The sequence below is a fragment of the Pseudohongiella sp. O18 genome, assembly GCF_021729085.1.
Classification (GTDB): domain Bacteria; phylum Pseudomonadota; class Gammaproteobacteria; order Pseudomonadales; family Pseudohongiellaceae; genus Pseudohongiella.
Genome location: NZ_JAJSAR010000002.1, coordinates 1 through 57,671, shown reverse-complemented (window position 1 = coordinate 57,671; position 57,671 = coordinate 1). Strand labels below are relative to the sequence as shown.

43 protein-coding genes, 1 tRNA gene and 1 pseudogene (1 of these 45 running past the window's edge) are annotated in these 57,671 nt (G+C 54.1%); 30 read left to right on the top strand and 15 right to left on the bottom strand.

What is annotated here, in order from left to right:
* The 7 genes and pseudogenes from LVD14_RS07565 to LVD14_RS07535 form a co-directional block, all read left to right on the top strand.
* Positions 1–690: the 3' portion of a MauE/DoxX family redox-associated membrane protein gene (locus tag LVD14_RS07565; RefSeq protein WP_237133484.1), read on the top strand. Its footprint begins 63 nt before the window's first position; the window shows 690 of its 753 coding nt (coding positions 64–753); its start codon lies off the left edge, out of view; the stop codon is at positions 688–690.
* Between the two features lie 371 nt (positions 691–1,061).
* Positions 1,062–1,172 (top strand): annotated as a pseudogene (locus tag LVD14_RS15550) (MerR family transcriptional regulator); the annotation flags it as partial.
* Positions 1,173–1,409: a hypothetical protein gene (locus LVD14_RS07555; protein WP_317622701.1), complete on the top strand. Its 237-nt coding sequence runs from the start codon at positions 1,173–1,175 to the stop codon at positions 1,407–1,409.
* A 56-nt stretch (positions 1,410–1,465) separates the two neighbouring features.
* Positions 1,466–1,750: a DUF2933 domain-containing protein gene (locus LVD14_RS07550; protein ID WP_237133483.1), complete on the top strand. Its 285-nt coding sequence runs from the start codon at positions 1,466–1,468 to the stop codon at positions 1,748–1,750.
* A 73-nt stretch (positions 1,751–1,823) separates the two neighbouring features.
* Entirely contained in the window at positions 1,824–2,741 is a 918-nt protein-coding gene (locus tag LVD14_RS07545; RefSeq protein ID WP_237133482.1) for a DMT family transporter, read from the top strand.
* A gap of 115 nt (positions 2,742–2,856) precedes the next feature.
* Positions 2,857–3,138, top strand: a complete 282-nt coding sequence (locus tag LVD14_RS07540) for a DUF5676 family membrane protein (RefSeq protein WP_237133481.1) — start codon at positions 2,857–2,859, stop codon at positions 3,136–3,138.
* A gap of 877 nt (positions 3,139–4,015) precedes the next feature.
* Positions 4,016–5,332, top strand: coding sequence for a hypothetical protein (locus LVD14_RS07535; protein ID WP_237133480.1), 1,317 nt, complete (start codon positions 4,016–4,018; stop codon positions 5,330–5,332).
* 45 nt (positions 5,333–5,377) lie between these two features.
* Here LVD14_RS07535 and LVD14_RS07530 read toward each other — a convergent pair whose 3' ends face one another.
* The 7 genes from LVD14_RS07530 to LVD14_RS07500 form a co-directional block, all read right to left on the bottom strand.
* Positions 5,378–5,836 (bottom strand): ATPase, encoded by a 459-nt coding sequence (locus LVD14_RS07530; RefSeq protein WP_237133479.1) that lies wholly within the window; start codon positions 5,834–5,836, stop codon positions 5,378–5,380.
* A 75-nt stretch (positions 5,837–5,911) separates the two neighbouring features.
* Positions 5,912–6,139, bottom strand: a complete 228-nt coding sequence (locus LVD14_RS07525; RefSeq protein WP_068812465.1) for a hypothetical protein — start codon at positions 6,137–6,139, stop codon at positions 5,912–5,914.
* A gap of 29 nt (positions 6,140–6,168) precedes the next feature.
* The gene (locus tag LVD14_RS07520) at positions 6,169–7,455 is read right to left on the bottom strand and encodes an APC family permease (RefSeq protein WP_237134623.1); all 1,287 of its coding nucleotides are present in this window, start codon (positions 7,453–7,455) and stop codon (positions 6,169–6,171) included.
* A 170-nt stretch (positions 7,456–7,625) separates the two neighbouring features.
* On the bottom strand, positions 7,626–8,504 hold the full coding sequence (locus LVD14_RS07515) for a copper resistance D family protein (RefSeq protein WP_237133478.1): 879 nt from the start codon (positions 8,502–8,504) through the stop codon (positions 7,626–7,628).
* 1 nt (position 8,505) lies between these two features.
* Positions 8,506–8,955 (bottom strand): copper resistance protein CopC, encoded by a 450-nt coding sequence (locus LVD14_RS07510; protein WP_070116100.1) that lies wholly within the window; start codon positions 8,953–8,955, stop codon positions 8,506–8,508.
* A gap of 27 nt (positions 8,956–8,982) precedes the next feature.
* Complete coding sequence (locus LVD14_RS07505) at positions 8,983–9,948, bottom strand: copper resistance protein B (RefSeq protein WP_237133477.1); 966 nt, start codon at positions 9,946–9,948, stop codon at positions 8,983–8,985.
* Positions 9,948–11,738 carry a copper resistance system multicopper oxidase gene (locus LVD14_RS07500; RefSeq protein ID WP_237133476.1) on the bottom strand — a complete coding sequence of 597 codons (1,791 nt, stop codon included), beginning with the start codon at positions 11,736–11,738 and terminating at the stop codon, positions 9,948–9,950. The genes LVD14_RS07505 and LVD14_RS07500 overlap by 1 nt, the downstream gene beginning before the upstream one ends.
* 199 nt (positions 11,739–11,937) lie before the next feature.
* Between LVD14_RS07500 and LVD14_RS07495 the strand changes: the two genes are divergently transcribed.
* From LVD14_RS07495 to LVD14_RS07470, 6 genes are all read left to right on the top strand, one after another.
* Positions 11,938–12,630 carry a heavy metal response regulator transcription factor gene (locus tag LVD14_RS07495; protein ID WP_237133475.1) on the top strand — a complete coding sequence of 231 codons (693 nt, stop codon included), beginning with the start codon at positions 11,938–11,940 and terminating at the stop codon, positions 12,628–12,630.
* Positions 12,617–14,020 (top strand): heavy metal sensor histidine kinase, encoded by a 1,404-nt coding sequence (locus LVD14_RS07490; RefSeq protein WP_272907259.1) that lies wholly within the window; start codon positions 12,617–12,619, stop codon positions 14,018–14,020. The genes LVD14_RS07495 and LVD14_RS07490 overlap by 14 nt, the downstream gene beginning before the upstream one ends.
* 2 nt (positions 14,021–14,022) lie before the next feature.
* Positions 14,023–14,640 (top strand): hypothetical protein, encoded by a 618-nt coding sequence (locus LVD14_RS07485; protein ID WP_237133473.1) that lies wholly within the window; start codon positions 14,023–14,025, stop codon positions 14,638–14,640.
* Between the two features lie 83 nt (positions 14,641–14,723).
* The gene (locus tag LVD14_RS07480) at positions 14,724–16,049 is read left to right on the top strand and encodes a TolC family protein (protein WP_237133472.1); all 1,326 of its coding nucleotides are present in this window, start codon (positions 14,724–14,726) and stop codon (positions 16,047–16,049) included.
* Positions 16,050–16,080: 31 nt separating this feature from the next.
* Entirely contained in the window at positions 16,081–17,592 is a 1,512-nt protein-coding gene (locus tag LVD14_RS07475; protein WP_237133471.1) for an efflux RND transporter periplasmic adaptor subunit, read from the top strand.
* Positions 17,589–20,723 carry an efflux RND transporter permease subunit gene (locus LVD14_RS07470; protein WP_237133470.1) on the top strand — a complete coding sequence of 1,045 codons (3,135 nt, stop codon included), beginning with the start codon at positions 17,589–17,591 and terminating at the stop codon, positions 20,721–20,723. Before LVD14_RS07475 ends, LVD14_RS07470 begins: the two co-directional genes overlap by 4 nt.
* 203 nt (positions 20,724–20,926) lie before the next feature.
* Here LVD14_RS07470 and LVD14_RS07465 read toward each other — a convergent pair.
* The 3 genes from LVD14_RS07465 to LVD14_RS07455 form a co-directional block, all read right to left on the bottom strand.
* Positions 20,927–21,003: transfer RNA gene (locus LVD14_RS07465), tRNA-Arg, on the bottom strand.
* A gap of 92 nt (positions 21,004–21,095) precedes the next feature.
* On the bottom strand, positions 21,096–23,456 hold the full coding sequence (locus LVD14_RS07460; protein WP_237133469.1) for a CHASE domain-containing protein: 2,361 nt from the start codon (positions 23,454–23,456) through the stop codon (positions 21,096–21,098).
* An 8-nt stretch (positions 23,457–23,464) separates the two neighbouring features.
* The gene (locus LVD14_RS07455; RefSeq protein ID WP_237133468.1) at positions 23,465–25,087 is read right to left on the bottom strand and encodes a M48 family metalloprotease; all 1,623 of its coding nucleotides are present in this window, start codon (positions 25,085–25,087) and stop codon (positions 23,465–23,467) included.
* 386 nt (positions 25,088–25,473) lie between these two features.
* Here LVD14_RS07455 and LVD14_RS07450 point away from each other — a divergent pair, with 386 nt between their 5' ends.
* The 4 genes from LVD14_RS07450 (at position 25,474) to LVD14_RS07435 (ending at position 30,294) form a co-directional block, all read left to right on the top strand.
* Positions 25,474–27,639: a PQQ-binding-like beta-propeller repeat protein gene (locus tag LVD14_RS07450; RefSeq protein ID WP_237133466.1), complete on the top strand. Its 2,166-nt coding sequence runs from the start codon at positions 25,474–25,476 to the stop codon at positions 27,637–27,639.
* A 284-nt stretch (positions 27,640–27,923) separates the two neighbouring features.
* Positions 27,924–28,484: a diaminobutyrate acetyltransferase gene (gene ectA, locus LVD14_RS07445; protein ID WP_237133465.1), complete on the top strand. Its 561-nt coding sequence runs from the start codon at positions 27,924–27,926 to the stop codon at positions 28,482–28,484.
* A complete protein-coding gene (gene ectB / locus LVD14_RS07440) occupies positions 28,481–29,755 on the top strand; it encodes a diaminobutyrate--2-oxoglutarate transaminase (protein ID WP_237133464.1) in 1,275 nt (424 codons plus the stop codon). Before ectA ends, ectB begins: the two co-directional genes overlap by 4 nt.
* Positions 29,756–29,907: 152 nt before the next feature.
* Positions 29,908–30,294 (top strand): ectoine synthase, encoded by a 387-nt coding sequence (locus tag LVD14_RS07435; protein WP_237133463.1) that lies wholly within the window; start codon positions 29,908–29,910, stop codon positions 30,292–30,294.
* Between the two features lie 94 nt (positions 30,295–30,388).
* Here the strand turns inward: LVD14_RS07435 and LVD14_RS07430 are convergent, their stop codons facing one another.
* From LVD14_RS07430 to LVD14_RS07415, 4 genes are read right to left on the bottom strand one after another with little or no spacing between them, the layout of a single operon-like run.
* On the bottom strand, positions 30,389–30,964 hold the full coding sequence (locus tag LVD14_RS07430; RefSeq protein ID WP_237133462.1) for a hypothetical protein: 576 nt from the start codon (positions 30,962–30,964) through the stop codon (positions 30,389–30,391).
* Between the two features lie 6 nt (positions 30,965–30,970).
* Complete coding sequence (locus tag LVD14_RS07425; protein WP_237133461.1) at positions 30,971–31,459, bottom strand: hypothetical protein; 489 nt, start codon at positions 31,457–31,459, stop codon at positions 30,971–30,973.
* A 55-nt stretch (positions 31,460–31,514) separates the two neighbouring features.
* The gene (locus LVD14_RS07420; RefSeq protein WP_237133460.1) at positions 31,515–32,180 is read right to left on the bottom strand and encodes a nitroreductase; all 666 of its coding nucleotides are present in this window, start codon (positions 32,178–32,180) and stop codon (positions 31,515–31,517) included.
* A 53-nt stretch (positions 32,181–32,233) separates the two neighbouring features.
* Entirely contained in the window at positions 32,234–32,971 is a 738-nt protein-coding gene (locus tag LVD14_RS07415; RefSeq protein WP_237133459.1) for an SDR family oxidoreductase, read from the bottom strand.
* A 149-nt stretch (positions 32,972–33,120) separates the two neighbouring features.
* Here LVD14_RS07415 and LVD14_RS07410 point away from each other — a divergent pair, with 149 nt between their 5' ends.
* From LVD14_RS07410 to LVD14_RS07395, 4 genes are all read left to right on the top strand, one after another.
* Complete coding sequence (locus LVD14_RS07410) at positions 33,121–33,447, top strand: DUF4156 domain-containing protein (RefSeq protein WP_237133458.1); 327 nt, start codon at positions 33,121–33,123, stop codon at positions 33,445–33,447.
* Positions 33,448–33,510: 63 nt separating this feature from the next.
* A complete protein-coding gene (locus tag LVD14_RS07405; RefSeq protein ID WP_237133457.1) occupies positions 33,511–36,249 on the top strand; it encodes an efflux RND transporter permease subunit in 2,739 nt (912 codons plus the stop codon).
* On the top strand, positions 36,246–37,148 hold the full coding sequence (locus LVD14_RS07400; RefSeq protein ID WP_237133456.1) for an outer membrane lipoprotein-sorting protein: 903 nt from the start codon (positions 36,246–36,248) through the stop codon (positions 37,146–37,148). The genes LVD14_RS07405 and LVD14_RS07400 overlap by 4 nt, the downstream gene beginning before the upstream one ends.
* 2 nt (positions 37,149–37,150) lie before the next feature.
* Positions 37,151–38,509 carry a hypothetical protein gene (locus LVD14_RS07395; protein WP_237133455.1) on the top strand — a complete coding sequence of 453 codons (1,359 nt, stop codon included), beginning with the start codon at positions 37,151–37,153 and terminating at the stop codon, positions 38,507–38,509.
* A 24-nt stretch (positions 38,510–38,533) separates the two neighbouring features.
* Here LVD14_RS07395 and LVD14_RS07390 read toward each other — a convergent pair whose 3' ends face one another.
* A complete protein-coding gene (locus tag LVD14_RS07390) occupies positions 38,534–39,817 on the bottom strand; it encodes a dicarboxylate/amino acid:cation symporter (protein ID WP_237133454.1) in 1,284 nt (427 codons plus the stop codon).
* Between the two features lie 233 nt (positions 39,818–40,050).
* Between LVD14_RS07390 and LVD14_RS07385 the strand changes: the two genes are divergently transcribed.
* The 9 genes from LVD14_RS07385 to LVD14_RS07345 form a co-directional block, all read left to right on the top strand.
* Entirely contained in the window at positions 40,051–40,794 is a 744-nt protein-coding gene (locus LVD14_RS07385; protein WP_237133453.1) for a ferredoxin--NADP reductase, read from the top strand.
* 119 nt (positions 40,795–40,913) lie between these two features.
* On the top strand, positions 40,914–43,922 hold the full coding sequence (locus LVD14_RS07380) for a M16 family metallopeptidase (protein WP_237133452.1): 3,009 nt from the start codon (positions 40,914–40,916) through the stop codon (positions 43,920–43,922).
* Positions 43,923–43,944: 22 nt separating this feature from the next.
* Positions 43,945–44,883: an ABC transporter ATP-binding protein gene (locus LVD14_RS07375; protein WP_237133451.1), complete on the top strand. Its 939-nt coding sequence runs from the start codon at positions 43,945–43,947 to the stop codon at positions 44,881–44,883.
* Complete coding sequence (locus LVD14_RS07370; protein WP_237133450.1) at positions 44,880–45,740, top strand: ABC transporter permease subunit; 861 nt, start codon at positions 44,880–44,882, stop codon at positions 45,738–45,740. The genes LVD14_RS07375 and LVD14_RS07370 overlap by 4 nt, the downstream gene beginning before the upstream one ends.
* Complete coding sequence (locus LVD14_RS07365) at positions 45,737–46,702, top strand: PDZ domain-containing protein (RefSeq protein WP_237133449.1); 966 nt, start codon at positions 45,737–45,739, stop codon at positions 46,700–46,702. Before LVD14_RS07370 ends, LVD14_RS07365 begins: the two co-directional genes overlap by 4 nt.
* Entirely contained in the window at positions 46,699–48,243 is a 1,545-nt protein-coding gene (locus LVD14_RS07360; protein WP_237133447.1) for an FG-GAP repeat domain-containing protein, read from the top strand. Before LVD14_RS07365 ends, LVD14_RS07360 begins: the two co-directional genes overlap by 4 nt.
* Positions 48,240–49,949, top strand: a complete 1,710-nt coding sequence (locus tag LVD14_RS07355) for an FG-GAP repeat domain-containing protein (protein WP_237133446.1) — start codon at positions 48,240–48,242, stop codon at positions 49,947–49,949. The genes LVD14_RS07360 and LVD14_RS07355 overlap by 4 nt, the downstream gene beginning before the upstream one ends.
* Before the next feature lie 68 nt (positions 49,950–50,017).
* The gene (locus LVD14_RS07350; protein WP_237133445.1) at positions 50,018–50,245 is read left to right on the top strand and encodes a hypothetical protein; all 228 of its coding nucleotides are present in this window, start codon (positions 50,018–50,020) and stop codon (positions 50,243–50,245) included.
* Between the two features lie 170 nt (positions 50,246–50,415).
* Positions 50,416–57,671, top strand: a 7,256-nt coding sequence (locus LVD14_RS07345) for an Ig-like domain-containing protein (protein WP_237133444.1), incomplete at its 3' end; no start/stop codon positions are given.

The window sequence follows — 57,671 nt, the reverse complement described above, 5'->3', positions numbered from 1 at the left end:
GGCTTAAAGTCGAAACACTTATTGGAGGCCCAAGGGTTTCACGTGGAAGATCATCACTTGAAAAACCGGGACGAAATCGACGCGTTCAAAGCCGAACACGATGTAGACACGACGCCACAGGCTTTCATCAATGGAAGCCGGGTTGGCGGATATGACGAACTGCAGACCTTTTTCGGAAAAGATCCGAAGAGCGGTGACGAGACAACTTACTGGCCCGTTATCACCCTGTTCTCAATCAGCTTTCTGATGGCCGTAGGGGCGGCCTCAGTTGCTGAAGGACAATGGCTGACTTTGCGCACTTTTGAATGGTTCATCGCTTTTTCAATGTGCAGTCTTGCGTACCTGAAAATACGCGATGTCGAAAGCTTCTCGACTATGTTCCTGAACTATGACCTTATGGCCCAAAAATGGGTGCCTTACGGATACCTATATCCCTATGGTGAAGGCCTGGCGGGCATACTAATGATTGCCGGTGTACTATCATTTATTTCGATACCCATTGCTTTGTTCATAGGGACTGTGGGTGCCGTCTCGGTGTTCAAAGCCGTATACATTGAAAAACGAGAGCTCAAGTGCGCCTGCGTCGGGGGCGAGAGCAATGTACCGTTGGGTTTTATTTCCCTCACAGAAAACTTCATGATGCTTGGCATGGGCATATGGATGCTTGTCAAGACAAGTATTCTGGGATAACCGCAGTCACTATGACTGTCAATTTTCTGAAGACCATTCATACATCCGAAATCAAAGACTGGTCTCATCAAATTTTGTGAAAACTTTACAGCATTACAGGATTGTTATCCCTGGAATCATACGAGTGTCAGGCTACGAAACATTTTTAGCGTTATATGGACCTTGACCTGGGTGCAGGACACAGCCTTATGATTAGGACAAGTGTATTAACATCCGGGGCTACAACTTCTGCGTTTGACTCAAATCATATTGTTGAAGTTCGTGGATAACTAAATTTGTCCGGAGCGATGAAAAATAAGGCACTACGATGCGCGTCAAACAGCTAGCCGAGGTGATTGGGGTGACCGGCCACACCGCGCTACTACACCCGTATCGGATTCCTTAAGCCGAACAAGTCACCTGCCAACGGCTACAAGGAATACGGCGCAAAGGACAGGCGTGTATTGCGGTTTATCCTGAGCGCTCGTCAATTGGGGTTTTCAGTGAAAGATATTGGTGAAATTATCCATACTTCAGAGCAGGGCATGTATCGTACCACCTTCCGCCAAATTGTCGAAAATCTGTTCTGGGCCTGGTTCTACAACCTGGCAGCCATCCCGATAGCTGCTGTTGGGCTGCTTCACCCCATGATCGGGGTGATTGCCATGACCATCAGCTCCCTGTCGGTGATCGGTAACTCTTTGCGCCTTAAGCGGGTGAAGCTGAATGTAGACAAATGATCGATCGGACACCAAGGTAAAAAACTCTGTCTAATGGACGGTACAGGAGATAGTCTATGGCAATAAAAACCCGATACTGGACGAGCTTGCACGGTATTACAACAATCATTCTTGTAGGGACAGCTCTGTATTTTATCTTCGCTGAGCATAGCGCTCACGTCCTTCCGTACTTGCCCTTTCTGATCATTCTGCTTTGCCCACTGATGCACATCTTCATGCACAAGGGACACGGCGGCGGGGAAGGCCACAGCCAAAGTGAGCATAATCACCAGAATGAAGAAGAGGCTTATCACCGCGGCATGGAAGAAGGTAGGAAAGAGAATCAAAAACGGAAAAAATAATAACTAGAAGCATAAAATAAACGATGAAAATCACTTTCTGCTCCTCGCAATCCGCGAGTTAGGTTGATTCACCATGGGCTCCTATCTAAAGTTGACCAATGTCGCATGGATGCTAGTGGTTACACTGCTCTGGGCCATCTGCTTTCCGTTCATCGTGACCGGGCTCCCGGATGCCCCACCCTTGCTGCTTGCTGCTTTGCGTGCTTTTCTGGCCAGTGGACTACTCTTTGCGGTGTACCTGATGCAGCGCCTGCGCGAGCCGTATCTTTTTAACCTACGAGACCTGGGGCAGTTGGGCCTCATCGGATTGTCGTACACGGCGATGGGCTTTGGCGGGATGTTTCTAGGGGCCGGACATCTGTCTCCGGGACTGGCAACTGTTCTGGCAAGTACGCAGCCCTTGATTGCTGCGGCGATCGCCGCCGCTTGGCTGGGGGAGACGTTGAAGACCAAGGGCATAGCCGGGCTTTTCATCGGCTTTTTGGGCGTCGCCTTGCTTTCTTGGTCCGGATTTGACAATAACAATGCCGGTTATCTGTGGGGAATCATCTGGGTTCTTATGGGCGCTTTCGGAGTAGCCATCGGCAACATCCTGTTAAAAAAGCGTGCAGGGGGATCAATTGCCGCACCCATGGCCGTCCAGTTGTTAATAGGCGGCGGAATACTTTTGCTTGCATCCGCGATCGGCGGTGAACAATGGGATATTCGGTGGACATTTCGATTCACCGGTTCCCTGCTCATTCTATCTGCTCTGGCGACAGCCGCGATGGTATTCTTATGGTTCGGGCTACTGGCTCGTGCGCCTTTGAATCAACTGAACGTTTTCAGCTTCCTGACCCCGGCGTTTGGCCTGCTGATTGGCTATTTGTTCTTTGAAGAACGGCTGCAACTTGTCCAGATCTTGGGAATCATTGTGATCATTTTTGGTATTGCCCTGATGCACGCAAGCGACGCTGTCCTGGATCCTAACGATACAGTAATGCCCTCTTAGCCACTTAAACCACTACGCCCTATGAAGAAATCGATGAGAGCAATCAATATCTGGAACAACGTCTGACCCAAAAAGAATCCAGTTTTTTTACCACAAGGAAACGAGGAAACTAGTTATGAACAGTTCGAACGCACCTGATATCCATTTACGTATCATCCCGGTAGGTAACACCCTGTCACTGCTGCTGGTAATCAGCTACCTGCTGTGTGTTGGCTTTGGTCTACTCGCCCCGGGACAGATGCGCATGTATGAGGCGTGGGCGCCGTTGCTGCCTGGTTTTGAATGGCTTACGTGGACGGGATTTTTGATTGGATTGGTAGAAGTTTATTTGTACGGTTGGTATATCGCGGTCTTGTTTGTCTCTTTATACCGCTGGTTCACAAAAGGCAAACATTGACATTTTTAACGCTTATAAGTCTTTTTTGTCATGGTGCCCGCGGCATTTGTTCCGGCCAACTAAATCCTGACACATTTTTTGGCCCTAACTCATGGTCAACTGGCGACCTACCGTTGTTGGCCTGTATGGTTCCTGGAGGGGAATCACCGAACTGAGAAAGGTATGATCAAAAGAATATTCGAAGAAGCAATCGATAGTCCGGAACACAGACACAACCCCCGCTTTCCAGAACTTCCTCTGGCGGGGTTCGGGCTTCTGACGCATTTCTTATGGGAGATGCTTCAGGTGCCTTGGTATAGCGGAATGGCAGAGGCATCCCACGCTTCGGTGGTTTGGTTATGTACACGCGCCACGGGCGGTGACGTCGTGATTCTGCTAGTCAGCTTCTGGTTGGCATCGGTAACCTGCAGCACCCGACAATGGCTCCTCAGGGGCGATCGAAAACCTGCGGTCGTCCTGCCTCGTCGTCACAGTCGTACTCGAATGGCTAGCGACTGGTCCTCTGGAACGATGGACGTATGCCGACTCTATGCCAATTATTCCGCTGTTGGACGTGGGCTTGACCCCTGTGCTGCAATGGTTGCTGTTGTCACCGATGATAATGTGGCTGGCGCGCCGACACATGCTTGGCCACATCGCTCTCCGTCCTTACAAACCTAGCTAATCGCGCGGGACTATTGGCAGCAAGACAAAAGGGAGAACGTAGCAGCGAAATGAGGTGATCGAGTTCGCCTCCCTTTTCGCGCCTTTCATGGCCTGACAGAGGCGGTGATTAGTATTCTTGAGTTGAGCCACCGACTTTTGCCCGCAACAATGACGTGATTCTGACAAAAGCTGTACAATGCCTCCCGGTATCAGTTTTCAGGAGAAGCAGGCTTTGTCCTCTATCGATAATTCTTCCGACCCAACAGAAGCGGAAAGGCTGAACCAGCACTGCATTTGCGTCACACTTGACCGGCCAGCAATCGCTCACAATATCACCGATCAACTGGGTGACAACGCCGACGAAATCCTCTCCAGTGCTGCTTGGCAGCAATTTTTCTCGAATACCGCAGTGTTTATTCCTGAGCAGATACTGGGACACATGCAAGGCATTGTCCATGCCCTGGAAGCTGCGGCCACACTCCCCGATTATCGGCGTCGTGTATTATCCTGGGCGCCACAAAGCGCGCAGATCGATCCGGGACTGTCCGGCGCATTTATGGGTTACGATTTCCACCTGGGGGCGGATGGTCCTCGCCTTATCGAAGTCAATACCAATGCCGGTGGCGCATTCCTCAACGCCGTGCTAGGACATGCTCAGATTCAATGTTGTGGCGGCTCAACGCGCGTGTCCGGCGCGGAAGGCTTCAACGCTGCTGTGATTGCACAATTCAACAGTGAATGGCGTGCACAGCGCGGCAGCGGCCGACCCACAACTATAGCGATAGTCGACGAGCACCCGACCGAACAATATCTCTATCCGGAATTCAGACTGGCACAACAGTTGTTGCAGAATAATGGCTTCGATGCACTGATACTGTCTCCCTCAGACTTCATATATGAGGCAGCCGCACTGTATAGCGGCGACAAAGAGATCGACATGGTTTATAACCGCCTGGTAGATTTCGGACTGGAAGCACCTGATCACGCGGCCCTGCGCTCGGCGTGGCTGGACGGCAGTGCTGTCATCACGCCTAATCCCTTTGTCCATGCGCTTCGCGCAGACAAACGCAACCTGGCACTGTTATCAGATCGTGACACCCTGCTGGAATGGGGATTGAGCGCCGAACACGCTGAATTGCTGCACCATGGCATTCCTCGCACGGTACCGGTCACCGCTGCCAACGGCGATGAGCTCTGGCAACAGCGCAAACAGTGGTTTTTCAAACCGGTGGCCGGTCATGGCAGCAAGGGCGTCTACCGCGGTAGCAAACTGACCCAAGGCACCTTTGCCCGTATTCTTGACAGCTATTACATCGCTCAGGCCTTTGTACCGCCTTCCGAACGTGTCGTCATGGTTAATGGAGAGCGGCAGATGCTCAAGGTTGATGTGCGCCTGTATACCTATCGCGGCGCCGTGTTGCTGGCGGCGGCCAGGCTTTATCAGGGCCAGACCACCAATTTCCGTACGCCAGGCGGCGGCTTCGCTCCCCTGATGCTATTGGATGACTCTGTGAATATCAAAAGCAGGGCACAAATCGACAACTTTTGATTTAACCGAGGCCATGCTGCGAAATTTCGCGAGCAGCAGTCTTTCTTACAAATCATCCATCCTTCCGATTTGCCGCACCAACAGCTTTGTCTCATTTTCCTCCATGTCGAGCAGCAGTTGCATCAGCTCAGCAGCTTCTGGGATCTCTGCCTTGCGCAGCAGAGTGCGGTACAACTCAATGACTTGCTCATGAAAATCGATGACTTCAGCGCTGATCGCATCAGCATCCATTTTCGCGTAGTGATCATCACAATCGAGATGTGTCTTAATCGGATTATGAGGAATGTAATCGTAGACATACGTCTTTGCCGCCTTGGGATCAGCCTGATGTTCAAAGCCAGCCACCATTTTTTCCATGGCAGTTTCACAGGACGCAAGATACTCCAGCAGCATGGCCGTGCGCTCTTCATGGTGCAATTTCGCACAGTGTGACAGGCATTGCGCCAGTTGCGCATGCAATGAGCGGGACCATTCGATCAGATCGAAAAACGTTTTGATTTCCATGCCAGATGTTTCCTTGATAAATATTACGTTACGTTCGCTGATCATTATTAATTCAGCGATTAGATACCAGGTTATTCACTCATCATGTCGCCGGGCTTTCTCCGCCGGCCATTGAGCAAAAGCAAGAAAGTACAACAGAACCAGATTCACCAAGGGTATCAGTATCAAAAATCCTAAAAAACCTGGATACCCTGTACGTTGACATATACGCCACGCCGGGATCACAGCCACAATTGCGATTACCAGCATCCACAGCCAGTGTTCTGCCCACATTGTATTTCCCGCCATTTCATTCCCCATCATGGTGCTATCCTCCATTTCATTTTTCGTTTTTAGTGATGACCTTCATGAGATTCGTCACCCCCGGCATCTCGTGCCTCCGAAGTTCTCTTGAGAAAGATTTGCTCGGCAACTGCAATCACGATCATTGCAACAACTGCAACCCCGATTACGAAGGGGTCCGTGTTCAGCTTAACCCAGACGAAACCACCAAGCGCGAGCAAATCAAGCAGAATCGCCACAACAGGCACCCAAGCATTGGCATTTATATCCTCGCGTAAATAACGCAGCACTCCCCAATGGATGGCAATGTCCATGATCAGGTAAAACACAATACCCAGCGCAGCTATTCGGGACAGATCGAAAAATGCAGTTAAAACCAGCCCCAAAACTACGGTGTAGACCAGTGTGTGTTTCTGTATACTGCCGGGCATACCAAAGTGGCGATGCGGAACAAGCTTCATTTCTGTCAGCATGGCTAACATACGTGACACTGCAAATACGCTGGCAAGGATTCCGCCGGCAGTGGCCATCATGGCAATGGCTACCGTGAACCACACACCATACTCACCCAGCGCTGGCCGTGCGGCGGCGGCAAGCGAATAGTCTCGTGTCTCGATGATTTCGGCAAGCGAGAGGTTGCTCGCAACCGCAAAGCCTACCAGGGTGTAGATCACCACACAGGCTGCAATGGAAATCACTATGGCGCGTCCGACGTTCCGTGTTGGGTCCTTAACCTCCGAGCCACTATTGGTAATCGTGGTGAAGCCTTTGAAAGCCAAAATACCCAGAGCGGTAGCGCCCAGAAAGTTGCCGACTGTGCCTGTTTCTCTTGAGTTCGAGAAATCAACAGCGAGGCTGTCTGCTATCCATACCCCCACTAATCCGAAAATCAGTATACCGCCTATCTTCAGGATCCCGATAAAAGAGGCGACACCCTGAATCCATCGATTCCCGGACAAGTTGACCAAAAAGGCTGCAACTATTAGAGACACGCCCAACACAGGAATCATCAGACCAGTATCATCACCGCCAAAGAGTTGTATGGTATACGCGCCAAATGTACGTGCCAGGAAACTTTGCGCAATTACCATTGAAAAGTACATTAACAAAGCATTGAACGCGGTAGGTAGTCGGTTCCCGTATGCCTTGTGCAGGTACATACCAATGCCACCGGCAGACGGATAGGCATTGGATATCTTGATGTAAGAATACGAACTGAAGCTCACGATTACCGCGGCAGCCAGAAATGCCAACGGAAACAATACGCCCGTCATTTGTGCCATCTGCCCTGTCAACGCGAAGATACCTGCACCTATCATGACACCAGTGCCCAGCATCACGATGCCGCCCAACGTTAAACTGTCTTTGGCGTAGCTTGATTTGCGATCATTTTTGTCGTCGGATACCATGCTCAACGCTCTCCTGTATTAGCGGATTAGCCTGTCGGGCCGGACTCGAGATTTAATTTATGCCTCCTCCCCTTGCGCACGGTGGACGGTGGACGGCATTAAGGTCCAACATTCGTAGTCAAATGGACCGTCATGGCCAGTATCCCCAGCGCCATTACCATTTCCAACCCAATAGAGCGAGCCAGACTTTGTCTGCCAGTGTCTACGTACAGACGAGAGACAAGAAAAAATTTATTTAAAGCGCCCAGCGTCAACAGAGCAACCACAGCAAGTAGTTTAATAAGCATGGCTTGACCATACGGGGTACTGAACAATTGGTCGATTGAGGACAGTAGCTGAGTCAGCAAATACACGCCCGCAGTGAGCAACAAAGCCACTAAATAGATGGCAAACCGACCAAATTTTTCCATAACAGTCTTTAACTTTGCACTCGAAACATCTGCGTTGCACAAAAGCCACAAGGGATACAAAGACCCTATCCACAGAAGAGCGGCTGCAACATGAATCACAATGCTCAGACGGGGAAGAATGCCAAGTTCGGCGATATGCCCCATCATAGTAAACGAAAAAAACAGTGATGCCAGAGCGCTAAGGCCAAACACAACGTACAGGTAGTAGAGCCGAGATCGTTCACGATATTGCCACATTAGCATCGCGGCAATCGCGATCGTAAAACCGGCGAACCTTGTCCCTGTGGCATAGCCGAGTGGTGACTGACCGATGATCAAAGCCATTTGAGGATCAAACATGCCACGCAACCCGTTTTGATTGATTGCGCCGAGCTGCGTTAGAAATGTCACCATTGTCGCCACAGCTCCAAGCATTGCCCCAAGGATGATATAGCGACGCATTCGCCCGCTGATGTCGTCTCCGAAATCCCGGCTCAGATAAAGACTGAATGTACCACCAGAAACAGTGCTTGCGCCAACCAGGACAAGCAATTTACTGACCAAGTACCAGATATCCCAGGGGCTCATATCAGTGAGCGTGCCCGTGTTCGGAGTGCCCCATATCGGATGTGTCCTCGCTCTGCATATTTTGCATATGATTGCCGTGCGCAGACATCGCGTCCGACGTCAGGGTGAAATCAGAGCTGCCGTCCATCGTGTGGCCGTCAGCCCCCATAATTGTCCATTCCACCTCGTATTGTCCTTGTTGAAGGTTTGTCAGTGGCACAACAAATTGACGCTTCGTGTCGGCGGTGGGATTAAATCCAATATCTATTGAGTGTTGTCCTGCATGCAAAAGGGCCAGACGCAAAAGTCGAACATCTGCATTAAAGTTTAGTTCCAATGCAGATAGCGGCATATTGATCACGGCACCCTCCGCTGGAACGATTTCGGAGAGCTCTGTATGGGCCCGCAACGCACCCGTTTGCAACAAAATCAAGCTCGACAGTAAAATTGTCAACCGGTTTACTTTTCTCATATTCATTTCCCGATAATGTATTGATTGTTAAAACCAGAACCGAACACCCGCGACCAGGCGAGTGTCACGCACCGGCGCCCCCTCTGCTCTTTGGTAGTCAGCAGTTTTACCATAACTCCCTGTCCACTCGAATCCGAAATAGGGCGCGAATTGACGTGAAAACTCATAACGTAGCCGCATTCCTAAAGCAGAAGTTGAAAGACCGCTTCCCACCCCATTCGATAAATCGTCGTTACCATAAAACGTCAATTCGGCTCGTGACTGCAAAATTAACCGCTGCGTAAACAATAGTTCGTATTCAGCCTCGAAGGTCAGCGCTGAGCGCCCACCTTCCGCAATATATGCCGTTGCATCAAGTTCGAACCAGTATGGTGCGAGTCCTTGGATACCAACTGCCAGCCATTGGCGATCCTCACCCTCATCATTGTTATCGAAACGCACACCCAGTTGTGTGTCGAAATAGGCATTCAGGGCACGCGCCCAAAGCAGGTCTGTCTCACTTTCCTTTAATGTGCCCTCCTCGACTTCGCCTTCTAGTTTGACAACAGCTTTGTTGTAGGTGGACCCATACCAGCCTTGAAGATCAAACACAGCGGTCTTGTTGTCTGGATCATATTCCAACCGGTCGCCCAACACTGACCAGAACTGATGCTCATCGGCCAGTTTCAGTTGCCGTGGACCTGGTCGGGCGTAGGGCCCCTCAGTTAGCGAATAACCATCGGAGTACGCATGGGGGTCTCGCGCGTCCGCAGGTGCTTCCGCTCCTTGCATCTGCATCTGACCGTGGTTCATAACGCCATTATTAGTCGCAGGACTTTCCGAAGAAGCCGTTGCCACCTCTGAGTCCGCATGCCCTGCATGGGCGTCTACCATCGGGTTCAGGTTATGCCCGGCATGTGGGTCATTCGGCTGCGCCCAAAGCGCAACTGGCATGATCAACGAACCAAAAACCATCAAGACTCTACTAGAGCTGCAAATGTTAATTTTATACATCACGATACAACCACCTCCCGGAACATGCCTGCGTCCATGTGAAACAATAAATGGCAGTGCCAGGCCCAACGCCCAAGGTCATGAGGGGTGGTGAGAAAGCTTATTCGTTGTGCCGGCTGCACCGGAATCGTATGACGCCGCACAAGGAAGTCACCCTGGTCGTTCTCCAGGTCGCTCCACATCCCATGCAGGTGCATGGGATGGGTCATCATGGTGTCGTTTTGCAGAATCACCCGAATCCTCTCTCCATGTTTCATTGATATCGGGGTACTCTGGCCGAACTCTAGTCCATCAAAAGACCAACTATACCGTTCCATGTTGCCCGTCAAATGCAACTCGATCTCCCGAGTCGGCAGTCTCTGATCAACTGGTCCGCCGATAGTCTTCAAATCGGCAAGGGTTAACACACGTCGACCATTTTGTCGAAGACCAACGCCCGGGTCGTCTAAATTGGTACGGGGCGTATGGACAAGCATATCTACAGATGGCCCGTATTCGGAACGCGCGTGGTTGACGCTGGACGAGGGTATGGCTAAAGGATTGGAATGCATGACATGCTGACTGTGGTCCATCGCCATTTCACCGTGGTCCATGTCCATACCCATGTCATTGTGATTCATGCCGGCGTGATCCATCGAACCCATCATATCGCGCATTGCCAGCCATTCTACGGCATCAAGCGCCGGTGTCGGTGCCGTAAGTCCATGCCGAACTGCGAGTGTGCCTCTGGCGTAGCCGGTACGCTCCATGCTTTGCGAAAAGATCGTATAGGCGTCATTTTCGGGCTCTACCACCACATCATAGGTTTCCCCGGGCCCAAACCGAAACTCATCAACAGAAACTGGTTCGACATTTTGACCGTCGGCCTGGACTACGGTCATTTTCAAGCCAGGAATTCGAATATCATAAAAGCTATTGCCAGCAGCATTGATAAATCGCAATCGAACTCGTTCGCCGGGTGAGAACAGGCCCGTCCAGTTGCCTGCTGGTGTTTGACCATTCATCAGGTAGGTTAAGGTTGAGGCAGATAGATCGCCCAGATCAGTAGGATTCATGCGCATCTGATTCCACATGCGACGCTTGTTGAGAGCACCCGCCAAGCCTAGCGTCGATACGTCGCGCATAAAACCAGGCACAGTAGGCTGATTGAAGTTGTAGACATCGCTTTGGACTTTCAGTTTGCTAAACACCCGCATTGGGTCTTCGTCAGTCCAATCGGACAACTGCACCACATAGTCTCGGTCTGCTCGTATAGTTTCGCCGTCACGAGGCTCTACAATCAAAGCACCGTACATTCCCGTAATTTCCTGAAAACCGCTATGAGAGTGATACCAATATGTACCGCTTTGCTGAAGCGTGAACCGGTACTCAAAGGTTTCTCCAGGCGCTATGCCGTCAAAACTTATGCCCGGCACTCCATCCATCTGGTAGGGTAAGATGATGCCGTGCCAATGAATGGAAGTCGCTACTGCCAGGTGATTGGTCACACGAATGGTGACTTCCTCACCTTCGCGCAGACGCAATGTCGGCGCCGGTATAGAGCCGTTGATAGTCGTTGCCATACGGACTTCACCGGTAAAGTTCACCGGCGACTCAGCTATCACAAGCTCAATTTGATTGCCGCTGAGCACGGGCGCCGTACCCGTGTGAGTCAACGTCGCGCCTGCCCGGCTGGCAGCCTGCAACACTGCGGGAAAGGCCGCCAGCACGCCACCAGCAGCCAAGCCCTGTACGAACCTTCGCCGGTTTACATTGATTGGGAATGGAAATGGTTGTTCAGACTTTTTCATAGGAGCAGCTCCTTTCGCCGATGCCTTTATCGTCAATACGTTTATAGTGCCGATACAATCCAGTTGAGAGTTGACAAGGGTAGCGAAATCGACCTGTCCAGAGGATGACGTCTACATTACATTGTTGTAATCGTCGTGTAATCTGACTGTCGGATGCAGTAATCTATAGTGGCAAGGCACTAATCAGGAGAGGCACGCTATGCGATTGCTCGTAGTGGAAGACGAAACAAAGACTGGCAACTACATTCGCCAGGGCCTATCTGAGGCTGGCTTTGTCGTTGAGCTAGTTCGCAACGGCCTGGACGGATACCACTTGGCCATGACAGAGTCTTTTGACCTGATTATCCTCGATGTAATGCTCCCGGATGTAGACGGGTGGCGCATCATGCAATCTTACCGAGATGCTGGGCATCAGACCCCTGTGTTGTTCCTTACTGCTCGGGACTCTGTCGATGATCGCGTCAAAGGCCTGGAATTGGGCGCCGACGACTACCTTGTAAAACCCTTTGCATTTGCCGAGTTACTGGCCAGGATACGAACTTTACTCCGCCGACGATCCATGGCTTCACCAGCAGAGCAGATTCAGGTGGCGGACCTGACACTTGATCCGCTCAAACATCGTGTATCACGCGCAGGCAAGAGAATACTCCTGACCCAGAAGGAATTTTCGCTATTGGAACTCCTGGCGCGTCGCCCAGGTGAAGTGCTACCGCGCTCACTCATAGCCTCCCAAGTGTGGGACATGAACTTTGATTCAGACACTAATGTTATCGATGTAGCGATTCGCCGCCTGCGCGCCAAGATCGACGACAATTTTCAGCCTAAATTGATTCATACCGTTCGTGGGATGGGATACAAAATGGACCTGGAATCCAACGATGAAACCCATTAGTCGATACCCACTCCCCCTTGCTGCGCGAGTCATGCTGTTCGTTGGCCTGACCATTGGTCTGAGTTTTATGCTGATTGGCACTCTGGTGCTGAATGCTGTGGAGCATCATTTCTCCGAGCAAGATGCTAGTCAACTTGTAGTAATGTCCAGCGCCGTGACGAATGCACTGGAAAATGCAGGAAATCAGCCCGATCGCCTGCGCGCGGCCCTATCCAATGCCATCTCCGGTCATCATGGTGTGTATTTTCAAGTAAGAAATAACAACGAAGAGATCCTGTACCAAACTGTCGGAGCAGGGTCGGGTTTGGCGCAAGCGGGACGTATCCTGACACCAACCGATGTGATACAACCTGGCAATTTACAAACCTGGCGCGAAGGCACCAAGACGTACAGAGGGGTGCTCAGCCAGCTAGAAGTCTCTGGACAGAACTACACCATCATTAGCGCCATTGACATGAGCTTTCACCTACAGTTTCTGCGAGACTTTCGGCAAAGCTTATTGATCATCATGAGTCTGGCTGGCGTTATAACTTTATTGGCTGCAGGCTATGGTGTACATCAGGCCCATGCCCCACTACGTGGTCTGTCTGCAAAAATGGGCGACATTCAAGCAGACAAACTACACGTGCGACTCGATCCATCCGCAATTCCGTCGGAGCTGAAAGATCTGGTGACATCTTTTAACCATATGATCGGTCGTTTGGAGGACAGTTTTACTCGTCTATCGCATTTTTCCGCTGACATTGCTCACGAGCTAAGAACCCCCCTTACCAATCTTATTACTCAGACCCAGGTTGGACTAGGCAAGGCCAGGACGCTCGAGAAATATCGCGAACTACTATACTCCAATCTAGAAGAGCAGGAGCGGCTAGCCAAAATGGTCAATGATATGCTTTGGCTTGCGAAAAGTGATCATGGCCTGCTCAAACCCGAGCAAGTACCCCTCAACCTGACCAATGAAGTTAATGAACTTTTTGATTTTTTCGAAGCACTGGCAGAAGAGAGAAATATCCGCCTGACGCTGGAGGGTTGCGCACCTATGACCATGGGTGACCGCGCCATGCTGAGACGAGCTATTTCCAACTTGTTGTCGAATGCCATCCGGTATACTCCACCGGGGAAAGAGGTGAAGGTTTTGCTCGACAACGCCTCTCACCACGAAATGTCGCTTAGTGTACAGAATCCTGGCCCCATGATTCCCGCCGAATACTTGTCCCATTTGTTTGACCGCTTTTATCGAGTTGAACCCTCTCGTGTAAGACAGGGTGAAGGCGCAGGTCTGGGGCTAGCTATTGTCAGATCCATCGTTGAAGCACATGGTGGGCATGTGGAGGCTTCTTCTGTCCGGGATAAGACGTCTTTCACACTCTTTTTACCGGTAAAATCCTAAAATTGTTCCTGCCGTTAGGCGAGCACAATTTTTTAACATCTCGCCGATACTATCCAGATCAATGCAATGAATATACTTCGCCGGTAAAGCTTGGTAAGCTATTAATTGGAGTGGATATCGTTGCTTCACTAAACTCAGCCAGATGTGGCACTTTCTGTACCTTTGTCGTTATAGTCATGCATAGAAATACAAAATATCGCCAGTTACTCACATGGTTTTTTGTAGCCAGCCTGCTTCTGAATGTTCAGTCGACTTTCGCCTGCACGATGATGCCGGATATGCCTGATCTACCGCAGCCTGCGCACGAGTGCTGCCTTGCTATGCACAAAAACAAGGTAACTGAAAAACCGGATACTCCCGCCTCGTCCAGTGATACTTGTTTTACACTGAAGGTATCATTACAGCTCAAAGCTTCGCCCGAGGCTGATGCGGACCCCGGCAACGACCACGCCCTGCTCAAGGACAAACCGGGAACACAAAATCTGGCGCCAGTCATGGCCTTGCTGGTCTTCACTTTGCTGCAGACAGCGCAAACTGGCGGCTATGCTGTGCCGTCCAACGACCGAGATCACAGCACTCCCCTGCCAGTCTACCAGGCAACCCAGCGCTACCGTATTTAACAGAACTCCTTAGTTACAACTACTTCAGAGCGGCAGCACACGCCTGCCGTTCCTGGTTTTTGTTCGATGACGGAGTTCTGCCCATGCACCATACAAACACACAAATCGGTTCGTATTTTGTTTCCCGATTAACAGCCGCCCTGATTCCACTTGGGCTGGCAATCACGCTCGTTTCCCTGCCCGCAAGTGCGCAGCAGACCGAAGGGTTTACCCCCGAAGGTCTGATTCGGGAGATTCTCCAACTGAATCCCGGTCTGGCTGCTCAGCGACTTGAGACACTGGCCCGCGAGGAACAAATTGTCAGCGCCGGCGCACTTGACGACCCCCGGGTAAACTATGCCATTGCCCCGGCGAGCATCGGCGACAACATCCCCAGTGCGCTGGGAGATACCCTGGGCGTACGTCAGGTTATTCAACTCAGTCAAAATTTCCCGTGGGCGGGCAAACGGCAATTGCGCACGGAGGTCGCGCAAGCGCAAAGCACAGCCGCTCATCTGATGACCCAGGATCTGCAATTGCAACTGATCGCCGCCGGCCGGCGTCACTGGGCAAGCTGGTGGGATGTTCACCAGGCATTAACCATCAACCGTGAACAGCAACAGTTGCTTACCGAACTGGAGAAAGTGATCGAAACCCAGTACGCCAGCGGCAGCGGCCTGCAACAGGATCTGCTTCAGGTGCAAACGGCCAGGATTCAGGCGGATCATCGCGACATAGTCCTTGAACAGCAGGCCAGGCGCATCCGGGCCCGCATCAATGCCTTGCGCAATCGCCCGGCAGCGGCTGAGCTCGCCGCCACCGAGGAGCAACCGCAACCGCCAACGTTGCCAGCCGACACAGTGCTGCACAGCTGGCTGGAAGAAGCCAATCCCGCACTGCGGGGGGCTCGGGCTGAGGCCGATGCTGCGCGCGCAGACCGGGACCTGACCTATAAAAACGACTTCCCCGACGTACAGGTCAATGTGGGTTACAACGAACTGTGGAATGCCAGCGACCTGCGCCTGCAGGTGGGCGTATCAGTCAACATACCCCTGGATTTTGGCAAGCGCTCTGCACGCAAAGCCGCGTCAGACTACCAACTTAACAGTGCCCGAACCGACATCCAGTATCTTCACAATCAGCTGCTTGCCGAGCTTGAACAAGCACTATCACGCGCCGAGGAAGCCCAACACGCCATCGAGTTGTGCCGTGAGCAGTTGATACCTATCGCACAGCAATCACTGACAGCGTCACAGTCTGACTATCAGGAGGGCATCGCGGATTTCTCCAATGTTATTCAGGCTGAGCAGGCCCTGCTTGAGGCCCGACTACTGTTATCCCGCTCCATGGCCGACCAGTATCAGGCCCATGCAGAAATAGATCGACTGGTAGGCGGGCGGCTTTGGCCCTTTGAGTTCTCTGGTCACTAAAACTGCGGCATCTGCTGAAGAGAGAAGAATCATGAACACACGAAACATGTTACTTGCCGGAATCGTAGTCGCTGCACTGATTTTGGTAGCTGCCTATTTCATTTTAATGCCCCAGCAAGCCAATATCTCTGCTGAGCATGCATCATCGACAACAAGGCAGCCCCTGTATTGGGTCGCCCCGATGGACCCGGATTATCGACGCGACGAACCGGGGCTCTCCCCTATGGGGATGGAACTGGTGCCGGTTTATGAAGACAATGATGAAGATGCAAGCGTCACCATCTCAGCCACTGTTCAGCAGAATCTGGGTGTACGCCTGGGCATGGTTACCATGGGCGAGTTCCGGCAGCAGGCTGATGCTGTGGGTTATACCGCGTGGGATCAGTCAACTATTCAGATGCTGCACCCGCGCGCCGAGGGCTGGCTGGAACAGTTCAATGTGGCCAGCGTCGGTGATCGTGTCAGCGCTGGCCAGATCCTGTATCAGCTTTTTTCACCGCGACTGGTCAGTGCTCAGCGCGAATACCTCAACGCCGCCGGAAATGCCGTTCTTCGCAAGGCGGCTGAAGATCGACTGCTTGCGCTGGGTGTGACACCGGCGCAGGTAACGGAACTTGCCAGCAGCAATGAAGTCAGTGCCCAACTAGCCTATCGCGCCGAATCAGATGCGGTGGTATCGGCCATTGGCGCCCGCGAGGGCAGCTATGTGACACCGGCAGATACCATTCTGACGCTGGCCTCACTCGACCGGATATGGCTGGATGTCGAAGTACCGTCCACCGCCATGTCCTGGATGGAGGTGGGCTTGCCGGTCACTGCCGAATTCCCAGCATACTCCGCCGAACAATGGCAGGGTCAAGTCGCACTTGTCTATCCGGAACTTGATCCTGTCACCCGAAGTTTGCGGTTGCGGCTGGAAATCGACAATCCAGACCACAGGCTGAAACCCAATATGTTTGCCAGCGTCCAGGTGAAAGGCCCTACTCGACACAACGTCGTCAGTGTGCCAACAGAAGCGGTGATCCGCTCAGGTCAGGGTGCCCGGGTGTTGCTCGCCGCAGGCGATGGTCGTTTCACGGTACAGCCGGTTCGCACCGGTGTGACCCGCGGTGACCGGATTGAAGTCCTGGACGGGCTGAGCGATGGCATGCAGGTCGTTACATCGGGTCAGTTTCTGCTGGACTCCGAAGCTAATGGAGAGCAGGCAATGGCAAGACTTAACGCCGCTGGCTCTGATTCTGACCTCGACCCGGAACAGGTCAATGACCAGCAAGAAGACACAGGCACCGCCCCGGCCACGCTGACCGGCACCGGGACTATCCAAAGTATAAGCGACAACCGCGTGACGCTGGACCACGGTCCCATACCTGCTCTGAATTGGCCTTCAATGGTCATGGGATTCCAGATCATGTCCAGCGTTGATCTGTCTGATGTCGCCGAAGGCGATCAGATCGAATTCGACTTTATGCCGATGCCTGCCGGCGGCTACAGCATCACGGCGTTGCGCCCGGCGACAACGTCAGGCCCGGGAGACACGCCATGATTGAAGCTGTCATTCGCGCCTCCCTGCGCAATCGCGGGCTGGTATTGGTTGCCGCCCTGCTGTTGACCATGGCCGGGTTGCTGAACCTGCGCACCATGCCGGTCGATGCCCTGCCCGATCTGTCCGATGTTCAGGTCATCATCCGTACGCCTTTCGCTGGCCAGGCCCCGCAGGTGGTCGAGGACCAGGTCACCTATCCGCTGACTACCGCTATGCTGTCGGTGCCCGGCGCGGAGACAGTGCGCGGATACTCGTTCTTTGGTGATTCCTACGTCTATATCATTTTCAGCGACGATACCGACCCTTATTGGGCACGCAGCCGAGTGCTGGAATACCTGAGTCAGGTCAGCTCGCGTCTGCCTGACGGCGTGACACCGGCGCTGGGCCCCGACGCTACCGGTGTCGGCTGGGTCTACGAATACGCCCTGGTGGACAGAAGCAATCAACATGATCTGTCGCAATTGCGCGCCATTCAGGACTGGTTTCTGAAATACGAACTGCAGACCGTGGCAGGTGTGTCAGAAGTTGCGTCAGTCGGTGGCATGGTCAAACAGTACCAGGTCATTGTTGATCCGGATCGGCTGAGTGCCTATGGCCTGACGCTGTCTGCGGTGAACCAGGCGATTCGGGCCGGCAACCAGGAAGTGGGCGGCTCAGTCATCGAGATGGCGGAAACCGAGTTTATGGTGCGGGCCACCGGTTACATTCAGGGGCTGGATGATCTGCGGGCCATTCCGTTAAAAGTTACACAAGACGGCACTGCGGTGTTGTTGGGCGATGTTGCCCGGGTGCAGACCGGTCCGCAGCTGCGCCGGGGTGTTGCCGACCTGAACGGTGAAGGCGAAGTGGCTGGAGGAATCGTGGTCATGCGCTCCGGTGAAAATGCCCAGGCCACCATCGCTGCCGTGAAACAGCGCCTGTATGAGCTGCAGGCAAGCCTGCCAGAGGGGGTAGAAATAGTTCCCACCTATGACCGCTCAGAGTTGATTGGTCGATCAGTCGACAACCTTTACAGCAAGCTACTTGAAGAATTTGCAGTGGTCGCCTTTATCTGCGCGCTGTTTTTATTCCATTTGCGCTCATCACTGGTTGCCATTGCCACACTGCCGCTTGGGATATTGGCGGCACTGCTGATCATGCGCGGCCAGGATCTTAACGCCAACATCATGTCGCTGGGCGGTATCGCCATTGCCATTGGCGCGATGGTCGATGGCGCTATTGTGATGATCGAGAACGTGCACAAACATCTGGAGCATGATCCCGAAAAGGCAAAAACCGACCGCTGGGGTGTTATTGCGAAAGCCTCTGCCGAAGTGGGTCCGGCCCTGTTTTTCTCGCTGCTGATCATCACCTTCAGCTTTCTGCCGGTGTTCACGCTGGAGGCACAGGAGGGGCGGCTGTTTGCACCGCTGGCGTTCACCAAGACTTACGCGATGGCTGCCGCCGCTATTCTGTCGATAACCGTTGTACCGGTACTGATGGGCTATCTGATCCGAGGCAAAATCATGCCTGAGAACAGAAATCCGGTGAATCGACTTCTGAGCTGGATTTACCGGCCCGTAATCAGGCTGGTCATGCGTGCGCCCTGGGTGATGGTCGCCGCCGGTATCCTGGTGATGACATCAGCAATCTGGCCACTGTCCCGACTCGGGTCAGAGTTCATGCCGCCACTGGATGAAGGGGATTGGATGTACATGCCCACCACCCGGCCGGGCTTGTCCATTGGTGAGGCAACACAATTGCTGCAGCAGACAGATCGCCTGATCAAGTCTGTACCCGAAGTGGCACAGGTGTTCGGCAAGATCGGCCGCGCTGATACCGCCACCGATCCGGCGCCGCTGAGCATGATAGAAACCATCATCCGCTTCAAGCCTGAGTCGGAATGGCGTGAGGGCATGACCATCGAGAGCATCCGCGAAGAGATCCGGCGCACGGTGGATCTGCCAGGCGTCACCAATGCCTGGGTTATGCCGATCAAGACCCGTATCGATATGTTGGCCACCGGTATCAAGACACCGGTGGGTATCAAGATCGGCGGTCCCGAATTGCCGGTCATACAGAACATTGGTGCGGATATCGAGGCATTGCTACCGCAGGTGCAGGGAACCGCCAGCGTGTTTGCCGAACGGGTCGCCGGCGGGCGTTATGTTACCGTGGATATTGACCGGGCGGCAGCGGCCCGCCATGGCCTGAATATCGACGAGGTGCAGGCAGTTGTTTCGTCGGCGATCGGCGGCATGAATGTTTCCGAAACCATTGAGGGCCTGGAGCGCTTCCCGATCAATGTGCGCTACCCGCAGGAAATCCGCAACTCGGTCGATGCCATTAGGGATCTGCCCGTATTAACATCGCAAGGGGCACGCATTCGTCTGGGTGACGTGGCACATATAGAAATACAAGACGGACCACCGATGATAAAGAGCGAGAATTCGCGCCCTACCGGGTGGGTATATGTGGACATCGCCGAGCGTGATATTGGCTCTTATGTCCAGGCCGCACAGCAACACCTGGCGGACAATCTGGCCTTGCCCGCTGGTTATTCACTGACTTGGTCCGGGCAGTACGAATACATGGAGCGGGCAAAAGAGCGCTTGACGCTGGTGGTACCGCTGACCCTGCTGATTATTGCATTCCTGCTCTACATGGCGTTCCGCGGGCTGGCGGAAGTCTTGATCATCATGGCCACGCTGCCCATGGCGATTGCCGGTAGCTCCTGGTTACTGTGGTGGCTTGCCTTTGACCTGTCGGTTGCTGTCGCAGTGGGGTTTATCGCCCTGGCCGGTGTGGCGGTGGAAATCGGTGTCATCATGCTGATTTATCTGAACCAGCACCGCACACGCTACCTGGCTGAGGCGCATGAACAAGGCGGCCCGACTGTGGAGGGCTTACGAGATGCGATTGCCAAAGGCGCACTGCAACGCCTGCGCCCTGTGGTAATGACCGTCGCGGCCATCACAGTGGGCCTGCTGCCCATCATGCAGGGGCACGGCACCGGCGGTGAAATCATGCAGCGCATAGCAACACCGATGGTGGGCGGCATGATCAGCACCCTGGTGCTGACCCTGCTGGTGTTGCCTGCAGTGTATTTTTTATGGCAAAGGTGGCAACTGCACTCTGAACTCCTGAAGTAGCCGCACGCAAGGCAAGGCCCCTTCAGCATCATCAGGTGGGGGCTGCCTCACCATCGGAGTGTTTCCGAACGCCATAATTAATCGTGAACATAGGACTGTTATTGTGGTCATGGGAATTCCCGCAAACTCCCGCATTCTAACGGTTTCAAACCCGAGGACAGTCTACCTAAAGGATTTCAAACCATTGTTATAAAAGGAAATATTGGCGCACCCGGAGAGATTCGAACTCCCGACCAAGTGGTTCGAAGCCACCTACTCTATCCAGCTGAGCTACGGGTGCATAACTTTTGGTGTTTTATTTTAATCACTGTCACCTGCAGTGGTTACGTGGGGCGGCATTATATAGTGATCAAATGCGAAGGTCACCTGTCATTATGCAGATTGTTCGTCTTCGGGCTTATACACTCGGTAATGGTTGCGACCGCCGCGTTTTACCTGGTATAGCGCAATATCCGCTTTTCGCAGTAATTCCTCGGCCGAGTCTGGATCATTCGGATCGAAGATAACGACACCAACGCTTAACGAGACCTTGAATTGCTGTAACCCTGTATCGAAGGGCTCTCGAATGGCATAAAACACCTTTCGTGCGACCAGCTCGGCATCCTCAGCAGAGCTGATTTCAGCCAGCAGCAGAACAAACTCGTCGCCACCCTGTCTCGCCAATGTGTCACTGGCACGAACGCTGTCGCCTAATTGTTTTGCGATCCACTTTAGCAGCTCATCTCCTACATCATGCCCGTACTGATCATTAACCTGCTTAAAGTGGTCAACATCGATAAACATAAGCGCAAACTTGCGTTTGTGGCGCCGGCATAGAGCGATAGTTTGAGCTAGTCTCTGCTGAAGAAGTCTACGGTTAGGCAAGTCGGTGAGATCGTCGTGACTTGCCTGATAGGCCACTTTTTTTGCCAGTTCTTTGCGATCGGTAATATTTTCTATCTGGGAGACGAAGTGCAATGGATTGCCGTTCGCGTCCCTGACCAACGACACACTCAGTACGATCCATATCTGGGAGCCATCCTTGCAGAAATAGCGTTTTTCCATCTGGTAACTGGGTATCTTTCCCGCGACCAACGCATTTAGCAACTCCATGTCCCGGTCGAGATCTTCAGGATGGGTGATATCCTGAAACGTCAGCTTTAATAATTCACCTTCTTCGTATCCCAGCATGTCCAGCAATGCCTGGTTTACTTCCAGCCACTCACCCTGCAGGCCCACCAGCGCCATGCCGATCGCTGCAGTTCCAAATGCACCACGGAAGCGCTGATCACTCTCACTGAGCGCCAGCTCAAGCTTTTTCTGCCGGTCAATGTCAGTATGGGTGCCAATTGTCCGCGCTGCATTACCCTCATTGTCTCTGGCAACGATTGCACCCTTGGTCAGAATCCAGCGCCAACTGCCATCTCGTGCAAGCATTCGATGTTGCACACTGTAAGTCGATGTCTTGCCGTCAATAAAATCTGCAACTGCGGCCTCTGCATTTTCCAGGTCCTCTGGGTGGACCAGGCGCCGCCATTCCGAAAACTCGTTTTTTACTTCGTCCTCGGTGTAGCCAAGCATGGATTTCCATTCTTTATTATAGTTGACCTCATTGGTCAGGTTGTTCCAGTCCCAGACCCCGTGACCAGCGCCAGATAGTGCAGACTTCCAGCGAAACTCTGTTTCAGAAAGCTCGCGATTGATGACTGCCGCCCGGGCTTCAGCCCTTTCTCTGCCAGATGCCAGAGACCAGACCAGTATTGTCAGCAGCGCTGTCAACAACCCACCAACGAACATAACAACCTCAGGCTCAGCGCCCTGATGGTCTTGAATAAAACTGTCGTCTGCCAGAAACCTCACCGTCCAGATCCGCTGTGAGATTCTCAATTGCTCAGTGCGCGAAAAAGTCCACTCCGGCACAAAATCACTATCGTCAATGGTCGAATAGAGCAAGGCCCCTTCATTCATGTCAGGGCCATCGTAAACACTGAAAGCAATTGGGGATTCATTCAGGCGTATACCCTCCATCAGGATATCCATGCTAAACGGTGCATACACCCAACCATAGATATTGCTGGAGCTCGCCGCGGCCAGGCCGACTTCCCGTTCGTAGACCGGCAAATACAACAGCACGCCAGCAATGGGACCACGATCTGCGTCCTGAACCAGGCTGACTTTGCCCGAAAGCGTCAATTCACCACTGACTTGTGACTGATCCATCGCCTCGCGCCTGACCTGTTCAGAGTACATGTCATAGCCAAAGGCATTCAGGTTGTTGCCGCTAAACGGCTCGATAAAAACTATCGATGTATATCGATCACGGTCACCCGCCGGGTGAACCGAATAAAATGGGAAACCGCTCTCCTGGACTTGCTCGATATGCGCATCGAGTCTCTCTGGCTCTAGGTCCAGCGCGAATGCGATACCCAGAATGCCTGGGTAGTTTTCATCTAGAGCCAGCTCGTTGGCGTAATTGCGGAACTCCTCGCGATCGACACGATTGGAAGCAACAAATAGACCTTTCAGTCCACGGATCACCTGACCATAGGTCTCCATGCGCTCCTGGATTAGCTCCAGGCTCTCGCCGGTTTCCTCTTCGAAGCGATCCTGGTCTTCCAGGTTAACGGCACGTATGGCTCCTTGCCATGACAGAATTGTCAGCAATGCACCGACTATTAACACAGCCAATGTCAACGCGATAACTCGTGTGGAGCGGAACCACGACTCAGAGAACATTTTCGTCCGACTCAGCATCTTCTTTCTCAATTTACAGCGGCGCTGCGCACCAGCACCTGGGCCTGCACCGCCTGAGGCGGAACGTCGGCCGGCAACACCAGCCCGGAATCATAGTCTCGTGCATCACCAGCGGACAGGTTGCGAACGTCCACGACTCGCCGCACTCGCTCACGTCCCACACTGGCCTGCAGCTCCACTGAGGCCTGTGTGATAGTCATCGGTGCAGCATTACCCACTCGCACCATCACACGACCGTCATTGCTGACGTAGGCAGATGTCTGCAGATAGTTGGCCGGGTTGTCAGCCACATCCAGCCGCAGGAAGGCCGAACGGGCAGATTCACCGATGCTGCCGGGTGCTGAGGCCGCCTGCTGAAAATACTGCTTGGCGGCATTACGGTTGTTATCAGCCAGCGCCATGGTACCAAGCTCATTCATGGCCAGCGCCGTTGGCAGCAGCTCAACGCTGGCCTGCAAATCAGCCTGGGCTCGGCTGCGATTACCCTGCCGGGCGAAAGCCAGGCCCCGGCCAAGGTAATAGTCGAAATAGGCATCGTCCCGAGCCAGCGCGCTGTTGTAATGATCAATGGCTGCACTGTAGCGACGCTGCATCAGGGCGATGTCACCATTCAAACCATGAAACCGTGCCTCCTGCGGTAGCATCGCGATGGCGTCATCCAGTTTTTGCTGAGCGTCTTCAACACGATCGTCCCGGACCAGCGTCATGGCCTCATCAAATGCGTCGTAAGCGGGCTTTGTTTCCCGCAGGAAGGCCATTTGCTGCTGGTAACGCTGTTCGCCCTGCTCACCGCCGGTATAACCTTCAGCGCGCAATTGCGCGACCAGCTGGCGGTTGTTCTGCACCCGTTCCTGAGACGGTGGGTGACTGGCAAACAGGCCCTGCAACCAACCCTGCTCTGTGCGCCCCTCGGAGAGGCGGACAAAGGTTTCCTGCAGGCGAACTGCGGCCTCAGGGTCGTAACCGGCCTGGGCCAGATAGCGTGTGCCGTACAGGTCCGCTTCCCGCTCCGCCTCACGACCATAACTCTGGCTGATCAATTGGGCACCTAACGAGGCACCGCCTACAATGGCACCAGCATAAGCGTTATCGCTGGCGGCGATGGCAGTAACAGCCAATGCGCCCTGCAAAAGAACACCTCTTTCCATGGACTGCGCGCCATGCCTGGCTGCAGCATGCACCACTTCATGCCCCAGCACTGCTGCCAGTTCGGCCTCGCTATCCATTTCATACAGCAGGCCGCGATTGACGGCAATCTTGCCACCGGGCAGCGCCCAGGCATTGGGGACAGAGTTATTGAGTACCACAAATTCATAGGGCAGCTGGCGTGGACTGTGTCTGGCAACGCGCTGTCCCACCTCACTGACGTATGCGGTCAACTCGGGGTCAATCTTGAACTCTCCGCCCTGGCTTTGCTGGGTAGGACCATAATTCTCCTGCCCTATCGCCACTTCTTCCCGTTCGGATACCAGCGTGAGCTCGCGATCCCCGGTTACCGGATTGACGGCGCAGGCCTGCAGCACGCCCACACACGCCGCCATAACCGCCAGACGGCTGAACATGCCCGAGAACCCGGCTGGTAAAGCCGCAACCAGCGCTGTCTTGGATAATCGCCCCTGATTCATGTTCATTTTTGTGCCTCCCATCATCCGTCTTCTTTTTCTGTGTCTGATCGTACTCACTCTCTGGCCGATCGCACCCGCCACTCGCAGGCTCTATTACTGTCAGATTATCAGGCCTGTCACGGTCTTGGAATAAAACTTGTGTAAGTCCTGTCTCATGTTAACGAAGCCGGACGTAGTTCTATTCAGTTTTCGCCTGACTTCAGGAATTTGCCGTAGATACGCGTCAAATCATGAACCCGTTCACTGTCACGTTCTGTTGCAGGCCGGAGCTTCCTTGGGTTTGGCAAACGCGCTACTATCGGTTCCCCTAGATTCCCTTCTAATAAAAATAATCCAACTGTTCAGACCCATACTCACAGAGGAGAATACCTGTGGTTAGAGTATTCCTAATCATGTTTTTGCCACTTATTGCTGCGATCAATGCGCAGGCACAGACCGCATCGGTAGAGCGCGGCTCGGAACTTTTCCAGTCGGAATGCGCCCGTTGCCATGTGCAGGCTGACATTGAGATGCGTATTGCCAATCGCTGGCTAGACCGCCCTGCCAGTGAGCTTTACGCAGCGATAATGGCAACCATGCCTGCCGAGACACCCGGCTCACTGAGCCCGGAACAGTACCTGGACCTGACAGCGCATGTCATGCAGATGGGCCGCGTGAACGCGCCGATCGCCGGATTGACAGTGACTGAGCTGGCGTCTGTCAATATTGAACAGGGTAGCGAGAATACCGGCCCGGAATATTACGCCTGGACCAGCATGTTTGGCGGCCTGAATGCCAACCGCTACGCGCCATTAGAGCAGATCAATGCCGATAACGTCGGCGAGCTGGAGATTGCCTGGCGCTGGAAAGCAGACAACTTTGGCCCCCGCCCCGAGGGTCTGAGTGTCACCACACCCATCATGGCCAATGGCGTTCTGTATGCAACCGCTGGCACAACCCGTAATGTGGTAGCCATTGACGCAGAATCCGGCCAGACGCTGTGGATGTGGCGTCCGCAGGAAGGTCAGCGCTTTGAAGACTCTCCTCGCAAGAACTCAGGCAAAGGTGTTGCCTACTGGACAGATGGTGATCAGGAAGTCATTTTTGTGGTCACGCCTGGCTATTACCTGGCCGCACTGGACGCCAGCACTGGCTTGCCGCTGGAGTCCTTCGCAGATGGTGGCATTCTGGACCTGATGGATGGCATGCGCTTCAGTGATGTGCGCGACGATCGAGACATTACCCTGACCTTCCCGCCGCTGGTCATCGACGATGTACTGGTAGTTGGTGCAGCCCACCAGGTGAGCATGCGCCCGCCTCACGCTGATAACGTCAAGGGTGACGTACGCGCTTTTGACATTCACACTGGCGAGTTGTTGTGGACACACCGCAACATCCCCAAACCCGGTGAGGAAGGTTACGAAACCTGGTTGAACGATTCAGCCCTGATGACTGGTAATGGTGGCGTCTGGACCTCCATGTCGGCCGATACCGATCTTGGTCTGGTCTACCTGCCAGTAGAATCTGGCACCGGTGACCGTTTTGGTGGCGGCCGCCCGGGCACCAACCTGTTTACCGGTTCTGTCGTGGCGGTTGATTACCGTACCGGTGAGCGCAAGTGGTACTTCCAGCACCTGCGCCATGACATCTGGGACTATGACACTCCCACGGCACCTATCCTTGCCGATCTTCCCGACGGGACCAAGGCCCTGGTGCAGCTGACCAAACAGTCGTTTGCCTACGTGTTGAATCGTGAAACCGGCGAGCCGATCTGGGAGATGGAAGAGCGACCAGTACCACAGACTGACGTGCCGGGTGAGTGGACATCACCAACCCAGCCCTTCCCGACCAAGCCACCGGCTTACGATCGTCAGGGCATTTCAGAAGAAGATCTGGTGAACTTCACTCCGGAAATATTTGCCCGCGCCAAAGAAGCGGTCAAACCTTATCGCATGGGGCCACTGTACCAGCCACCGTCACTGGCTAATGCAGAAGACGGAACAATTGGCACCCTGAGCCTGCCCGGCACGCTGGGTGGCACCAACTGGGAAGGTGGGGTTTACGATCCGGAAACCGGCATGTTGTACGTCGCTTCTCATACAGCGGTAGCCGTGTTGTCTCTGGTCCCTGGTGCAGAGTTCTCCACCACAGACTGGATCCAGGGTCCTGCCCGCTCACCTAACGTGGACGGCCTGCCCATCGTGCAGCCACCATGGGGCCGGATCACGGCCATCGACCTGAATGAGGGCGATATTGAATGGACCATGGCCAACGCCGACACGCCCGAGCGCATAAAGAATCACCCGCTGCTCGAAGGCGTTGAGCTGGATCGTACGGGTATCCCCACACGTGCTGGCCTGCTGGTAACCAAGAGCCTGCTGTTCGCCGGTGAAGGTCAGGGTGGCAACCCGGTATTCCGCGCGCATGACAAAACAACCGGCGCAATCCTCGCGGAGATAGACCTTCCAGCGTCCCAGACTGGATTGCCGATGACCTATGTACAGAACGGCAAGCAGTACATCGTGATGGCGGTCAGCGGTAACGGTCCTGCCGAACTGGTGGCTCTGGCGCTACCATGAGGAGCAACACGCGCTGATTGAGGCGCTTGTTCAAACCCCCAAAAGAAAAAGCGATCCATCATGCTGATGGGTCGCTTTTTTTTTCGACTGCGAATTCACACGGAATCACTGTAACTTTTCGATAAACATCCTCGCCGGCTCAGCACTTTGGATTGCGGGTTGGCCTTACCTGATCGTTTTGTTATAATTATCACGCTTTCAAAATCAATAACAAAAAATTATGAAGCATTCACCAAAGCCACGAGCTTAAATCCGAGATTCAAAAACGAGACACAAAACTTGTTATGAATACTTTTCAAGAAGCGCCAGCGCTTCAAGAAAGACCCGACACAAATCAAGATATTCAGCTTCGCCCTCCAAAGGCCACCGACGGTGCGCCGGTCCACAATCTGATTCGCAAAAGTGCGTTCCTGGACGATAACTCGCTGTATTGTTATCTGGCCATTTGCACACATTTTGCGCAAACCAGCGTGGTAGCCACCATGGGCGAGGACGTCGTAGGCGTAGTGACTGCCTACATTCCACCAGAGCAGCCGGACACACTGTTTGTGTGGCAGGTTGCTGTCGACACGGTTGCCCAGAAACGGGGTCTGGCCAGCAAAATGCTTAATCACATCCTGGAACGCGACAGCTGCAAAGCGGTCCAATATGTGGAGACTACCGTAACTGAAGATAACGCAGCCTCTCGCGCCATGTTTGCGTCACTGGCGCGGCGGCGTGAATGCGAAATCAATGAGTCCGTAATGTTCGACCGTGAGGAGCACTTTCTTAATCTTCACGACACCGAATTCAAACTTAGAATTGGCCCATTCGCAGCGGCCAACAACCAGGGAGAAACATCATGACCAACATTTTTAATGACATTGAGTCAGAAGTTCAAAGTTACGCGCGCGCCTTCCCGGTTATATTTGAGCGCGCGAAAGGTTCTTATCTTTACGATACAGAAGGCAATGCCTACCTGGACTTTCTTGCCGGTGCCGGCACGCTTAACTACGGCCACAACAACGATACATTGAAGGCCAAACTGCTGGAGTACATCGAGAAAGATGGCATTACGCATGGTCTGGACATGCACACCAGCGCCAAGAAGCAGTTTCTGGAGAACCTGAACAACTATATTTTCAAGCCTCGCGGTCTGGAGTACATGGTTCAGTTTACAGGACCGACCGGTACCAACGCCGTAGAGGCAGCGATGAAAATCGCCCGTAACGTGACTGGCCGTCATAACATCGTGGCGTTCACCAATGGCTTCCATGGTGTTTCGCTTGGTTCAATGGCGGCGACTGGTAATTCGCATCACCGTGACGCTGCCGGCATACCGCTGGGTGGAGTTTCCCACGTACCTTACGCCGGTTATATGGGCGAGGACCTGGACACCATCAAGCTGCTGGAGAATATGCTGGAAGACTCATCCAGTGGCCTGGACAAACCGGCAGCCATCATGCTGGAAACCATTCAGGGTGAAGGCGGTCTGAACACTGCCAGCAGCGAGTGGTTGCAGGCGATTGAGAAAATCTGTCGCAAGCACGACATCATCCTGATTGTTGATGACATTCAGTCAGGCTGTGGACGTTCGGGCAAATTCTTCAGCTTTGAGGAATCCGGCATCAAGCCCGACCTGGTGACCATGTCCAAGTCCCTGAGCGGTTATGGTCTGCCATTCGCAGTAACCTTGATCAAACCGGAGTACGACACCTGGAAGCCAGGCGAGCACAACGGCACATTCCGTGGTAACAACCACGCATTTGTGACTGCAGCCGCTGCGCTTGAGCGATTCTGGTCTGACGACAAGTTCGAGAAAGAACTGAAAACCAAGATCGAGCACATGACCATGCGTCTTCGCAAGATTGCCAATGGTTATGAGAAGTCGCTGATCAAAGCCAAGGGACGTGGCTTCATGCAGGGTCTTGAGTGCCGTGATGGCGAACTGGCCGGCAAGATCTGTCGTTACGCTTTCGATAAAGGTCTGGTCATTGAGACCAGTGGCGCCGACAGTCAGGTTGTGAAATGCCTGTGTCCTTTGACCATATCAATGGATGACCTGAACAAAGGTCTCGATATTGTTGAAGAAGCAGTACACAGCACGCTCGCTAAAGAGCACAGCGCTGCATCGTAATAGTTCGCCGCGCGGACTACCCGCCTGAATCGAAACCTAAAATGGAAGTCGACTGATCGTCTGGAGCCTCTGAAAAGGGGCTCCAGATACTGCCCTGTAACATCTGATGTCGCAGCGGCTTATTCATCGACGAATTGCATGAGGAACTATAAATGATCGTACGACAACTGAAAGATTGTGAGCAAAGCGAAAGACTGGTCAAGTCAGAGACCTGGCAGAGTGTGCGCATGCTGCTGGCCGACGACAAGATGGGTTTTTCGTTTCACATCACGACGATCTTTGCAGGGACCACAACCCCTATCCATTACAAAAACCATCTGGAGTCTGTCTACTGCATATCCGGTAATGGTTCGATCAAGGATCTTGCCACAAACGAAGTGCATCAGATCAAACCTGGCACCTTGTATATACTGGACCAGAACGACAAACACATTCTGTCGGGCGGCACAGAGGACATGGTACTGGCCTGCGTATTCAACCCACCGGTGACCGGCCGCGAAGTGCACGATGCCGACGGATCCTATCCGGCTGCAGACTGAATACGTCGGCGACCTGGCCGAATAAAAAAGCGGGTAGCGCACTTTGAGTCGCTACCCGCTTTTTTTCGTCGGTCATCAGGCTCCCCACCGCAGCCTAGAACGCAGTCAGCCCACTCACTGGAATGATGCTCGACACCAGTGTCAGATAAGCCAGGTTAAACCACATCAGAATGTAGTGAATCTGCCGATTATCGGTGAACAGCAGCAGTATGACCGAGGCGCTGACCAGAATAGTGCCCGTCATGCGTCGCAGCCAGGTATCGGCGTAATCCGGAAGGAGTGGATCTGAGGCGCGCGCGAGAATCAGAAAAATGATGACCATGATGAAAAACCAGTTCTTGGTCTCGAAATAGTGTTTCTCCAGATCAATCGACTGGTTAAAGCGGATTTCCGGAGTCAACACGAAGGTCAGCAACACCATCATGATAGGCGCTGCCAGAAATAGCAGCATGGGCGTCACTTTAGTGAAGTTGTAGGCCTGATACTCCCAGAATCCCATGTAGTGGTAGGTCATGATGAATAACAGCCAGACCGACCATCCCGCCAAAAGTCCAGGCCGTGTGACCCGCCGGCGGGCTCTGATCAGCTTCCCCCACCCCATCAGCAGTTCGGCCATCGCAAAGGCAACGACGACCGAAACAAACATCATGATGAATTCAAACTTGGACACCCGGGATTACTCCTCGGCCAGCTCTGCCTCAAACGCCTCGCGCGATAACCTGTTCAGTTCTTTGGTGTTCTCTTCATTTATGATCTGCTGCAGTATTCCAGCCAGTGTCGACCTGAAGTCGTCGGCATGCAGATAGGCACAGACATTACCATCGGCGGGGTCGAGCGCACGCCGTTTGAGATCCTCACGATGATCTTCGGTGATCATTACCACTGGGGTTGGCTGCCTGAAAGGACTTTTACGCTCCTGTTCACGTAACCGATACAAAAACTGGTCACGAGGCTTCTTATGGCGATTCCAGCCCGTCACGATGCAGGCCAGCTTATTGGTCAGCAGGCCAAATCCGCGGTTGTACTGCCGCACAGCATCCATGGCATTGGCTTCGTTGTAGGTATTGATACTGGTGAATTTGCCAGTGATGCCGATTTCGCCTGCCACTTCATCAACGAGTTTATTGTTGATGTCATAGACCAGGATGACGGGTTTGGTTTGCATGGGTTCCTCGACGCGAATCTCTGTTGTTATTATATTTATCGCCGGTAGACGACGTCTATTCTGACCGCATTATGACACTGCTGGCAACCGGGTCGCGAGTGGTGCGTGTGCGATTGGCGGCTACCTGAGTGTCCTCGTAGCCAAACGCCAGCCCGAACAGAATGCGATCGTCCTCGCTGAGATCAAAGGCCTCGCGGACCAGATCAGGGTAATTGCGCATCGTGCCCATCGGGCAACTGTGCAGACCGTGCGCCACCAGCGTCAACATCAGATTCTGGGCATACATGCCCACGTCGATTGCAACCGTGGTGCCAAACGCCTTGTCCATACCAATAAACGCCATATACGGAGCATCAAAGAACTCAAAGTTTCGCATCACGGCGCGCTGACGACCTTCACGGTCATTGCGGGCTATGCCCATCTCGCTGTAAAGGGCGACGGCACACTCCACCTGTCGCGTGCGATATTCACCTTCAAAATCACCGCGATACTCGTAATCAGGATCAGGCGGCACACCCTCACGGACACGGCGCTGCATCTCTGCGCTCAAGCGGTCACGCAATGCGCCAGATGCCACATATACCTTCCAGGGCTGCACATTGCAGTTTGAGGGTGCCCATTGTGCAAGCTCGAATATCTGTTGCAGTTCATCATCTGGCACCAGATCCGGCAGATAGCCTCGCACCGAGCGTCGCGAACGGATGGCGTCAGCCAGGGACATTTCGGACGGCCTCTGAGTACCGCCCGACTTATAGGAGCTATCACTCATATCAATTAACTCAACAACTGCCCGCCGTCGACATCAACCGTCGTGCCGGTGGCATAGGGATTATTCATCAGGTAAACAAGCGCGCTGGCGACCTCCTCCGGTCGACCGATCCGCTTGACCAGCTGCCCCTGTGTCATCGCGGCAACACGCTCATTTTTCTCGTTACCCATCCAGTCAAACAGCGCAGTATCAATGATGCCAGGCGACACCACATTGACGCGGACCGGGCTAAGTTCTACGGCAAGACAACGTACCATGTTCTCAACCGCTCCGCCGACACAGCTGAGCGCTGACATATTGGGTTTGAAACGCCGAGCTGGGGCGCCGCTGACAAACGTGATTGACCCGTCTTTGGCCACATACGACGCACCAATACGGGCGACTTTTGCATAACCCCATAGCTTGCCGAATGCAGCCTGAAACTGCTCTTCAGTCTGTTCGATAAAGGGTTTAAGCGTTCGGGTACCGCCAGTGGCAGCTGATACCAGATGGTCTATCTGCCCTACTTTTTCAAACAGCGCCCGCAGCCCGTCATCGTCGTGGGTATCCAGTTGTACCAGTTCCACGCGATCTCCAACGACGGCTCTGGCTTTGTCCAGGTGCTCAGCTGAGCGACCACAGGCCCATACCTTAGCGCCCTGCGCAGCAGCGGCAATCACCGTAGCCAGGCCGATTCCCGAGGTTCCGCCGATGACCACAACTTGCTTGCCGGTCAGATTCTGTTGCTGTTGATCAGTTGACATTATTAAAACTCTCCCTCTTTCTGGTTGATCGCGATAGTATCATAAGCAGCATGCCAGAACGTGATCTGTCGCACAGCTTTCGCGATGGGTAGCAGTTGATAAGGCATCAATTCCCGTCATAATACAGCCTTTGCAAGCGGAGTCTTTTTATGTCCCTCAGAACCACTCGTCATATGACAATTGTCACAATTATTGCTGCGATGACAGCCTGCAGCAGCAACTGGGTCCAACTCAGTGCGGCCGGTCAGAGTGTCAGCGTCGTGCCAGCATCAGAAGTGCGCAATTGCAATCGATTGGGTACTGCCAATGTCAACGCAGCAGACAATATTGCTTTCGTACAGCGCGGCGCCAATACACTCCAGGAAGAGTTAACTATATTGGCACGCAATGAGGCAGGCGCCATGGGAGGTAACCGGGTGACACCTGAATCGACCATCGAGGAAGGTCGTCAAACATTCGGTGTGTTCCGCTGCTGAACCTGAAATTAAACTGAATCGTGTCTGTTTTTTGCGGTAGCAGCGCGTACTGGAGCTTCCAATATGGAAAGTAAGCTTCTGGTGCTCAGCCGTAGTTTTGCCAATGCACCTCTAATCGCCGTTCGCTATCGTGCGGCGATTCTTGTGATCCTGCTGCTGACTACGGGGTTCGCCGCCTACAGCATGGCGACGCGAACCAGCATCGATATGAGCGTGGACAGCTTTCTGGATCAGACCGATCCGGCAATCTCGGCCCTCAACTCGTTTCGCACGCAATTCGGCAGTGATGATTCAGTTTTCCTGGTATACGAAGCGCGCGATGGCGACGTCTTCTCATACGAATCGCTGCGCGCCGTTCAGGCGCTGACCGAGAATCTGCGCAACTGGCAGTCCCTGGACGCTGACAACTATTCGAGCGACCTCAATGAACTCGGCCGCATCCGACGCATCCAGTCCATAACCACCTTGCGTGTGCAAAGCGTGGAGGGCGATACCCTGCGGTCGGACCGGCTGGTACCCGATCAGATACCACAGGACCCGGAGGCGCTGGCTGCAATTCGCGAGAACGCATTGCAGGAAGAAGACTACCGTCTGGCTTTCTACTCTGCTGACGCACGCTTTGGAGCGCTGTTAATTCAGACTACACTGGGATCCGAACCGACGGAAGACTACGTGCCGGCAGTAAACGCCGCAGACGTGGAGCTCGGCAACTTCTTCAGTGATTTTGATACCGGAGCCGACAGCTTCGAGCTGAAATTTGACGAGAATGCCAGCGTTGATGAAATTCCGTTTCAAACTGTCGACATGCTGGCTTATGACCAATTTTTCTCCGCAGTACGTGAAGTATACGCGGAGTTTGATTCGCAGCTGGATTTCTATCCGGCCGGCAATCCACCATTGATGGCCTGGGTCAGCCAGGTCCTTCAGCAGATGTTGTGGCTGGCAGCAGGCATGATTGGCATATTCATTTTCCTGCTGCGATCGCTGTTCCGGTCATTCAGTGCAGTGGCCTGGTCGCTGATTACTATCGCGCTCAGCCTTGTCTGGACCTGGGGGTTCACTGTCTGGTTCAACATCACCCTGTCGACCATGCTGACGCTGACTGTATTGCTGGTTTTCGCGGTGGGCATTGCTGACTGCGTCCATGTCATGAGTGCCTACTTCACTAACCGGCAGTCTGGACAGGATCACGAGGCTGCCTTGTCACGCGCCTATGGCAAGACCGGGCTGGCAATCCTGGTAACAACCTTAACCACGATGGCAGGCGTCCTGGCGCTGACGACATCCGACCTGGTGCCCATCCGGGTGTTTGGTGCCATGTCTGCGCTTGGTGTTTTCATGGCGTTTTTCTTTACCATCGTCCTGTTGCCCATTCTGTTAAGCCTCTGGCACCCGGGCCAGCCGACTCAGGGTCAGGCAAAATCGAGCCTTATGTCGAATCTGAGCACCCGGTGGCAGCATCTGCCAGCACCCCTGCAAATTGGCATACTGACGGTCGCCACGCTTGCATTGGCCCTGCTGGCCAGCCCCGCCATGGCTTTCTATATCCTGCTGATCGTGCTGCTGACCTACTGCGCCATTCGCTGGCAGGACAAGCTGCTTACCGCCTGCCCGGCGCTTGTAAGACAACGCCCGTGGACAGTGCTGTCCGCATTTCTTGCAGTATTTCTGGCATCCATGTACGGCACCAGTCAGGTCCAGATTGACAGCAATGTCGCCGAATTGACCCGTGCCGACTCAGAGCCACGCATCGCCTACAACATAGTTGACGAGCACATGGCTGGCGCTCAGACCATCTCCATCATGATTGATACCGGGATCAGCGACGGCATGCTGGAACCGGCAGTACTGGATGCAGTCGACACGCTTCAGAGTCAGGTCGAAACCGAGTACGAGGATCAGATTTCCAGGACCTACTCACTGGCCAATATCGTTAAAGACACTCATCAGGTAATGAACCAGGATGATCCTGGCTTCCATACCATCCCGGATTCCGCGACCACCATTTCCCAGTTGCTGTACCTGTTTAACAGCTCCAATCCGGAAGAGCGTCGCAGCCTGGTTTCCGACGACTACAGCCGTAGCCACATTACCCTGAACGCCTATAATGCGGGTTCCTACCAGTACCAGGTGTTTTTCGAGGAACTGAGTGCTGACATCGATCAGGTATTTGCGCCCTTGATGGATGAGTATCCGGAACTGCAGGTCACAGTCACTGGCTCTGTGCCCCTGATGATGCGGGCCATGGATGAGATTGCGCAGTCCCAGTACAGCAGCTTTCTATTTGCGCTGGCTGTCATCAGCGTCATCATGATTGTCACACTGGGCTCGGTTCAGGCAGGACTGATTGCCATCATTCCCAACCTGATCCCTGCACTGCTGACCTTCGGCCTGATGGGGCTGCTGGACATACCGCTAGATACCGACACTCTCCTGATCGCGCCTGTCATCATTGGTATTGCGGTAGACGATACCATCCACTTCATGACACATTACCGCGTCGAACTTATCAAGACGCGCGACATGTCGGCAGCACTGGCGAGTACGGTGCATGATGTTGGCCGTGCGGTCCTGTTCACCACCATGGTGCTGGGTCTGGGCTTTGCCATTCTATCATTCTCGGAATACCTTGGCATGGCAAAGATCGGCATGTTTGGTTCGCTGGCCATCCTGGTGGCATTGTTATGCGACCTGCTGCTGTTGCCGGCACTATTGATGATACTTAAACCCCGGTTCGGCCTGAAGGGCGACATCGCCGGATTCAATTCTCCATTGAGACCCGCGGAGGAAAGCACGGCATGATTGGTACACGGCAGATTCACAGGGGATACTGGTTCGCCGTCTTCTCCTTATTACTGGTGACCATGAGCAGCGCCCAGGCACAACTGACGGGGCGAGAGATACTGGAACGTGTTGAGGAGAACCAGCGCGCCACAACCGATGCCGCATTCAATCGGATCCAGCTTTCCAGCTGTCGTTTTGGGCTCCAGAACAACCAGATTACCTGCGCGGAACGCCCCCGTATCAAGGCCATTGAATCAGTCGGCATCAACACTGGATCCAACGACCGTGACACGCAGACCATATCTATCGTGCTGGAGCCACCTGCCGAGCGTGGCGTGGGTATGCTCAGTTACACCTATGACGACCCTGAGCAGGACAATGAGACCTGGCTGTATCTCTCAGCGCTTGGTCAGGTAAAACGTATTGCCAGTGGCAATTCCGACGATGATTCCGAGGCCGCCTCCATCTTCGGTTCGGAATTTACTACTGAGGATCAGGATACCGGCAAACTGGAAGACTACGAGATTTCGATCCTCGAGGAGACAAGCGAATCCGGGCGCGATGTCTGGAAGATTGAAACCATTCCCAATGCCGAGCGAGCCCGCAAGACACGTTATGCCCGCACTGTTCAGTACGTCGACAAAGAACGCTTTGTGGTGCTGCGTGCCGACATGTATGACGACCAGGGACGGGAAATCAAGCGACTGATGGCATCGCGTGTCGAACAGATAAACGGTACCTGGGTGGCGCGTTCTCTAACCATGATGAACCTGGTGGCCAATCGCCTGTCCAATATGGCGATCCTGGAAATCAACACCGGGCTCGATATCCCCGAGCAGTTTCTAACCCCACGTACCCTGACCGACGTGGCATTCCGCGAAGCTGAACTGAGCCGTCTGCGTGAGCAAGTAGACTGACAATGCCCGGCAAGTTGTTATGCTCAGCGATGGCTATCTGCCTGTATCTGCCCTCAGCTGCTTTTGCACAGTTTGACGGGGAACTGGTGTTTGACGACAGTGCGTTTCAGGACGACGACCTGTTCAGCTCTGTAGATGATGCCAATGATAATTTTCGCTTCCGTCTCAGCCATCAGGTCGTTGCGCATATCAACCGCCATCAACGCCAACTGCCTGACGGAACCACTGACACTCGTGCGCGAGGACTGGAGAACAACCGCACAGCACTGAATATCAGATACCAGAATCCGTTTCGTGCCGGCTGGTTACTGCAGGGCAGCGCTCAGCTTCGCGCCTATCTGCCGGGGGACTATGAATACAACAACCCGACCCGCGACGACTGGGAGTGGCGCCTGAACGAACTCTTTGTGCAGCGTAGTGGTGAGCGCAACAGTTTCTCTTTTGGCAGGCAGACTATCGTCTGGGGTGAGACTATCGGTAATTCGGTGTTGGATGTGATCAATACCACCGAGTATCGCGACCTTACTATCATTGATATTGAAGACGCCCGGCTCAATCAATGGCTGGGAATCTGGGATCACTTCTCCCAAGCCGGCAACTGGTCCAGCTTTGTCAATCTCTACCCTGAATTCAATCCGGTACCCGTACAGGACAGCCCACTGTTTCCAGGAGCACCTTTTCGATTGGGCCACTACCATCGAGACAAACCACTGTTCGAAGCGGGCACCCGCTGGAACCGATCATTCACCGGCAGTGATGTTGCCATCATGGCTGCCCGGTTGTATGAAAACCCTTTGCAGTATACACCGCCCACTGGCGGCGATGGCCGGGCCCAGGTTCACATCAATGATTACAATCTGCTGGGACTCAGCGCCAACCGGGCGATCGGCATGCTGTTGCTGACGCTTGATGTCGCCTACTCACAAGGCGTTCTGGCAAGCGTTGCAGAAGCTGACGGACAACCAGCATTGTCCACTGGTGATTTGTGGGGCGTCTCAACCGGGCTGGAGTATGGCATCAGTGCCACCCAGCAGATAAGTGCCGGACTCAGGATCGAGCAACTGAATCAAGTTGATACGAGCGCAGGACAGTCGGTGACAGATTCACGCCATTCGGCCCGCAGTGACCTGCTGGTCCGCTACAGCAATCGCTTAATGAATGAAGAGCTGACGCTGTCAGCTACCCTGCAGAGCCAGCTTGACGGCGATGCCGGACTGCTCAACCTTGCTGCCGATTATCGCCTTAATGACGACTGGGAGCTGCGCGCCCAGCTGATCCTGACCCATGCCGAGGAAGATAACGAGCTGGCCTTCCTGGATGAGGATGTCAGAGCCGGGCTTACGCTTAGCTGGTCATTCTGAGCAGCACAGTCCAGACCTGCCCTGCTATTTCTTTATCTTCTCGGGCGAGACCGGATTCTTGCGCGTGAAGATGTCCTCATCGAATTCATTTGACCAGCGCGCAACTGCCGTCGCCACTGACAAATCGCCAGTCACGTTAACCGCTGTGCGCATCATGTCCAGCGGCCTGTCAAAGGGCAATACAAAACCTACTACAAGGGCGATCTGCGCAGGTGACAGCCCGATGGTCTCCATCACGGCCGCCATCAGGAATATGGAGGCACCTGGCACTGCGGCCGTGCCAATTGAGACCAGGGTGGTCGTGGCAGCAATCAGCATGTAGTCCATGAGATCCAGGCTGACGCCAAACGCCTGCGCGGCAAATACCGACACGATGCCAACATACAGCGCTGAACCGTCCATATTGATGGTAGCGCCGATTGGCAATGTAGTAGATGCCACCACGGGTCTGATGCCCAGATTGGTTTCAGCGACCGACATGGTCACCGGCAGCGTTGCCGAGCTGGACGAGGTCGAAAAGGCAACCAGCATTGCGTTTTTTGCACCGCGGAAGAAATCCAGCGGATTCAGCTTCAGCACAAATTTCATCAAGCCGCCGTGCACAACCACCAGTTGCAGGACGCAGGCTACTGTCACTGTCAGTGCAAGCCCGACAACCTGAAGCAGTGCCGCAACCCCCTGTGTTCCCGCTACCCACGCAATCAATGCAAATACACCAAAAGGCGCTACTTCCATGACCCAGTGCGTCAGTTTCAACATCACAGCAGAGCCGGCATCCATCACATGCGCCAGCGTCTCAGCGGGTTTACCAACCGTCAGGATACCAATACCAAACAGCAGGGCGAAAAAGATCACCGCCAGGATATTACCCTCGGCCAGCGCCGCAATCGGGTTGCTGGGGATGATGGTCATCAGTCGCTCCCCCAACGGGATCGGGTCCTGCAGGGCCCCGGGCTCTGCACCAGAAAGATCAACACCAACCCCTGGCTGAACAATGGCGGCCAATACCAGACCAATCGAGATGGCAAACAGTGTGGTCAACATGTATACCGCCAGGGTCTTGACCCCGAGCGACCCGAGCTTTTGCGGGTCTCCCATCGACACGATGCCCGCGACAATGGTGATGAATACCAGCGGCACAACAACCATCTGAATCAGGCGAATGAACACATCGCCTATCCAGCGGATGGATTGAGCACCCTCGCCCCAGATGGCACCAACCACCACACCCAGGACCAAGGCCAGAATGATGCGTTTCCAGAGGGGGATGTCGAACCAGAATTGCAGTTTTGATGTTGTGCCAGTCAAGTTATTCACCTCTTGTTATTTGGGACTGCGCCTGCTCTGTCGGGGCTGAGTCTGTCCGGATCACTGTCTGTGTGCCACTGATACCGCGGCCCCCAGCGCGCCGGCGCAAGCATCACGTCGATCGCAACAGACTATAGAATTCTGCAGTCAAGTGCCAATATATTTCCAACTATGAGACAATGTTCGATCTTCATCGTATCACTCGACAAATCAACTCTTGCAGGCTCACCGTAATGACTGACTGGGTTCCCGGCACAGTGGCAAACGTCACACACTGGACCAATAACTTGTTTTCACTCACCATCAACGCTGATATCGAACCATTTGTGGCAGGCCAGTACACCAACCTGGCACTGGAGATTGATGGCGAGCGACACGGCCAGCCCTATTCCATCCTGAGTGCCCCGGGTGAACAACCACTGGAGTTTTTCTTTTATACACAGCTCGAAGGTGACCTGTCGCGACGATTGTCGCAGCTGCAGCCTGGAGACACTGTCTGGGTCGATCGTCAACCCGCCGGTTCTCTGACACTATCCAACGTCGCGGATACCGCAACACTGTGCCTTATGGCGACCGGCACAGGAGTGGCGCCATTTGTCTCAATGTTGCAGACCGACGAGATATGGACTCGCTTCAAAACAGTGATTCTTGTCTATGCCGCTCGCGTGCAGGCTGATTTCCAGTACCAGGCCCTGTTTGACCGCCTGAAAGCCAAGTATCCGGGACGCTTTGCACTGGTTCCATTTATCAGCCGCGAGAAGGTTTTGGGCGCGTTGCCCGGTCACATTCCTGACAGCCTGCGCAGTGGTGAACTGGAACGGCACATTGGCCTGGTTCTTGACCCTGACAACAGCCACGTCATGTTGTGTGGCAACCCCGGTATGGTTAAAGATGCAGCCAGCGTACTTGAAGGAAGAGGATTTGCGGTCAATACGCCCACTAAACGCGGCCAGTTGAGCTATGAAAGCTACTGGTAACAGTAGCTTTATCCAGAAATTCCGCTACATTGAAGAGCAAGCTGACGGCGCGCAGTCGAAGACAGAACACAAGACATTCAGATGGTGTTAACAGTGTAAAGTAGAACGCGGAGAACAACATGAAGATGTACGGTACAGCTCAAGGCACAGGCTCCAATCGTGGCATCCTGGGTCACAGCGCAATGGCAGTGACATTTGTACTGGCCCTTTTGGCAACCGCCTGCAGTCCCGAGCAATCCACGACGCCGGCTGACACTGGCGCCGCCCAGAGCGAGCCGGCAACAGCCCAGTACACCCGCATCTATCCACCGAATGCAACTGACCCGCTGAATGCCCATATTTACGAATTGAACAATGGATTGCGCGTTTACCTCAGCCGAAATACTGAAGAGCCGCGATTTTACGCCGAAATAGCGGTTCGAGCCGGCAGCAAGCATGACCCTGCGGATGCAACCGGCCTGGCTCACTATCTGGAACACCTTCTGTTTAAAGGTAATCAGCAGCTGGGCACTCTCGATTATGAGGCTGAAAAGCCTTATCTCGACGAGATTCGCGAGCTTTACGAGATACACTTCAATACCGCTGACCCGGTCGAACGCGCTGCCATTTACAGCCAGATCAACCAGGCATCACAGCAGGCTGCCGAATACGCCATCCCCAATGAATTTGACAAGCTTTACAGCATTATGGGGGCCAGTGGCCTGAATGCGCACACCTGGCACGAAGAGACAGTTTACAAAGTAGGTCTGCCTGCCAACCGCCTGGAACAGTGGGCGACCATTGAATCGGACCGTTTCATCAACCCCGTGTTCCGTCTTTTCCACACGGAGCTCGAAGTTGTTTACGAAGAAAAGAACCGCACACTGGATAACCGCGACCGCATTTCTTACTACGCCCTGGCGGACCTGCTTTACAAGAACCACCCCTATGGCCAGCAAAGCACCATTGGTGATGCCGAGCATCTGAAGAATCCGTCGCTGGTCTACATCCAGGATTACTTCGACACTTATTATGTTCCCAATAATATGGCCATCTTTATCAGTGGCGATATTGATATTGAGCAGACCATCAACACAGTTGCACAACACTTTTCAAAGTGGGAGTCCAAGCCTTTGCCTCCAGCCCAGAGCTGGCAGGAAGAACCCATTACCGAGGTTGAGCGCGCTACCGTTTATTACCCGGGCCAGGAACAGGTCACCATGGCGTTTCGCACGGTCCCGAATGGCCACCCTGACAAGGAAGCCCTGATGCTTGTCGACATGATTCTCGACAATCGCACTGCCGGTCTGATCAACCTGAATCTTAATCAGCGCCAGCGCGTCCAGGCGGCCGGCAGCTCGCCGGAATTTCATAATGACTATGGCGCCCAGACTCTGTGGGGCGTGCCTCGCGAGGGCCAGACGCTGGAAGAGGTAGAGCAACTGCTGCTGGAGCAGATCGAGATGATCAAACAGGGTGAATTCGAAGACTGGATTCTGCCCGCCATCGTCAATGACTTTAAACGCATGGAAAAACGATCGCTGGAATCCAATGTCGCCCGCGTCACTGAAATGCGTGAAGCCTTCCTGTCTCATGCTGACTGGAACACACATATCGGCGAAATCCGCAGACTGGAACGCGTCACCAAGCAGGATGTAATTGATGTAGCCAATCGCTACTTCAGTGATCAGAATTATGTGGCCGTGCACCGCCTGGATGGCCCGGCGGATATTCCTGAGGTAGAGAAACCACAAATCGACCCGGTCAATATCGACCCCTCCCGCCAGTCCGAGTATGCAGCCAACATTCTGGCCATGCCCTATGATGAAATCGAACCACGATTTCTGGAAGCCGGCGTAGACTATCAGGTCGCTGAATTCGCGCCCAATGTGCCCATTTATTATGCACACAATGAACTAAACGACCTGTTCACTTTCTCGATCAACATTGAGGTTGGTACCGAGCAGAATGAGCTGCTCAGTATGGCCTCTGCGCTGCTGGACAAGGCTGGCACTGTCGACTACCCGGCGGAAGAATTGCAAAAGCAGTGGTATCGGCTGGGCAGCGATTTCAGCTTCAGCGTTGGCAGTAACGAAACCCAGATCTCGATTGCCGGCATGGATCCGCAGTTCGAAGAGTCGCTGACACTGATGCTCTCGCTGATCAGCGATCCGCAGAGCGACGCACAGACACTCGAAGATCTGAAACGTACCGTGTTGCAGGCTCGCGCTGACCAGAAAGAGAACCCCGCGGTCATCAGTCAGGCGCTTTATCTCTATAACCGCTATGGCGACGAGTCACCGATGCTGCAGTCACTGACCAGCGAACAGATTCGCAGCGTCGACGCGCCAACCCTGCTGGCTTTGATTCCGCAACTGCTGAAGTACGAACACAGTATTTCCTACACGGGTTCAATGCCATTGCAGACAGTCTCAGAGATTGTCTCCGGGCACCACCAGATTGGCAGCGAACTGATGGCGCCGCCGGCCGAGAAGCTTATGTTTGCGCGCGAGATTCAGGACAATCAGATCTACGTCATTGATCGCGACACTGCCCAGGCCCAGATCCGTATCGAGTTCCCGGACACGACCTATGACCCGACACTGACAGTTCCCTCATCTCTGTACAACAACTACTTCGGCTCTGGAATGTCGAGTGTCGTGTTTCAGGAGTTGCGAGAAGCCCGGGCACTGGCATACTCGGCAGCCGCGCGCTACGCGCAGGGCGGACGCCAGGATGCAGAAAACCTGATGCTTGGTGTCATTGGCACCCAGAACGACAAAGCCATTGATGCGCTCGATGCGTTTGTGGACCTGATCGACAACATGCCTCAGTCATTCGAGCGCTTTGCTGACGCATACGGCTCGCAGATAAACGACTATCGCACCGCAACCACCAGCGCCCGGCAGGTCCCGGGAATGGTTCGTGCGTGGCAGAGACTCGGCTACAACAGCGATCCGCGCCCCGAGCAGTTCGCACAATTGCAGAGCGCTGGCTTCGAAGACATGCTTCAGTTCCAGCAAAATCATGTCGCAGGGCGTCCCAAATTCATTTCCATTGTAGGCGATACTGATCGGATCGACCTTGAAGCGCTTTCGCGTCTGGGGACCGTGCAGACGCTGAGTGTCGACGACGTTTTTGTGGAATAAAACAGGTTTCGGAGTAACCGGCATGAAGGCAACGGATGCAATCCTGTCAGTAACGAGCCTGCGCAAGCGGTTTGCTGCCGTCGACGTTTTAAAGGGCATCGATCTGACAGTGACACCCGGCGCCATCCATGGGCTGGTAGGACTAAACGGCTCAGGGAAAACCACAACAATGGAATGTGTACTGGGCATGCAGTCATTTCAGTCGGGGGACGTCCGGATTCTCGGCAGGCAACCGGCCGATATCTGGCAATGTCATGGTGCAGTCGTTGGTATATTCGACACGCCGGGCCTGCACAGCGGACTGACCGTGAGGCAGGTGCTGACACACGCCAGAATGCTGTGCCCGCAACCGGTTCGCAGTGCGGCGGAGGTCGAGGACATGCTCGGCATCAGTCGTTACAGCCATTACCGGATTCGACAACTGTCGCTGGGCAATCGCCGGCGTGTATCTATCGCTCACGCGCTGCTTGGGCGACCACAATTTATTGTCATGGACGAACCGTTTAACGGCCTGGACGCCGGTGGCGTAGACGACGTTCTGGCACTGATCAAAGACCTGAACAGCCAGACCGGGACCAGCTTCCTGTTATCAAGCCATCAGCTGGCCTATCTGGAAAGCATCTGTACGCACATTTCCATCCTGCATAACGGCCGCATCTCCCTGACCGAAACTCTGCAGAACCTCGCGGGCAGCGCAGACACGCAACTGCGTATTGTCTGCGACAAGGCTGACGCTGCAGTAGCGCTGCTTCAGTCAGACCCTGCCATCCGCATATCATCGCATGAACAGAACCAGCTGAACCTGCAGACAGTGGGTCTTCACGCTGCCGAGATTAACCGACGACTGGTAATGGCTGGCATCTCGGTATCCGAGTTACAACCGATACGGCGCGGCCTGCATCAGGTTTTTCAGGACATCGTTAATGCACCCGCTGACAGCTCGCTGCAGGAGGCGTCATGATCAGCTCCTTCCGGGTGGCGTTAAGGGCAGAAATCTATGTCGGTCTGCGCAGTCATGCCTCACGACTTGTGGTTATTCTCCCCGCACTGATTGCCTGTGCACAACTGGTATTGACCAGCATGCTGACGGCAAGCCGCGAGGCCAGTGAAACGATGTTTGGTGGCATGGGCGCCGGGCAGATCGAAGGTGCTGATGCCTGGGGTACCCTGGTGGACGCCTACGCAACCGGACTGACACTGATCGGACTGCTGCTGGCAGGTTATGCCGCATGGAGCCTTGCCAACGACAAAGACAGCGGCGTACTCCGTCACCTGCTGATCCGTCATGCCAGCCGTCGAACCATGCTGATGGTCAAGCTGGCGCATGCTCATTTGCTCGGCATTGCTTCCATTGTGGTGCTTTTAGTCAGTTGCACGGCATGTGCATGGCTGATCTGGGACTTTGGTCCGGTGGTCGAAGATGGCTACGAACTGATCGGCACTTCGGAAATACTGACAGAGCTGCGCCTGGGTTTGCTACTGGCGATTATCCCATTACCAGCAGCCATCACGATGGGACTGCTGGTGTCCGTGCTGGCGGGCAACAGCACTCAGGCGCTGGTTGCAGCGCTGGGCATCACCCTGGCTCTGGATATTCTTAAAGGGATCATTGGTGCAGCCTCTGACTATATCTACGCCAGCTACCTGGTATCGCTGCTGGACAGCTCTTACCTGCGTGACGTCAGCCGCCTGGTTCGCGGCTTCTCTGATGTAATGATTAATCCAACTACCTTGCAGATGAATCAATGGGTACCCTGGCCACAGGCGATATTCCTGCTGCTACTGGCCTGGTACGCAATCAACAGGAAACCGGTATGAGATTCAACCGAAGCAAATCAGCTTTTCTGTCAGGCTGGATGTCGCTACTGCTTCTAAGCGCCTGCGTCAGCACCGAACCCCGCGAATTGCTACCCACTATTTCCCAGTCGCCTGAACAGATTGTGCTTGCGGGCGATGGTGGCGCCAGCGAGCCCGAAGTAGATTTCGGTCTGACCGCGACGGTCAACGAAAGTGACTCACTGACCAATATCAGTGTTCTGCCGGGCATCAGGGTGCGCAGCGTCAGCAACGGCGGTCCGGCAGACCGGGCGGGTATCAGGGCTGGCGATGTCATCCTCAGTATCGACGGGCTACCGAGCAACCAGCCAGACATTCTGGACTTGTTGGTGCTTGAGACCACTGACAATCGAAGTTTCGAGTTCGAAGTCCGCCGCAATACCACTGTTTTTCAGGCCACGGTTGCGGTCCAGCCCATCCGCAATGAGACATTGCCACCAGTGGAACTGTATCGTACAGACCCGGTTTTGCTGCGGGCCGGATTCACAACAGAACATTTATCTGGCCGAAGTGGAGAGCCGCTCACGGGCGCAAGGATAGTCCGCATATTTGATCAAAGCCCCCTGCTGATGGCGGGCCTGCTGGAAGACGACGTGGTTGTGGCCGTAGACGAACAAAGCATAGGGTCTGCACAGGGGCTGGTCACGATGATCAGCAGCAACTATCAGGCAGGCGATCGTGTAAACCTGCAATTCCTGCGCCGCGGTGAACTGATGAATGAAGATCTGCGGCTCTGGCATCCTGGCACGCGCCTGAGCGAACTAAGCATCTGGCCGCTGTTCAGTTACGAGTCATCGCTGAGTCCCGACCAGACCCGCCTTCGAGTGGGCGACCTGATTCTGTTTTCGCTGTTTCAGTACCAGCGAACCGGCCCGGAGCGCGAATACAGCGTGCTCGGCATTTTCCGCGCGGCCAGCGGATTTGGAGAACTGGTGGAGGAATGATGGGAACGTTGCGCCCGCCCCTGATACTTATTGCGCTATTGTTGACGGGATCTCAGTCCTGGGCACAAACCAACTACATTGCCTCAGAAACGCCGTCAGCCGAATGGCCTAATGACATCCAGCTGGCCGATGTGGACGGCGACGGTTTGCTCGACCTCGTCATACCGCAATGGACGCCAGGTATCGGACGGCAATTGCTGATTCATCAACAGCAGGCCGACCACCGTTTCCCGGCTCGACCTACGCGCACCGTTGATATTCGCCCTGAAATAGTCGCGGTGGCCTTCGCTGACGTACGCGAAGAACCGGGTGATGAATTGCTATTGTTTACCGGCACTTCTGTGTTCAGCCTCAGCACGGCGCAGGCCACCTATGCCGGCAATATTCGCCACCTGTTTGACTGGCCCCTGCTCACAGCCGTGCCTCAGCGGCGCACCACCTATTTTCTGCAGGCACCCACTGATCTGACCGGCAATGGCTATGTTGACCTGTTGTTGCCCGGAACAGACGGTTACGGCTATTTCGAAGGCCAGGGCCACGAGTCATTCACACTACGACAGCAGTTCACGACCGAGAACCTCGAACTGGACCGGTCATTGCTGCCACCTCCAGCGGGTCGATTTTCGACAGAGGTCACATTTAACGAGCAGGATGGCCTGGTGGTCAGGGTCATTCCGCGCAGTGCTTCAGATTTCGAAGGCTTTGTCATGGACCTTAGTGATAGTGCCGCAGACACGCTACTGGAGACTGAACAGTGGATGCCATCCGCAGTGCTGGCTGATATGCGATCCGAAGGGTCGGCTGACGTCGTCTTCCTGAACATTGGCAATGACCTTTATGGACAGGTCAATATCCTTTCGAGAGACGAGCTCGCTAACGGTAATACGACACCGGTATGGCAGGGGCCGGTCGAGATGGAAGGCGATTTTCATTTATTGCACCTGAATGGAGACGAGCTGGTAGACCTGGCGCGTGTTCTGGAAAGTGGCGAAGACTGGGACGTGCACCTGTATCGCAACCAGGGCGGGCGCTTTGATCTGCGGCAGCCTGATCAGGTCATGCGCTTCAGTGGTTATGATCTGCGGCTGGAAACGCTTGATGTGGCTGGGGATGGTCAGCGACAACTCAGCATCACCTACTACACAATTCCGGTCGTCAATGCGATCCGCAATGCCAGCATCGTGCGTAGTCAACTTCTCTATGGCAGCGCGACAGGGGCACAGGTCTTTAACAGCCGTCCCGACTTCCGGCAGGATGACAGCTTCTCTGCACAGACCATTCGTGGTCTGACGAGCCCCATCCACCTGCAAAGTGATCTGGATGGCGATGGCCGCCTGGACGCACTCTATCTGACAGATGCCGGTGTACTGACCGCCAGACGTATTGATGCCCGGCTGAACTTTGAACCGCAGCCATTCTGGCAGTATGTGCCTTCACGCACCATTCTCGACTTTGAGCTGCGCGACCTGAATGGGGATTCGGTACCAGATATACTGTTGTATCACTCCAATACCATCACCATGCTGGTGTCAGCGCCATGAATATATTTGAACTGAAAATTTCCAGACAATCTGTCCGCGGTCTGAGCCTTGGCGCAGCCGCTTTGCTCTGGGCAGGCAGTTCACTGTACGCTGACACTATTGATGGTTATCAGCGCATGGATTTCTCGCTGACTGGTGACACCAGCAGCCTGATCCTGGTGGACGCGGACAACGATGGCCTGAGCGACATTCTGGCAATCGCAGAAAACAGTGTTCACCTGTATTTTCAGTCTGCAGGCGGTGAACAGACTCGCTTCGACTTCAGTGAGCCCCAGGCCAGCCTCGAAATGCCGGGTCAGTCGGTCGGCTGGGATGTCAGCGGCGAGTTTTCATTGATTGCCCTGATAGATGGCAACCGCGTGATGCGCTGGCAACTTCAGGACCGTCAGTTCACGGACGCCGAAACCGTGCTCGATGGCGTCAGTGGATTTCTACCGCCAGGCATGCACAGGCTGACGTTTGCCCGTGACATTAACAACGATGGCAGAGAAGATCTGATTATTCCGGCTGCTGGCGAGCTGAGCCTGTACATTCAGTCGAGCGATAGCAGCTTTCAACCCCCGCTTCTGGTCAGCTCTGACATCCGGCTGCGTTCCGTGTTGCAATCAGACTCAACACTGGATCGTGATGTGGGCCAGGCACTAAGCATTCCTCTGATGAGCCTGCGGGACGTGAACGGTGATGATCAGCCAGATCTGATTTCTGACACCAGCGAACGGCTGGATGTGTTTTTTGCCGCGCCACAGGCCAATGCTTATTTTCCCCAGGAGCCCGACATATCAATCGACCGCGTGGCCATTCGCGAGCGGCTTGGCGAGTTTGATATCGATCAACTGGATTTTGCCAATCTGACAGGTGTGCTGGCACTGACTCATGAGGAAATACTCCAGGACATGAATGGCGACGGCGTTGACGACCTGATTCTGCGTGAAGGTGGGCGGGTGGCCCTGCATCTGGGAAGTCCCCTGGGAATGGACCTGGCGCAAGCTGACCAGATACTGCGATCGAGTGGTAATGTACTGTCCGTATTCATGCACGATGAGAACGAAGATGGACGACCCGACCTGTGGTTATGGCGGGTTGACCAGGTGTCATTGGGAGACGTTTTCCTGTGGCTGGCCATCTCTGGAACCATTAACCTCGAAGCCTACATATACCCCAGTGAGGGCGACAATTTTGCCCGCCGCCCATCCCGACGTATTACGGTGGCTCTGCGCTTCCCCTCTGTTGTCCGGATGATTGGTTCCGTCAATGAGGTCCGTGAGCGGGCACGCTCAACAGAAGCTGTCATTCCCAGTGCGCAGGCAATCGTCAGCGCCGAAACACTGCAGGGCAGCTCAGCTGAGGCGGGCATCAGGGATCTGTTGGCTCTTGTCGACGGCCAGCTTCAGCTCTTCTACCGCGCAGTCGCAACTGAGCCAGCTCCAGACGAAGATCGCTTCCTCGCATCATTGAATTACCGCCGTCAGGTGGACAACTACGAGATCGATATCCGAAGGGTTATTGATGAGTTTGATGTCGAAATCAACAGCGACGTGCGCGCTGTCAGCGACCGGCAGCCTGATGCTGCCCTGCCCCTGCCGATGGCAACTCCTAGAAGTGATATTGCCATGCAGGATCTGAACAACGATGGTCTTGATGACATCTTTGTGCTGCTGGAGCGTGATGAGACTGCTGTCACTGGCATCCTGTTTCTGTCAGACTGAGGAATACTAACGGGCTACCGGTTGGCCCGTTGGAAAACTATCGTGACGCCCGGTGGAGGCGCAAGCCGATGAAAAAACTGATCTGGATAACCTTTTTCAGTGCTCTAGTTGTCGTCAATCTGCTGGCCATGGCCGCCGACTATTTCGGTGGGGTTTATATCGCCATCCCATATCGACTGGTGATGATCCTGGCAATTACGTTGATTGGAACCATCTTCGGCGGCGCCTGGGTGTTGATGCGCACAGCCGAATCCGAGCAACCAAATACCGGGCGAGCAAAACAAGACGAACGCTAAGCCACTATTTTATAAATCACTCCTCGATCCTTGTCATAATTTATTCCCCGTTTTTTCCCTAATTAGAGCGGCCGATCCGTATCTATTTGTGATCCAGAATTCGATAATCCACGTGCGCGCGTGATCAACGCGCAGGACGCGTGAATCACAAAAAAGTGGAAAACAAAAAAATGCCAGCCAAAGATCGTTCAGCCAGCAAGCCGACTCAGACCACCTCCACGACCAAGCGACGCAAGCAGCACAGCACCTATGAGAACTCCCTGCTCGCCTTGGAGCCGCGGATGTTGTTGGATGCAGCACTGGCCACCACGGTGGTCGATGCACCGAGTGATGATGCGACGGTTGAAACGATGTTCGTCGAAGATATCGAACAGCAGGCACACTCGGCATTTCTGGACAATAACGACAGTGACTGGTCACCCGCGGCAGTCTCGTCTAATGCTGACGACGAAGGTGAGAGTCTGCCCACCCCTGCCCCTGAGGCAACGTTAAACCTCGAGCGTTTTGCGCAAACCCTGGCCCTGAATGCACGTCGCGAAGTAGTATTCGTCGATGCGTCCCTGCCTGATTATCAGGTCCTGCTTCAGGCAGCCAAGCCGGGACTGGACGTAGTCCTGCTGGACCCGAATACCGATGGACTGGAACAAATCGCCAACTGGCTGTCTGAAAACGGCCGGATGGATGCTATCCATGTGCTGGCTCATGGCGATGCCAGCAGCAAGCACTTTGGCTCCACCGTCGTCACCACCGAAAATATTGGTGAGTACGCCGAACTGCTCAACGAGATTGGCCAATCGTTGACTGAAGACGCGGACATTCTGCTGTATGGCTGTCGCGTCGCAGAAGCCGAAGGCTCGTTTTTCGTAGATGAGTTTGCGCGTCTGACTGGCGCAGATGTCGCAGCGTCCACGGATGTTACCGCCAACCCTGAACACGGTGGCAACTGGCTGCTGGAATACGCCAATGGCACGATCGAGTCTGAACTGCCTTTCGAGCGGAATGCGCTGCAGGCGTTTTCCACCCAACTGGATGCCCAGGTCAATCTTGCAGGAAAAGACAGCTGGGTTCCCATTATGGGGGGGGATAATTTCGACCCACAGGGTGACTCACAGTCTGGCGCGGCTGACCTGGACCTTATCGGTGCCACCAGCCACCCGGTTCTGTACGCCGCCTATGACGATAACGGCACTCCTGACAATGCCGATGACGACACCCTCGCATTCCGGGTACGTATTGATAACCCTGCATCCCAGAGCGATGTCGGACGTGTGATCCTGATCGGCATGGATGCCAACAACGACGGGCGCGTTGATATATTCATGTCGGTCGACGCCCGCAACAACTCACGCGCCGTCAGGCTCATGGATCCGGGCACGGGGCTCAATAACTCCCCGAATACGACTACCACCTCAGTATTGCCGCCAGGCTGGCTACCCAACAACGGCGTCTACTCGCTCAATAGCAGCAATTTTTCTGTGGTTTCCGTCAGCAGTAGCACTGACCCCAACTGGGACGGCACGACGGACCGCGGCAATGATGGCAATAACGATGTTTTTGTCAGCTTCAGAATACCGATGAAAGACCTAACCACGGTCCTTGCCATTGGTTCTCCAACCGACCGCAAAGGCGAAGTCGGTCCGCGTGGCACCAGCGGGATTAGCGGATTCAACAAAGATACCAGCGTTAAATATGTGCTGATGTCGCAGACACAACCTGGTCCGATCAATGGTGACCTGGCAGGCGTGGGCTCCAAATACAACAAGAATGCCACGTTTGACGACCTTGGCGCTTACACGCCACCGATGACTCCTGATGAACCCGTCGCGTCAGGCTTGAGCGTCTCCGTTACCACCGTGGGTGACGGCAATATCTCTCTGAGTGAGAGCCAGGCACTGGATATTACCGGCAAAACCGGCTCCAACGTAACCGACGGCACCTGGGTCAAGGTAACCGTTACCAGTAGTGGCGGAGGCTCAGTCGATCCGTTTTTTGTGCAGGTCAGCAACAAGACCTGGTCTCTTGATGACGTCAATATCAGCGCGCTCAATAACGGCACGCTGACCGTCACGTCTCAGCTGTGGACTACTGGCAATGACTCCGGCAGCCAGGTCAGTGGCTCCACCACCGGCACGCTGACTGCGACGCTGGACAAAACAGCCCCCTCGGTCACAGTCAACAGCATCGCGACAGTCGGCACACCGACCATCAGCGGTACCTCTGACCTCCCCGTTGGCAGCCAGATTACAGTCGTTATCGACCCGGACAATAACAGCAGCACAGATAACTCGCTGACCTATGTGACGACCGTGCTCAGTGGCGGCACCTGGAGTATTCCGATCAGCACTGCCACGCCGACATCGGGCACTTTGTCATCCAGCGGTCTGACTCGCTTTGCCAAGATCACCGCGTCCGGCACCGATGCGGCTGGCAATACCGGATCTGCCACGGGTCAGAACGTGCCCACGGTTAACTCACAAACCACGGTGGATAAAACACCAACCGTGACCGGTACCTGGACCAATATCTCCGGGGACACGCTGAGCGTGGTTATTAATAATGTCACTTACACCAGTGGCAGCGGACTGACCATCAGCGGAAACACCTGGACAGCAACTGTAAGCGGCGCGTTGGACGCTGGCACTTACCAGGTCGTCGCTACGGTGACGCGCGACAGTACCAATGTCAGCGACGCAACCGCAGGAGAACTGGTCGTCGTCGATGGCCAGCAAGTCAGTATCACCAGCAGTGCAACGGCTAACCTGCCAAAGCCGACCATTTCCGGCACGTCTACCGTCAACAATGGCAGCATCATTGTCCGTGTGGATCCGGGCAATGATGGCACCGGCTACGTGACCTATTCGGTGAGCACCGATGCCTCTGGCAACTGGTCTTTGAATCTTGCCACGGCGACACCGCTGTCAGGATCCCTGCCATCAACCGGACTCGAATCAACAAACGGCATCCGGGCCAGCTACACCGATGACAATGGCACAGTTATCGCCGAGCAGACTTTGACCGTCGTACTTCCTACTATGAGCAGCATTGGCATTGAAACAGCCGTCACGCAGGCGACGACTGCCGCCAAGCTGATTACCGGCGATGGTTTTCTTAACTCACTGGAATCCAGCAATGTTGTTGTCAGCGGCACTACAACGAATGTCGCAAACGGCAGCAATCTGATATTGACCATTACCGACAGCAACAACAATGTGGTCACACGCACCGTTCAGGTCAACAACAACAGCTGGTCGGTCACCATCGCAAATGATGTGCAATCACTCAGCAACGGCACTCTGACGGTAAAAGGGGCGCTGGATGGAACGACTGTCACGCGTACCACTACAACGACGCTGGACAAGATTGCACCCTACATTTCTAACACCACACAGTCACCCATACGGGCCTCTTCCGGTGCGGTCATCAAAGGGATCACAGACTTACCGCAGAACACTGTGTTGACTGTAGAGCTGTACACGGCTTCCAATTACAGCGGCAACCCTGTGCAAACACTGTCAGCAACGGTTCAGGCGAACGGATCTTGGTCGGCGGAGACAACCTCAAACCTGAGTAACAACTCAACAGTCTATGTGCGAGTAAAGGCGCCCGCCAATACCTCCGACACCGCCGGAAACCTGGTACAGAATCTAGACTTCAATCGCCCTGTTGCCAACTCCATCGGTAACTCCACGAGGGTTATTGACGTAAAGCCGATTACCGGGGACAACGTCGTTTCTAGCAATGAGATCAGTGGCGGTCTCACCATTTCTGGCGAAACCAATGGAACCTCGCAAACCGTAACGGTAACCATTACTCAAAATGGCAGTACCGTTTACACTAAAACGACCACCGCCGGGTCAAGCTATACAGCTGGCACCAACAACTGGTCGGTCACCCTGACCAAAGCAGAAGTCCAAGCCCTGTCCAACGGCCAGTTCCAGGTCACAGCGACTGTGACAGAGGGCTCGGGCAACAGCCAGGTCACCGTTACCGATGCGGAATTGGCCACACTGAATCTGGACAGTCCCGTATTGACCATCACTGACAACGTCAGCGGTGTCGCCTCCGGAGATGTCACATTCACCTTTACGTTCGACCAGGCAATGAAGACAGGCGAGTTTACTGCCAGCGATATCAACGTCACCAATGGTACAAAGGGCACGTTTACCGCTGTCAGCTCGACGGTTTATACACTGGTCGTCACACCAACGGCTAACAGCACTGGAAACATCACGGTCAGCGTCGGTGCAGGAGCGGCCACGAGTGATGTCACAGGCCGAAACAACCTGGCCGCCTCAGCGACTCAGGCATTTGATACTGCGAACGACATCACTGCCCCATCGCTCGACTTTACTATCGATAATCAAGCTGTCACTGCGTTCCCGGTAATCAGCGGTACGACCTCATTGGCCGCAGGCGCCACGGTTGATATCACAATCGACCCGAATGGCGACGGGAATCTGACTGATCAGGTTGTGTACTCCGCGACGGTCAAGGCAGGGAATCCATCAAACACCTGGTCTGTTGACCTGTCGGCAGCTACTCCGGACTCTGGCACCGCACCCGACTCAGGGTACACTGGCAGTAGCATCATTTCGGTCAAAGCCGAAAATCAATATGGGAATAGCACGACATTAAAAGGCTCTGTACTTAGAAGTATCAGTAACGATTCTGGCAACAGCAGTACCGATTTCCTGACCAATGACCAGACATTGATTTTCAGTGGTTACGCGCAGCCGGGCAGCTCCGTCGCGCTTACTCTGGGTAGCACCAGTCTGGCCACGGTGACAGCGGATGGGTCTACCGGTATCTGGACTTACAACTACACCGGGACGACCCTGGCAGCCGGAAATTACGAGCTTAAGGCAGTATCAACAGTAGACGGCAATACAGCGACATCGACGCAGGATATTGTTATCGACACGACAGCTCCATCTGTCGCTATCAGTTCTATCACGACTGATTCCGGTACTGCCGCGGATTTCAAAACCAATGACAACCAACTGGTATTCAACGGCACAGCGACTGCCAATTCAGCCGTCACTGTAACCTTAAGTGGCAGCTCGGGACAGGTGTTCTCGGTTAATACAACCGCAAGTTCTGAGGGCAACTGGTCCGTTGATCGCAGTGCGCTGACGGCGTTAGCTGACGGCAGCTACACCTTGACTGCCGCGACCAGCGACAGAGCAGGTAACAGTGCACAGGCGACCCAGACTATCGTCATCGATACCACCGCGGCCATCTCAATTACCAGCAGCTATATATCCCGTGACACCACGCCGACGATTTCCGGCAGCAGTGATCTCGAGACTGGGCGCACCATCACGGTGACTGTCGACGGAACCCAATACACAACGACAGTTCAGGCCGGTGGGTTCTGGTCAGTTGAGGCAACCACACCAGTCAGCGGTGAGATCACAGTAAGCGCATCCGGCACGGATGAAGCTGGCAACTCAGCCAGCACCAGCAAGGCGATGGTCATCGACACCTCCGCACCCGATATTGCTATTGGCACTGTCGCCGGTGACGATACGATTACCAGCGAGGAAAATGGATCAGTTGTCATCTCGGGCACAACAACTGATGTATCCAACAACCGCACCGTTTATGTAACGATTACAGATGGTACGACGACTATCGTCGACGATACGACCGTCTCAAATAACGCATGGAGCCTTGATGCGCTAAACCTCAAATCCATGAAAGCTGGTACGCTGACGATAACTGCCACTTATTATGACGATCAGGGCAATGCTTATGTGGCAACACGCAGCGTAACTCATACAAAAACTGGCGTCAGCATTGACTCAATTTCTGACGACACTGGCACTGCGTTTGACTACATAACCAGTGACCGAACCCTGACATTCAATGGTACAACTGGCGCTAACGACACTGTCACCCTCAGCCTGAGCGGACCATCTGGCACGTTCAGCAATGTAACCGTCACAGCAAACTCAAGCGGCGTCTGGACATATAACCATACAGGCACCTCACTTTCTGATGGCACTTACACTCTTACAGCGGTCAGCAATGGCGATACCAAACAACAGCAGATAGTAGTTGACGGTACGGCACCGACAGGCCCTGTCACGGTTAATAGCCAGACCGTTCTTGACGTGACACCTACCATTACTGGTACTGCTACGGTTGGTTCTGGTGAAGAGCTGACAGTCGATGTCAACGGTGTGCGTTATACCGTCGGTGACGGACATCTGACTCTGAGTGGCAGCAACTGGACACTGCAGATACCTGACGCCAATGCACTCTCTGCGGGTCGGGCAGGAACCGATTTCGTTGGTTATTATGAAGTCACGGCAGCCATCAGAGACACGGCCGGCAATGTATTGAATGACTCTACTACCAATGAGCTATTGATTCAGGATGCTACGGCTCCGGTCGTCGACCTGAATGGGTCGGGTGATGGCGCAAATCACAGTGCCACGAGCAGTAATGGTGCTCGAACCAGCCTCGACAGCAGCAATAGCGCAACTGTTACGGAAGCGTCCGACAAGATACAGAAAGTATCTGTCACCGTGTCGGGATTACAGAATGGCGACAGTGAAAAGCTGATCCTCGGTTCAACAACCTTCAACGCGAATGGTACGAGTGGTAATCAATCCAGTATTACTGTCGATAATGTCACTTATTCCGTCTCGTACAATGGCGGCGCATCCCGCTTTGATATCTTCCGTGCTGATGCTGAACCGATGTCTGCAAGCCAGGCACAATCGATCATACGCGCTCTTGACTACCAGAACACTTCTGGCAATAGCAGCACCACCGGTGCCCGGACATTTACAATTACAGCCATTGACGATGCTGGCAATACATCGAGCAGTGTCACCAGCACTATCACAGTCTCACTAGGTGATACAACACCGCCTGCAAAACCTGTTGTCAGTTCAATCAGCACGGATACCGGCACGAACACATCAGATGGCATCACCTCCGACCAAACGCTGACGTTCTCAGGTACCGCTGAAGCAAACAGTACCGTTGAAGTGTTTATAGATGGCACCTCCATTGGGACAACAACCGCTAACGGATCGGGTAACTGGAGCTTTAATCACGAAGGAACCACGCTCGCGGAAGGCAGCTATACAGTTACCGCTAAAGCAACTGACGCTGCGAACAATGTAAGTGATCCCTCAGATAATTATTCGCTGGTCATCGACATTACCGCCCCAGCCAAACCGGCTGTCACTGCAATCAGCACCGACACTGCGGGCACCAGTACCAGTGATGGCATTACCTCCGATCAGACCCTGGTCTTCTCCGGCACGGCCGCAGCCAACAGCACCGTGGAAGTGTTCATTGGTGGCAACTCTATCGGCACCACCACGGCCAATGGTTCGGGCAACTGGAGCTTTGACCACACCGGCACCACGCTGGCAGAGGGCAGCTACACCGTGACCGCGCGTGCCAG

Coding starts and splice junctions, on each gene's coding strand:
- LVD14_RS07550 (WP_237133483.1), top strand. CDS start 1,466: ATGGCAATAAAAACCCGATACTGGACGAGCTTGCACGGTATTACAACA.
- LVD14_RS07545 (WP_237133482.1), top strand. CDS start 1,824: ATGGGCTCCTATCTAAAGTTGACCAATGTCGCATGGATGCTAGTGGTT.
- LVD14_RS07540 (WP_237133481.1), top strand. CDS start 2,857: ATGAACAGTTCGAACGCACCTGATATCCATTTACGTATCATCCCGGTA.
- LVD14_RS07530 (WP_237133479.1), bottom strand. CDS start 5,836: ATGGAAATCAAAACGTTTTTCGATCTGATCGAATGGTCCCGCTCATTG.
- LVD14_RS07525 (WP_068812465.1), bottom strand. CDS start 6,139: ATGATGGGGAATGAAATGGCGGGAAATACAATGTGGGCAGAACACTGG.
- LVD14_RS07520 (WP_237134623.1), bottom strand. CDS start 7,455: ATGCTGGGCACTGGTGTCATGATAGGTGCAGGTATCTTCGCGTTGACA.
- LVD14_RS07515 (WP_237133478.1), bottom strand. CDS start 8,504: ATGAGCCCCTGGGATATCTGGTACTTGGTCAGTAAATTGCTTGTCCTG.
- LVD14_RS07510 (WP_070116100.1), bottom strand. CDS start 8,955: ATGAGAAAAGTAAACCGGTTGACAATTTTACTGTCGAGCTTGATTTTG.
- LVD14_RS07505 (WP_237133477.1), bottom strand. CDS start 9,948: ATGTATAAAATTAACATTTGCAGCTCTAGTAGAGTCTTGATGGTTTTT.
- LVD14_RS07500 (WP_237133476.1), bottom strand. CDS start 11,738: ATGAAAAAGTCTGAACAACCATTTCCATTCCCAATCAATGTAAACCGG.
- LVD14_RS07495 (WP_237133475.1), top strand. CDS start 11,938: ATGCGATTGCTCGTAGTGGAAGACGAAACAAAGACTGGCAACTACATT.
- LVD14_RS07490 (WP_272907259.1), top strand. CDS start 12,617: ATGAAACCCATTAGTCGATACCCACTCCCCCTTGCTGCGCGAGTCATG.
- LVD14_RS07480 (WP_237133472.1), top strand. CDS start 14,724: ATGCACCATACAAACACACAAATCGGTTCGTATTTTGTTTCCCGATTA.
- LVD14_RS07475 (WP_237133471.1), top strand. CDS start 16,081: ATGAACACACGAAACATGTTACTTGCCGGAATCGTAGTCGCTGCACTG.
- LVD14_RS07470 (WP_237133470.1), top strand. CDS start 17,589: ATGATTGAAGCTGTCATTCGCGCCTCCCTGCGCAATCGCGGGCTGGTA.
- LVD14_RS07460 (WP_237133469.1), bottom strand. CDS start 23,456: ATGCTGAGTCGGACGAAAATGTTCTCTGAGTCGTGGTTCCGCTCCACA.
- LVD14_RS07455 (WP_237133468.1), bottom strand. CDS start 25,087: ATGAACATGAATCAGGGGCGATTATCCAAGACAGCGCTGGTTGCGGCT.
- LVD14_RS07450 (WP_237133466.1), top strand. CDS start 25,474: ATGTTTTTGCCACTTATTGCTGCGATCAATGCGCAGGCACAGACCGCA.
- ectA (WP_237133465.1), top strand. CDS start 27,924: ATGAATACTTTTCAAGAAGCGCCAGCGCTTCAAGAAAGACCCGACACA.
- ectB (WP_237133464.1), top strand. CDS start 28,481: ATGACCAACATTTTTAATGACATTGAGTCAGAAGTTCAAAGTTACGCG.
- LVD14_RS07435 (WP_237133463.1), top strand. CDS start 29,908: ATGATCGTACGACAACTGAAAGATTGTGAGCAAAGCGAAAGACTGGTC.
- LVD14_RS07425 (WP_237133461.1), bottom strand. CDS start 31,459: ATGCAAACCAAACCCGTCATCCTGGTCTATGACATCAACAATAAACTC.
- LVD14_RS07420 (WP_237133460.1), bottom strand. CDS start 32,180: ATGTCCCTGGCTGACGCCATCCGTTCGCGACGCTCGGTGCGAGGCTAT.
- LVD14_RS07415 (WP_237133459.1), bottom strand. CDS start 32,971: ATGTCAACTGATCAACAGCAACAGAATCTGACCGGCAAGCAAGTTGTG.
- LVD14_RS07410 (WP_237133458.1), top strand. CDS start 33,121: ATGTCCCTCAGAACCACTCGTCATATGACAATTGTCACAATTATTGCT.
- LVD14_RS07405 (WP_237133457.1), top strand. CDS start 33,511: ATGGAAAGTAAGCTTCTGGTGCTCAGCCGTAGTTTTGCCAATGCACCT.
- LVD14_RS07400 (WP_237133456.1), top strand. CDS start 36,246: ATGATTGGTACACGGCAGATTCACAGGGGATACTGGTTCGCCGTCTTC.
- LVD14_RS07395 (WP_237133455.1), top strand. CDS start 37,151: ATGCCCGGCAAGTTGTTATGCTCAGCGATGGCTATCTGCCTGTATCTG.
- LVD14_RS07385 (WP_237133453.1), top strand. CDS start 40,051: ATGACTGACTGGGTTCCCGGCACAGTGGCAAACGTCACACACTGGACC.
- LVD14_RS07380 (WP_237133452.1), top strand. CDS start 40,914: ATGAAGATGTACGGTACAGCTCAAGGCACAGGCTCCAATCGTGGCATC.
- LVD14_RS07375 (WP_237133451.1), top strand. CDS start 43,945: ATGAAGGCAACGGATGCAATCCTGTCAGTAACGAGCCTGCGCAAGCGG.
- LVD14_RS07370 (WP_237133450.1), top strand. CDS start 44,880: ATGATCAGCTCCTTCCGGGTGGCGTTAAGGGCAGAAATCTATGTCGGT.
- LVD14_RS07365 (WP_237133449.1), top strand. CDS start 45,737: ATGAGATTCAACCGAAGCAAATCAGCTTTTCTGTCAGGCTGGATGTCG.
- LVD14_RS07360 (WP_237133447.1), top strand. CDS start 46,699: ATGATGGGAACGTTGCGCCCGCCCCTGATACTTATTGCGCTATTGTTG.
- LVD14_RS07355 (WP_237133446.1), top strand. CDS start 48,240: ATGAATATATTTGAACTGAAAATTTCCAGACAATCTGTCCGCGGTCTG.
- LVD14_RS07350 (WP_237133445.1), top strand. CDS start 50,018: ATGAAAAAACTGATCTGGATAACCTTTTTCAGTGCTCTAGTTGTCGTC.